The sequence below is a fragment of the Aquabacter sediminis genome (assembly GCF_028863665.1).
Lineage (GTDB): Bacteria > Pseudomonadota > Alphaproteobacteria > Rhizobiales > Xanthobacteraceae > L1I39.
Map to the genome: position 1 here is coordinate 397146 of NZ_JARBFX010000001.1, position 56112 is coordinate 453257.

General features: G+C 65.8%; 52 protein-coding genes and 1 riboswitch (1 of these 53 cut by a window edge). Of the genes, 33 read left to right on the forward strand and 19 right to left on the reverse strand.

Annotated elements, in window-relative coordinates:
* The 5 genes from tssE to thiC all read left to right on the forward strand — a co-directional run.
* Positions 1 to 385, forward strand: partial view of a type VI secretion system baseplate subunit TssE gene (gene tssE / locus PV781_RS01795; RefSeq protein ID WP_274773913.1) — the 3' portion only. 59 nt of this gene lie to the left of the window's left edge; the window shows 385 of its 444 coding nt (coding positions 60-444); the start codon falls outside the window, past its left edge; its stop codon occupies positions 383 to 385.
* Entirely contained in the window at positions 382 to 2205 is a 1824-nt protein-coding gene (tssF, locus tag PV781_RS01800; RefSeq protein WP_274773914.1) for a type VI secretion system baseplate subunit TssF, read from the forward strand. Before tssE ends, tssF begins: the two co-directional genes overlap by 4 nt.
* On the forward strand, positions 2169 to 3206 hold the full coding sequence (tssG, locus tag PV781_RS01805) for a type VI secretion system baseplate subunit TssG (protein WP_274773915.1): 1038 nt from the start codon (positions 2169 to 2171) through the stop codon (positions 3204 to 3206). The genes tssF and tssG overlap by 37 nt, the downstream gene beginning before the upstream one ends.
* A gap of 27 nt (positions 3207 to 3233) precedes the next feature.
* Complete coding sequence (locus tag PV781_RS01810; RefSeq protein WP_274773916.1) at positions 3234 to 4790, forward strand: class I SAM-dependent methyltransferase; 1557 nt, start codon at positions 3234 to 3236, stop codon at positions 4788 to 4790.
* A 65-nt stretch (positions 4791 to 4855) separates the two neighbouring features.
* Positions 4856 to 4991: riboswitch (TPP riboswitch) on the forward strand.
* An 88-nt stretch (positions 4992 to 5079) separates the two neighbouring features.
* Positions 5080 to 6945, forward strand: coding sequence for a phosphomethylpyrimidine synthase ThiC (gene thiC, locus PV781_RS01815; protein ID WP_274773917.1), 1866 nt, complete (start codon positions 5080 to 5082; stop codon positions 6943 to 6945).
* Between the two features lie 112 nt (positions 6946 to 7057).
* Here the strand turns inward: thiC and PV781_RS01820 are convergent, their stop codons facing one another.
* Together PV781_RS01820 and PV781_RS01825 are read right to left on the reverse strand one after the other, a co-directional pair.
* Positions 7058 to 8014 carry a J domain-containing protein gene (locus PV781_RS01820; RefSeq protein ID WP_274773918.1) on the reverse strand — a complete coding sequence of 319 codons (957 nt, stop codon included), beginning with the start codon at positions 8012 to 8014 and terminating at the stop codon, positions 7058 to 7060.
* An 82-nt stretch (positions 8015 to 8096) separates the two neighbouring features.
* On the reverse strand, positions 8097 to 8537 hold the full coding sequence (locus tag PV781_RS01825; RefSeq protein ID WP_274773919.1) for an RT0821/Lpp0805 family surface protein: 441 nt from the start codon (positions 8535 to 8537) through the stop codon (positions 8097 to 8099).
* An 86-nt stretch (positions 8538 to 8623) separates the two neighbouring features.
* Between PV781_RS01825 and pdxH the strand changes: the two genes are divergently transcribed.
* The gene (gene pdxH / locus PV781_RS01830; protein ID WP_274773920.1) at positions 8624 to 9262 is read left to right on the forward strand and encodes a pyridoxamine 5'-phosphate oxidase; all 639 of its coding nucleotides are present in this window, start codon (positions 8624 to 8626) and stop codon (positions 9260 to 9262) included.
* Between the two features lie 45 nt (positions 9263 to 9307).
* Positions 9308 to 10057, forward strand: a complete 750-nt coding sequence (locus tag PV781_RS01835; protein ID WP_274773921.1) for an SDR family NAD(P)-dependent oxidoreductase — start codon at positions 9308 to 9310, stop codon at positions 10055 to 10057.
* Positions 10058 to 10061: 4 nt separating this feature from the next.
* Here the strand turns inward: PV781_RS01835 and PV781_RS01840 are convergent, their stop codons facing one another.
* Together PV781_RS01840 and PV781_RS01845 are read right to left on the reverse strand one after the other, a co-directional pair.
* A complete protein-coding gene (locus PV781_RS01840; protein ID WP_274773922.1) occupies positions 10062 to 11039 on the reverse strand; it encodes a magnesium transporter CorA family protein in 978 nt (325 codons plus the stop codon).
* 91 nt (positions 11040 to 11130) lie between these two features.
* Positions 11131 to 11337 carry a hypothetical protein gene (locus tag PV781_RS01845; RefSeq protein WP_274773923.1) on the reverse strand — a complete coding sequence of 69 codons (207 nt, stop codon included), beginning with the start codon at positions 11335 to 11337 and terminating at the stop codon, positions 11131 to 11133.
* 311 nt (positions 11338 to 11648) lie between these two features.
* Here PV781_RS01845 and PV781_RS01850 point away from each other — a divergent pair, with 311 nt between their 5' ends.
* Entirely contained in the window at positions 11649 to 12251 is a 603-nt protein-coding gene (locus PV781_RS01850) for a L,D-transpeptidase (RefSeq protein WP_274773924.1), read from the forward strand.
* 268 nt (positions 12252 to 12519) lie between these two features.
* Here PV781_RS01850 and PV781_RS01855 read toward each other — a convergent pair whose 3' ends face one another.
* Positions 12520 to 13701: an extensin-like domain-containing protein gene (locus PV781_RS01855; protein WP_274773925.1), complete on the reverse strand. Its 1182-nt coding sequence runs from the start codon at positions 13699 to 13701 to the stop codon at positions 12520 to 12522.
* 279 nt (positions 13702 to 13980) lie between these two features.
* On the opposite strand from PV781_RS01855, the gene PV781_RS01860 reads away from it, so the two are divergent.
* From PV781_RS01860 to PV781_RS01875, 4 genes are all read left to right on the forward strand, one after another.
* Positions 13981 to 14685 carry an HAD family hydrolase gene (locus tag PV781_RS01860; RefSeq protein ID WP_274773926.1) on the forward strand — a complete coding sequence of 235 codons (705 nt, stop codon included), beginning with the start codon at positions 13981 to 13983 and terminating at the stop codon, positions 14683 to 14685.
* Between the two features lie 10 nt (positions 14686 to 14695).
* A complete protein-coding gene (locus PV781_RS01865; protein WP_274773927.1) occupies positions 14696 to 15478 on the forward strand; it encodes a DUF1499 domain-containing protein in 783 nt (260 codons plus the stop codon).
* Positions 15479 to 15621: 143 nt separating this feature from the next.
* On the forward strand, positions 15622 to 16794 hold the full coding sequence (locus tag PV781_RS01870) for a GGDEF domain-containing protein (protein ID WP_274773928.1): 1173 nt from the start codon (positions 15622 to 15624) through the stop codon (positions 16792 to 16794).
* Between the two features lie 88 nt (positions 16795 to 16882).
* Complete coding sequence (locus PV781_RS01875; protein WP_274773929.1) at positions 16883 to 17455, forward strand: HPP family protein; 573 nt, start codon at positions 16883 to 16885, stop codon at positions 17453 to 17455.
* 6 nt (positions 17456 to 17461) lie between these two features.
* On the opposite strand, the gene clcA is transcribed toward PV781_RS01875, so the two are convergent.
* From clcA to PV781_RS01890, 3 genes are all read right to left on the reverse strand, one after another.
* Complete coding sequence (gene clcA, locus PV781_RS01880; RefSeq protein WP_274773930.1) at positions 17462 to 18829, reverse strand: H(+)/Cl(-) exchange transporter ClcA; 1368 nt, start codon at positions 18827 to 18829, stop codon at positions 17462 to 17464.
* A 120-nt stretch (positions 18830 to 18949) separates the two neighbouring features.
* Positions 18950 to 20710 (reverse strand): ABC transporter ATP-binding protein/permease, encoded by a 1761-nt coding sequence (locus tag PV781_RS01885; protein ID WP_274773931.1) that lies wholly within the window; start codon positions 20708 to 20710, stop codon positions 18950 to 18952.
* Positions 20711 to 20880: 170 nt separating this feature from the next.
* A complete protein-coding gene (locus PV781_RS01890) occupies positions 20881 to 22506 on the reverse strand; it encodes an acyl-CoA synthetase (protein WP_274773932.1) in 1626 nt (541 codons plus the stop codon).
* 193 nt (positions 22507 to 22699) lie between these two features.
* Here PV781_RS01890 and PV781_RS01895 point away from each other — a divergent pair, with 193 nt between their 5' ends.
* Positions 22700 to 24619: a propionyl-CoA synthetase gene (locus PV781_RS01895; protein ID WP_274773933.1), complete on the forward strand. Its 1920-nt coding sequence runs from the start codon at positions 22700 to 22702 to the stop codon at positions 24617 to 24619.
* A gap of 95 nt (positions 24620 to 24714) precedes the next feature.
* On the opposite strand, the gene PV781_RS01900 is transcribed toward PV781_RS01895, so the two are convergent.
* Positions 24715 to 25026 carry a hypothetical protein gene (locus tag PV781_RS01900; protein ID WP_274773934.1) on the reverse strand — a complete coding sequence of 104 codons (312 nt, stop codon included), beginning with the start codon at positions 25024 to 25026 and terminating at the stop codon, positions 24715 to 24717.
* A 240-nt stretch (positions 25027 to 25266) separates the two neighbouring features.
* On the opposite strand from PV781_RS01900, the gene PV781_RS01905 reads away from it, so the two are divergent.
* A complete protein-coding gene (locus PV781_RS01905) occupies positions 25267 to 26175 on the forward strand; it encodes an MBL fold metallo-hydrolase (RefSeq protein WP_274773935.1) in 909 nt (302 codons plus the stop codon).
* Here the strand turns inward: PV781_RS01905 and PV781_RS01910 are convergent.
* A complete protein-coding gene (locus tag PV781_RS01910; RefSeq protein ID WP_274773936.1) occupies positions 26172 to 26987 on the reverse strand; it encodes a ChbG/HpnK family deacetylase in 816 nt (271 codons plus the stop codon). The two genes, PV781_RS01905 and PV781_RS01910, sit on opposite strands and share 4 nt — an antisense overlap.
* A 4-nt stretch (positions 26988 to 26991) precedes the next feature.
* The gene (locus PV781_RS01915; RefSeq protein ID WP_274773937.1) at positions 26992 to 28038 is read right to left on the reverse strand and encodes a glycosyltransferase family 2 protein; all 1047 of its coding nucleotides are present in this window, start codon (positions 28036 to 28038) and stop codon (positions 26992 to 26994) included.
* Between the two features lie 304 nt (positions 28039 to 28342).
* Here PV781_RS01915 and PV781_RS01920 point away from each other — a divergent pair, with 304 nt between their 5' ends.
* The gene (locus tag PV781_RS01920; RefSeq protein WP_274773938.1) at positions 28343 to 29173 is read left to right on the forward strand and encodes a universal stress protein; all 831 of its coding nucleotides are present in this window, start codon (positions 28343 to 28345) and stop codon (positions 29171 to 29173) included.
* A 64-nt stretch (positions 29174 to 29237) separates the two neighbouring features.
* Here PV781_RS01920 and PV781_RS01925 read toward each other — a convergent pair whose 3' ends face one another.
* Positions 29238 to 30191, reverse strand: a complete 954-nt coding sequence (locus tag PV781_RS01925; protein WP_274773939.1) for a diacylglycerol/lipid kinase family protein — start codon at positions 30189 to 30191, stop codon at positions 29238 to 29240.
* A 338-nt stretch (positions 30192 to 30529) separates the two neighbouring features.
* Here PV781_RS01925 and PV781_RS01930 point away from each other — a divergent pair, with 338 nt between their 5' ends.
* The 3 genes from PV781_RS01930 (at position 30530) to PV781_RS01940 (ending at position 32566) form a co-directional block, all read left to right on the forward strand.
* Entirely contained in the window at positions 30530 to 30928 is a 399-nt protein-coding gene (locus PV781_RS01930; RefSeq protein WP_274773940.1) for a hypothetical protein, read from the forward strand.
* 158 nt (positions 30929 to 31086) lie between these two features.
* A complete protein-coding gene (locus PV781_RS01935) occupies positions 31087 to 31296 on the forward strand; it encodes a DUF1328 domain-containing protein (protein ID WP_274773941.1) in 210 nt (69 codons plus the stop codon).
* A 163-nt stretch (positions 31297 to 31459) separates the two neighbouring features.
* Entirely contained in the window at positions 31460 to 32566 is a 1107-nt protein-coding gene (locus PV781_RS01940; protein WP_274773942.1) for a polyamine ABC transporter substrate-binding protein, read from the forward strand.
* Positions 32567 to 32681: 115 nt separating this feature from the next.
* On the opposite strand, the gene rnhA is transcribed toward PV781_RS01940, so the two are convergent.
* The 3 genes from rnhA to ispH are packed head-to-tail and all read right to left on the reverse strand — an operon-like array spanning position 32682 to position 35080.
* Positions 32682 to 33131, reverse strand: a complete 450-nt coding sequence (gene rnhA, locus PV781_RS01945) for a ribonuclease HI (RefSeq protein ID WP_274773943.1) — start codon at positions 33129 to 33131, stop codon at positions 32682 to 32684.
* A complete protein-coding gene (thrB, locus tag PV781_RS01950; protein WP_274773944.1) occupies positions 33128 to 34093 on the reverse strand; it encodes a homoserine kinase in 966 nt (321 codons plus the stop codon). The genes rnhA and thrB overlap by 4 nt, the downstream gene beginning before the upstream one ends.
* Before the next feature lie 3 nt (positions 34094 to 34096).
* The gene (gene ispH / locus PV781_RS01955; RefSeq protein WP_274774151.1) at positions 34097 to 35080 is read right to left on the reverse strand and encodes a 4-hydroxy-3-methylbut-2-enyl diphosphate reductase; all 984 of its coding nucleotides are present in this window, start codon (positions 35078 to 35080) and stop codon (positions 34097 to 34099) included.
* 262 nt (positions 35081 to 35342) lie between these two features.
* On the opposite strand from ispH, the gene PV781_RS01960 reads away from it, so the two are divergent.
* A complete protein-coding gene (locus tag PV781_RS01960; protein ID WP_209098454.1) occupies positions 35343 to 36029 on the forward strand; it encodes a DUF1013 domain-containing protein in 687 nt (228 codons plus the stop codon).
* A 160-nt stretch (positions 36030 to 36189) separates the two neighbouring features.
* Here PV781_RS01960 and eno read toward each other — a convergent pair whose 3' ends face one another.
* Positions 36190 to 37473, reverse strand: coding sequence for a phosphopyruvate hydratase (eno, locus tag PV781_RS01965; RefSeq protein ID WP_274773945.1), 1284 nt, complete (start codon positions 37471 to 37473; stop codon positions 36190 to 36192).
* Between the two features lie 185 nt (positions 37474 to 37658).
* Here eno and queF point away from each other — a divergent pair, with 185 nt between their 5' ends.
* Both queF and PV781_RS01975 read left to right on the forward strand, forming a co-directional pair.
* Positions 37659 to 38111, forward strand: a complete 453-nt coding sequence (gene queF / locus PV781_RS01970) for a preQ(1) synthase (RefSeq protein ID WP_274773946.1) — start codon at positions 37659 to 37661, stop codon at positions 38109 to 38111.
* Positions 38112 to 38165: 54 nt separating this feature from the next.
* Positions 38166 to 39182: a hypothetical protein gene (locus PV781_RS01975; protein ID WP_274773947.1), complete on the forward strand. Its 1017-nt coding sequence runs from the start codon at positions 38166 to 38168 to the stop codon at positions 39180 to 39182.
* Between the two features lie 3 nt (positions 39183 to 39185).
* Here the strand turns inward: PV781_RS01975 and PV781_RS01980 are convergent, their stop codons facing one another.
* Complete coding sequence (locus PV781_RS01980) at positions 39186 to 41477, reverse strand: DUF4214 domain-containing protein (RefSeq protein WP_274773948.1); 2292 nt, start codon at positions 41475 to 41477, stop codon at positions 39186 to 39188.
* Between the two features lie 352 nt (positions 41478 to 41829).
* Between PV781_RS01980 and ypfJ the strand changes: the two genes are divergently transcribed.
* Together ypfJ and moaB are read left to right on the forward strand one after the other, a co-directional pair.
* Complete coding sequence (gene ypfJ, locus PV781_RS01985) at positions 41830 to 42711, forward strand: KPN_02809 family neutral zinc metallopeptidase (RefSeq protein WP_274773949.1); 882 nt, start codon at positions 41830 to 41832, stop codon at positions 42709 to 42711.
* Positions 42711 to 43274 (forward strand): molybdenum cofactor biosynthesis protein B, encoded by a 564-nt coding sequence (gene moaB / locus PV781_RS01990; RefSeq protein WP_274773950.1) that lies wholly within the window; start codon positions 42711 to 42713, stop codon positions 43272 to 43274. The genes ypfJ and moaB overlap by 1 nt, the downstream gene beginning before the upstream one ends.
* A 3-nt stretch (positions 43275 to 43277) precedes the next feature.
* Here the strand turns inward: moaB and PV781_RS01995 are convergent, their stop codons facing one another.
* Entirely contained in the window at positions 43278 to 44051 is a 774-nt protein-coding gene (locus tag PV781_RS01995) for an HXXEE domain-containing protein (protein WP_274773951.1), read from the reverse strand.
* Between the two features lie 103 nt (positions 44052 to 44154).
* Here PV781_RS01995 and PV781_RS02000 point away from each other — a divergent pair, with 103 nt between their 5' ends.
* The 10 genes from PV781_RS02000 (at position 44155) to PV781_RS02045 (ending at position 54402) form a co-directional block, all read left to right on the forward strand.
* Positions 44155 to 45807 carry an acyl-CoA dehydrogenase family protein gene (locus tag PV781_RS02000; RefSeq protein WP_274773952.1) on the forward strand — a complete coding sequence of 551 codons (1653 nt, stop codon included), beginning with the start codon at positions 44155 to 44157 and terminating at the stop codon, positions 45805 to 45807.
* Between the two features lie 105 nt (positions 45808 to 45912).
* On the forward strand, positions 45913 to 46971 hold the full coding sequence (gene hisC, locus PV781_RS02005) for a histidinol-phosphate transaminase (RefSeq protein ID WP_274773953.1): 1059 nt from the start codon (positions 45913 to 45915) through the stop codon (positions 46969 to 46971).
* A 179-nt stretch (positions 46972 to 47150) separates the two neighbouring features.
* A complete protein-coding gene (locus tag PV781_RS02010) occupies positions 47151 to 47432 on the forward strand; it encodes an acyl carrier protein (RefSeq protein ID WP_209098436.1) in 282 nt (93 codons plus the stop codon).
* Between the two features lie 15 nt (positions 47433 to 47447).
* Positions 47448 to 47921: a 3-hydroxyacyl-ACP dehydratase FabZ family protein gene (locus PV781_RS02015; protein WP_209098434.1), complete on the forward strand. Its 474-nt coding sequence runs from the start codon at positions 47448 to 47450 to the stop codon at positions 47919 to 47921.
* On the forward strand, positions 47908 to 49107 hold the full coding sequence (locus PV781_RS02020; RefSeq protein ID WP_425532340.1) for a beta-ketoacyl-ACP synthase: 1200 nt from the start codon (positions 47908 to 47910) through the stop codon (positions 49105 to 49107). The genes PV781_RS02015 and PV781_RS02020 overlap by 14 nt, the downstream gene beginning before the upstream one ends.
* 149 nt (positions 49108 to 49256) lie before the next feature.
* The gene (locus PV781_RS02025; protein WP_209098431.1) at positions 49257 to 50540 is read left to right on the forward strand and encodes a beta-ketoacyl-ACP synthase; all 1284 of its coding nucleotides are present in this window, start codon (positions 49257 to 49259) and stop codon (positions 50538 to 50540) included.
* A 25-nt stretch (positions 50541 to 50565) separates the two neighbouring features.
* Positions 50566 to 51330: an SDR family oxidoreductase gene (locus tag PV781_RS02030; protein WP_274773955.1), complete on the forward strand. Its 765-nt coding sequence runs from the start codon at positions 50566 to 50568 to the stop codon at positions 51328 to 51330.
* 14 nt (positions 51331 to 51344) lie between these two features.
* The gene (locus tag PV781_RS02035; protein ID WP_274773956.1) at positions 51345 to 52367 is read left to right on the forward strand and encodes a zinc-binding dehydrogenase; all 1023 of its coding nucleotides are present in this window, start codon (positions 51345 to 51347) and stop codon (positions 52365 to 52367) included.
* 17 nt (positions 52368 to 52384) lie between these two features.
* Complete coding sequence (locus tag PV781_RS02040) at positions 52385 to 53320, forward strand: lipid A biosynthesis lauroyl acyltransferase (protein WP_274773957.1); 936 nt, start codon at positions 52385 to 52387, stop codon at positions 53318 to 53320.
* 203 nt (positions 53321 to 53523) lie between these two features.
* A complete protein-coding gene (locus PV781_RS02045; protein ID WP_274773958.1) occupies positions 53524 to 54402 on the forward strand; it encodes a GGDEF domain-containing response regulator in 879 nt (292 codons plus the stop codon).
* Between the two features lie 24 nt (positions 54403 to 54426).
* Here the strand turns inward: PV781_RS02045 and PV781_RS02050 are convergent, their stop codons facing one another.
* The gene (locus tag PV781_RS02050) at positions 54427 to 55749 is read right to left on the reverse strand and encodes a hypothetical protein (protein ID WP_274773959.1); all 1323 of its coding nucleotides are present in this window, start codon (positions 55747 to 55749) and stop codon (positions 54427 to 54429) included.
* Positions 55750 to 56112 lie beyond the last annotated feature (363 nt).

Below are 56112 nucleotides of genomic sequence, written 5' to 3' on the forward strand. Positions count from 1 at the left end.
CGCGCGTGTGCGCGCGGGTCTGAAGCGCGACCTGGAAGACCTGTTCAACACCAACCGCCGTGTGCTGGGCTGGCCGGCTGGCCTTGGCGAATTGGACGGCTCTCTGCTTGATTACGGCATTACGGACCTTGCCACCGCCAATCTCTCCACCCCCGAGAGGCGGGCGGCCGTGGTGGAGGAACTGGGTCACCTGATCCGCGCGCAAGAACCGCGCCTGCGGAACATGCGCATCTTCGCCCTTGAAAACGCCGATCCCGGGGACCGCACCTTGCGCATCCGCATCGAAGGCCATGTGCAGATCGACGCTGAATTTGTGCCCGTGGAGTTCAACACCCTCATCGACACCATCGGCAACACCATATTGATGACGAGCCCCGCGCCGTGACCGACGCGCTCCTGCCCTACTACAATGACGAATTGGACTATCTGCGCCACATGGCGGGCGAGTTCGCTGCGCGGCATCCCAAGACCGCAAGCCATCTGCGCCTGTCTGCCGACGCTATTGACGACCCCCATGTGGCACGCCTGATGGAAGGCGTCGCTTTCCTGAACGCCCGAGTGGCACGCAAGCTCGACGACGACTTCCCGGAACTCGTCAACACGCTTTTGGACGTCCTCTATCCCTATTACCTTGCCCCCATTCCCTCCATGGGGACGGTGCAATTCCAACCCAAGGCGGAAGTCACCGTTCCCCAGCACGTGGGGGTGGGAACGGAACTGGACGCAGAGCCGGTGAAGGGCGATACCTGCCGGTTCCGCACCTGCTATCCGGTGACCGTGTGGCCCGTGGCCCTGGTGGAGGCGAGCCTGCGCGGCCGGCCGCTGGTGGGACCGGTCAATCCCCACGCCCATGGCGCAGCGGCAACCCTCCATCTGAAGCTGCGGTGCACGGCGCCGGACATGACGTTCGGCGCGCTCCAGCCGGACCATCTGCGCTTCTTCCTGCGCGGCCAGCCCTCCCTGACCTATGGCCTCCAGGAACTGATCCTCAACCACACCGTGTCCGTGGCGTTGGCCGAAGGGCCCTCGGATGCCGATCCGGTTTTCCTGCCCCCGTCTGCGGTTCGGCCCGTGGGGTTCGATGCGCAGGAGGGGCTTCTTCCCCATTCCGATCAGGCCCAGCCCGCCTATCGCTTATTGACTGAATACTTCGCCTTTCCGGAGAAGTACCTCTATTTCGACGTGGATCTGGACGCCAAGGTCCTTCGCAGCGCAGGTCGCGAGCTGAGCATTTACCTTTATCTCGACAAGAGTGCGCAAGCGCTGGAGCGCACTGTATCGCAGGACGCATTCGCGCTCGGCTGCACCCCCATTATCAACCTGTTCCGCCAGCGCGCCGAGCCCATCCTGATTACCAACACCCGCTTCGAGCATCGTGTCATTCCCGACGCGCGCCGGCAGGATGCCCTTGAGGTGCATTCCATCCTGTCAGTCTCGGTTTCCGATGCCACCGGCACGCTGAGGGACATCCTGCCCTTCTACGCCCAGAACCACGGTGCCGAGCGAAGCGGACCAGCGCGATGGGCCGCCGCCAGGCGCGGTGCCCCAGGGCGCGAGGTGGGGACTGAAATGGTCCTTTCCTTTAGCCACCTGGATCCCGATTTCAGTGCCGACGATCTGGTGGCGAGCGTCGACACCTTATGCCTGAATGGCAATTTGCCGGCAAAGCTCCCTTATGGCGGAGGCCACCCTATCTTGACGCCGGTGGACGGTGCGGGGGCCATTGGCGATGTGGTGTGCGTCTCTCCCCTCACCCATGCCCTACGCCTTCCCGAGGACGATCGCCGCCATTGGCGGCTCATGTCGCATCTCATTCTCAACCATCTTTCGCTGGTGGGTCCGGGCGGCCTGGACGCCTTGCAGGAGATCCTGCGGCTCTACGATTTCCGCAATTCGCCGGAGACCCATCGGCTGATCCAGGGGATAACCGCCCTCTCGGCACGGCCGGGCGTTGCCCGCGCCCCCCGTCGCACCGGCGACGCCCCCTGGGCGGAGGCCGTGTGCCGTGGGATTGACCTGACGGTGGAGTTGGACCCCCTCCATTTCAGCGCCAGCGGGCTCTACCTCTTCGCCATGGTCCTGGACCGCTTCTTCGCCCTTCATGCCAGCATCAATTCCTTCACCCGCCTCACCGCGACCGTGAAAGGCCAGACAGGACCGCTGAAGACATGGCCCGCACGCGCCGGCGACCGCACCGTCCTGTGATCGAGACGCTCCTGACCGACCCCGGCCGCTTTGACTTGGTCCAAGCGGTGCGGGTGATCGAGGCGGAGGCCGGAACGCAACCCACTGGCCCCGCCGGCGATCCCATCCGCTTCACCGGAGAAGTCTCTCTGCATTATCCGGAGGCGGCGATTTCCGACGCGCGGCGAATGGAGAATGGCCAGGTGCGGCTGACCGTGGCGCTGATGGGGCTCACGGGACCGCAGGGCGTCCTGCCCTTCAGCTACACCACCCATGCCATCCAGTCCCGTCACCGCAATGACGAGGCCCTCACCGATTTCCTGGACATCTTCCAGCACCGCGCCGTCCGCCTGTTCTGCGCCGCTGCCAGCAAATACCGCATCGCCTTGGCGCAGGGTCCGGGCGACGGCCACGACGATACCTTCACCACCGTCCTTGAAAGTCTCGCCGGCCTGGGTTTTTCAGCGATGCACGGTCGGATGGCGGTGGACCACGGTTCCCTGCTTGGCAATGCTGGCCTGCTGAGCGCGCAGGTGCGGCCCATGGCCGGCCTGCAATCCCTCCTGAGCCGTGCGCTGGGGGAGCCGGTCACCATCCTTCCCTTCGTCGGCACCTGGCTTGCATTGCCACCCGATGAGCGCACACGGCTCGGCGGCGCTCTCAACCCAGAGGGGCAACATGCCCGTCTCGGTGGTGGCGCCATGCTGGGAGACCGAGCCTTCGTGGCCCAGCACCATTTTCGCATCGAGATCGGCCCTGTGGATCGGAACCGCCTTGAGGCCCTGTTGCCGGGGACGCAGGGCGCGTCGCGGGTGCGCGATCTGGTGGAGCTGTATTGCGGCCTGGAATTCTCCTTCGACCTCAATGTGAAGGTCGCCGCGCCCGAAGTGCCCGCGGCCCGCCTCTCGACCGGCCCCGACGACCCAGGCGCCGCCCGCCTCGGTCAGACGGCATGGCTCCTCGACGGCCCGAGCCCCATTCCCCGCCACGATGCCGTGTTCCGTCCGAACACTCTCGGCTGACCCTTCATTGATTTAGAGGTCCCCATAATGAGCAACTGGTCGTCCGGCTATGTGAGCGACGTTGAATACCTGCCCGGCCTCTATGTGGAACAGGCGCCGGGCCATGTGATTTTGACGTGCCTTCTCAATGGCATCGCGCCGCCCCGCCTCGGGCCGGATTTCACCTATTGCGAGCTGGGGTGCGGACAGGGGACTACCGCGCTTGTCATCGCCGCCGCCAACCCCACCATCCAGGTGGTGGCGACCGACTTCAACCCTGCCCATATCGCCCGCGCCCGCGAGGCGGCGGCGAGCGCGGGCATCCAGAACATCACCTTCCTGGAGCTGAGTTTCGCCGACATGGCGAATGGCCAGGGCCTCCCGGACTTCGACATGGTGACGCTGCATGGCGTCTGGTCCTGGATCGGCGCGGCGGATCGCGCCCACATCACCGCCTTCCTGGCACGTTGCCTGAAGCCGGGTGGCGCGGTGTCGCTCTCCTATAACGCCATGCCGGGCTGGACCGCTCTGCTGCCGATGCAACGCCTCCTGGCAAGCCAGGCGGCTCTCCTGCACGGGCGGTCCGACGATCGGGTCCTGCACGCGCTGGACTTTGCCCGCCGGCTCCAGGACGCCGGCTCCGGCGTCGTGGGCGGACCGGCCCTGCTGGACCAGATCCGCACCGGTAGCGGCAAGGTGGCGGCCGCGGATCGGGCGGTCTATCTCGCCCATGAATATCTCAATGCCAATTGGCAGCCCCAATACCACATGGATACGGCGGCCCTCCTATCGGAGGCCAAGCTTGCCTTCGTCGGCTCGGCGGCTCTGGTTGAGAATTTCCCCGACCTGAACCTTAAGCCAGAGCAGCGGACGCTGCTGGACGAGGTGCCACCCGGTCCCTACCGGGAAACGCTGAAAGACTACATGGTTAACCGCCCGTTCCGGCGCGACGTGTTCGTACGCGGGGCGCGGCGGTTGTCGGACCGTGAGCGCGACGCGCAACTGGGCGCGTTCGGCCTTGTCCTCACCACCGTGCGGCGTGCCTGCCGCCTGACCTTGGATGTGCCGGTGGGCACCGCCCAACTGCCGGCCCGCCACTATGAGCCGATCCTCGATGCTCTCGCCACGCGCCCCCACGGCTTGGCTGAGCTTGGTGCGCTGCCGGCTCTGAAGGACGATCCGGCAGCTCCTTCCCTGGTGGAGATGGCCGGCATCCTTGTCGGCTCGGGCCAGGCCCTGCCAGTGCCCAACGGCCTGTCGTCGGCCTCAAGCGAACCCGCGCGCCGGCTCAATCGCTCGGCCGCCCGCGCCGTCGCAGAACAGCGCGCAGCGGTGGCGGAGATGGCCTCTCCGCTCACAGGTTCAGGCACCACGCTCACCACGGTGGAAGCGCTTGTCTTCGACGCCCTGGCGAATGGCGCGCCGCGCGAGGAGGCCGCCCTCCTCGCCCATATCGCCCCGGCCCTCCTTGCGTCCAACACGCCCCTCATGCGGGACGGCAAGGTGATCGCCGCGCCGGAAGAGCGTCTCGACGTGGTGCGGGATGCGGTGGGCTGGAGCCTCGAACACCGCGTGCATCTGTGGGAGGCGATGGGCCTCCTGTAAGCCTTGCACCAGCGTCATTGTTGCAGCGCAAGATTGACAGAAAATTCCTTCATGGCCCATGCTGGCATTATTCCAAGGGGAGCCCTGCGAGGGGGCTGAGAGATCGCCTTCCGGTTTGGTCGTCATGACCACCGGCGCCGCGATGACCCTTCGAACCTGATCCGGGTCATGCCGGCGAAGGGATCGGAACCAGCCCAGGCCAGTGCTCCCGGTGGGAGTCGTTCGGGGTAAACCGCCTCCTGAAGCTCATCCCGGATCTCATTGACAGCGCGAGCTGAAGGAGATCCGCATGCTTGACGAAGCCTCGACCTCGTCCCTGAAGGTCACGACCGGGCCCCTGCCCCATTCGCGCAAGGTCCACATCGCCTCTGCCCGCCCCGACGTGCAGGTGGCGATGCGGGAGATCACCCTTTCCGATCCCACCGAGCGCCCGTTGCGGGTCTATGACACGTCCGGCCCCTATACCGACCCCACCGCCCTTATCGACCTCACCAAGGGGCTGCCGGAACTGCGCCGCGCCTGGATTCGTGAGCGGGGCGACGTGGAAGAGGTGGAAGGCCGCGCCCGCAAGCCCGAGGATGACGGCCTGAAGCCCGGCCAGGTCAGCCACCTGCCCGCCTTCGACCGCGCCGACCGCAAGCCGCTGCGCGCCAAGCCCGGCAAGCGCCCGACCCAGATGGCCTATGCCCGCGCCGGCATCATCACGCCCGAAATGGAATATGTGGCTGCGCGCGAGAATCTCGCCCGCGCCAATGGCGGGGCCCATCCTCACCATCAGGCCATGAGCCTCGGCGCCGCCATTCCCACCGACATCACCGCTGAGTTCGTGCGCCAGGAAGTGGCGCGCGGACGGGCCATCATCCCGGCCAACATCAACCATCCCGAAATCGAGCCGATGGCCATCGGCCGGAACTTCCTGGTGAAGATCAACGCCAATATCGGCAACTCCGCGGTGACCTCCGGCGTCGCCGAGGAAGTGGACAAGCTGGTGTGGGCGATCCGCTGGGGCGGCGACACGGTCATGGACCTGTCCACCGGCAAGAACATCCACACCATCCGCGAATGGATCGTCCGCAACTCGCCGGTTCCGATCGGCACCGTGCCGATCTACCAGGCGCTCGAAAAGGTCGGCGGCGTCGCCGAGGACCTGACCTGGGACATCTTCCGGGACACGGTGATCGAGCAGGCCGAGCAGGGCGTGGACTATATGACGGTCCATGCCGGCGTCCGGCTGCCCTATATCCCGCTCACCGCCAACCGGGTGACCGGCATCGTCTCGCGCGGCGGGTCCATCATGGCCAAGTGGTGCCTCGCCCACCACAAGGAGAGCTTCCTCTACGAGCATTTCGAGGAGCTGTGCGAGATCCTGTCCTGGTATGACGTGTCCTTCTCGCTGGGCGATGGCCTGCGGCCCGGCTCCATCGCGGACGCCAACGACGCCGCCCAGTTCGCCGAGCTGGAGACGCTGGGCGAGCTGACCGAGATCGCCTGGAAGTACGATTGTCAGGTGATGATCGAAGGTCCCGGCCATGTGCCGCTCCACCTCATCCGCGAGAATGTGGAGAAGCAGCTCAAGGTCTGCCACGAGGCGCCGTTCTATACGCTTGGCCCGCTGGTGACGGACATTTCCCCCGGCTACGACCACATCTCCTCGGCCATTGGCGCGGCCATGATCGGCTGGTTCGGCACGGCCATGCTCTGCTACGTGACCCCGAAGGAGCACCTGGGCCTGCCCAACCGGGATGACGTGAAAGCCGGCGTCATCTCCTACAAGATCGCCGCTCACGCGGCGGACCTCGCCAAGGGCCACCCGGCTGCCCGCATCCGCGATGATGCGCTCTCCCGCGCCCGCTTCACCTTCCGCTGGCGGGACCAGTTCGCCCTCTCCCTCGATCCGGAGACGGCGGAATCCTTCCACGACGAGACCTTGCCGGCCGAAGGCGCCAAGGTGGCGCATTTCTGCTCCATGTGCGGGCCGAAATTCTGCTCCATGAAGATTTCCCAGGAGCTGAAGATCGAGGCCGGCGATATTGCCCGCGCCGAGGCCGACAATCAGGCGGCCGCCGGCATGGCGGAGATGTCCAAGAAGTTCCGCGACGGCGGCAGCGAGATCTATCGCCCCGCTCCCGACGTGGCGCCCCCGCCCTCTGCTTGAAACAGGCCGGGCTCATTCCGGTGGGGATGAGCCCCCAAATGAGCAAAGCCCGCGCCGGTCTGACCTGCGCGGGCTTTTTCTTGGGCTGGCTTGGGGCTGGCTTGGGTTCAGCTCAGGCGCCGGCGGCAGCGCGGCGCTTGCGCATCAGTTCCGCCAACGCATCGTCATGGTCGGACGGGAGCGCCACATTGACGGTCACGAGCAAATCGCCATGGCCACCGGCCGCCTTGGGCAGCCCCTTGCCGCGCAAGCGGAAAGTGCGGCCGCCAGACGTCCAGGCCGGAATGTTCAAATCCACCGCGCCGGACAGGGTCGGCACCCGCACCTTGGCACCGAGCACCGCATCCTCCAGCGGGACCGGCGCCTCGTAGCGGATGTCCTCGCCCTCGCGCTTATAGGTGGCGTGGGGCGCATAGGAGATGGTCACATAGGCATCGCCCGGCGCGCCGCCCATGGGGCTCGGCTCGCCCTGACCTTTCATCCGCATGCGGTGGCCTTCCAGCGTGCCGGCGGCGATCTTCACCTCCACCTGCTTCCCGTTGGGCAGCACCACGCGCTTGGTGGCGCCGTGCACCGCCTCCTCGTAGGTGACCGAAAGCGTCAGCTCGGTGTCTGCGCCCGCCTGGGGGGTGAAACCACCGCCAGCCGACCGGCGCTGCCGGCCGAAGCCGCCGAAGATATCGCCCAGATCCTCAAAGGCAGCGCCCGCGCCACGCGGACGGCCCTGTCGGCGGACGCCTTCCGGACCAAAGGAAAAGCTCTCGAAAATGGTGTCGCCGTCGAAACCGGAAAAGCCGCCGGGTCCCCGCCCGCCGCCGCCGAAGCCGGCGAAGTCGTGCATCTTGGGCTTGCCCTCGGCATCGATCTCGCCGCGGTCATACTGGCCGCGCTTGTCCTTGTCGGACAAGATCTCATAGGCGGAGTTCAACTCCGCGAACTTGTCCTGCGCCTTCGGATCGTCCTTGTTGGCGTCAGGATGCAGCTTCTTCGCCAGACGCCGATAGGCGCGCTTGATCTCGGCTTCGTCGGCGCCCTTGGCAACGCCGAGGATGTCGTATGGATCGCGCATGAATTCTCACCTCTGGGTCCCCGCTCGCGGGGGACCGCACCCGTCATTTGGGGGTGATGTTGCCCGATTGCAACGCCCCTGCTCAAGCGCGTCCGAGAACCCTGACCTGCGACAGACTGGTCTCGCCCTTGCCGTCCTTGCACGCCTCGCCCTGGATCCAATGTTCGCCCGTGGTGTCGACGAGGCCGATGCGGAAGTCGCGGCAGCCATTGTCCTTCACGGCCCCGAGCGGGGTCGCGGTTCCGCGCGCACCCGTCGCCGGGTTGTCCCACGGCATGCTTGCGCCGGCCTCGCGCACCTGGAGCGCCTGCGCGAGCGCCATCTTGGCATGGGACCAGTCGCTGGCGCCAATCCCCTGGGGCACGGGCCCCTCAGGCACAGGAGCCGAAACCGTCTGTGGCTTGAGCGAGCCCGTCACCACAGGGTCCGCATCCAGCATGGACAGAGTGCCGCACCCGCTGATGCCCGCCACCGCCAGCAGGCCCACTGCGCCCTTCAGGCACGAGCGCGCCGCTGGGCGCAAGCGCCCAATACCCTTATATAGGCCCGATCTCGCACGGCCGTACGCCGCACAGACTTGATGACGCGACACGGGAAGGGCCCCCAGACATGACCGACGCCACCAAAGAAGCCCCAAATCCCTTAACGTCCGGTGATTTCACCCTTGCCGACGAACCATTTCGTCTTTTTTCTGAATGGCTTTCGGATGCACAGCGCTCGGAGCCCAACGATCCAAACGCCATGACCTTGGCGACCGTGGACGAGACCGGCCTTCCCGACGCCCGCATGGTGCTGCTGAAGGGCCTCGACGAACGGGGATTCGTCTTCTTCACCAACACCGAGAGCGCCAAGGGCCGGGAACTGGCGGGCAACCCTAAGGCGGCCTTGGTGTTCCATTGGAAGTCGCTGCGCCGCCAGGTGCGGGTGCGTGGGCCGGTGGAACAGGTCACCGAGCAGGAGGCGGACGACTATTTCGCCACCCGCCCTCGCCTCTCCCAGATCGGCGCCTGGGCAAGCCGGCAGTCACGCCCCCTGGAGGGTCGATTCGCGCTGGAAGCGGCGGTTGCCACCACGACGGCCAGATATGCCATCGGCACCGTGCCCCGCCCGCCCCATTGGACCGGGTTTCGGATCGTGCCCGTGGCGGTGGAATTCTGGCACGATCGCCCGTTCCGTCTGCACGACCGCGTGGTCTTCCGGCGGACCTCGGCGGACACCCCCTGGGAACGTACGCGCCTCTTCCCCTGATTCCGGCGCCAGCGCTCTTTTCTCATTCACAGGATGCACCCGACCATGCCCCCCGCCTCCAACCAGCCTCCGCGCATCATGCTGTTGACCGGCGCCTCCCGGGGGATCGGGCATGCGACGGTGAAGCGGTTCTCCAGCGCGGGATGGCGGGTCATCACCTGCTCGCGCCATCCCTTTCCCGAGCAATGCCCCTGGGCCGCAGGGCCGGAGGACCATATCCAGGTGGACCTGTCGAACGCCGACAACACCCTGGAGGCGGTCGCAGAAATCAAGAGCCGGCTGCCGGACGGGGAACTTCATGCCCTGGTCAACAATGCCGGCATCTCGCCCAAAGGGGCCGATGGGGCACGGCTGGGCACGCTGGAGACGGAATGGGCAACCTGGACCCAGGTGTTCCAGGTGAATTTCTTCGCGCCCATCCTCCTCGCCCGGGGATTGAAGGATGAGTTGTGCAAGGCCAAAGGGTCGATCGTGAATGTCACGTCGATCGCCGGGTCCCGGGTGCACCCCTTTGCCGGGGCCGCCTATGGGACGTCGAAGGCGGCTTTGGCCGGGCTCACGCGGGAAATGGCGCGAGACTTCGGCCCCATCGGCGTCCGCGTGAATGCCATCGCCCCGGGCGAGATCGACACCGCCATCCTGTCCCCCGGCACGGAAAAGATCGTGGCCGAGATTCCCATGCGTCGTCTCGGAACGCCCGACGAGGTGGCGAAGATCATCTATGTGCTGTGCACGGAGACCTCCTCCTACCTCAATGGGGCGGAGATCCACATCGATGGCGGGCAGGCGGTCTGAACGGCTAAAGCCAGCCGCGCCACTTGAAGAAGAGGTAGGGCGTGATCGCGGATACGGCCATGGCCGTCAGCGCCAGGGGATATCCGATGGCGGCGTGAAGCTCCGGCATGTGCTGGAAATTCATGCCGTAAATGGAAGCGATCAGGGTCGGCGGCATAAGGACCACCGAGAGCACGGCAAAAATCTTGATGATGTTGTTCTGCTCGAGGCTGACCATGCCGATGGTCCCATCCAGCAGGAATTGCAGCTTGTTCGCCAGGAAACTGGCATAGTCGGCCAGCCCGCCCACATCGCGATGCATGGACTTCAGGGCCGAGCGCTGCTCCTTGGGGATGGGCGGCACCTCCTCAAGCTCAGCCCCGAGGAAGGCCAGCATGCGGGTGAGAGACGACAGGCTCTCCCGCGCATAGGAGGTCAGGCCTTCCTTGCGACCCACCTGGGTGAGGATGTCGCGATACTGCCGATTGTCCTTCGGCCCCTCCGCTCGCTCGAAGACGCGCTTCGACAGAAGCTCGATTTCGGCCGCGCAATGCTCCAGCACGTCTGCTGTGCGATCGATGATTGTGTCGAGCAATTCGAAAAGCAGGACCTCGCCGGTGACACGAACGGGGCACGCCTTCTGCATGCGCTGCACCAGCACCGCGAAGGGCCGCGGCTCCGCGTAGCGGACGGTGACCAGTGTGCCATTGACCAGAATGAATGTGACCGGCGTGACCGATGGCGCATCGGTCATCGCCCCGGACAGGACGGACAACGTCATGTAGCGCGCCCCGCCCTGCACATAGAGCCGGCTCGACGGCTCGATTTCCTGCATTTCCTCGCGCGTCGGGATCTCCACCCCGACGGCGGCCTCAACCCGGTCATCCTCGTCATCCACCGGCGACACGAGGTCAAGCCAGACGGCATCCGAGGGGGCCGCATCCTGCGGACCCACGACCTGGGACTTTAGAACCCCATCCTGGGCGATATAGGCAACGAGCATCTACCGAATTCCACTCCGGTTCCGGCGCGCACGCGGCTATCGCTGGGAGGTTCGGGCATCGCCCCTGGCATCGATGCGCCAGGGCGTGCGATCAGCCCGCGAAATAATCGAGGTCGCGAAGGGTTACGACCTTGTTCTGCTTGGCGGCGGCAGCAGCCTTGGTGTCGCCGGCATAACGGGCGGCGGCAGCCACGGCGGTGATGCCGATATCGCGCCACTGGCTGACCTGGGCGGCGTGACGCTCCTGGTGGGACTCGGGTCGGGCCTGCTGCTGCTGGCTCGGTTGAGACTGGTCCATCTTACCTTTCTCCGTAATGGGCGCACTGCCTAAGTCAGATGCGCCTTGCTGTGAAGACCCCTCACAGATGGTGAGCAACTGCGTCGAAACTGTGCAAACGCAGGGGCGTCACCAAGGTCTTACTGCGTGAGCATCGCCCAAAGCTTGCAATGCCGTCTTAACGGAATGCGAAGGGGAAACCGTGAGACATTTTTGCCACGCTCTTACCGCACTGCATCGTGGCGCGTTTGCGGCCTCTTCAAGGCTGCGACGCATTCCGGTAATCCATTCGCCACGAGTTGATTCCGTTCACCATAATTCACGAGGCGGTCATGACGATGCGGACGGTCCCGGCTGTTCTGCTCGCGGTTTTGTTGGCAGGCTGTGTCACGGAGACCCCATCTCCGGCCCCTGAAGCCGCGCTAAAGCCTCGGGACAAGCAGCTTCTCGCCAATGCGCCATACGCCCGGGTGAAGCCCGAAGGCCAGTATGCGCGCCATATCGTCGAGTATAAGGGCTCCGAGAAGCCGGGAACGGTCATTGTCGATACCGACAAGAAGTTCCTGTACCTCGTGCAGGCCGATGGTACCGCCATTCGCTACGGCGTGACGGTGGGCGAGGAAGGCCTCGCCTTCCACGGCACTGCCAAGGTGGGCCGCAAGGCGGAATGGCCGAGCTGGACTCCCACCCCGGAGATCCACCAGCGCATCTCCGGTCTGCCGTCCTATGTGGGGCCTGGTCCGCACAACCCAATGGGCGCGCGGGCGCTGTACCTCTACCAGGGGTCGAAAGATACGCTGTTCCGCATCCACGGCACGAACCAACCCGAATATCTGGGCCAGGCCATCTCCTCCGGCTGCATCCGCATGCTGAACGAGGACGTGATCGATCTTTACAACCGCGTGCCCAACGGCGCGACGGTGGTTGTTCTCTGAGGGTTCACCCTTCAGGGGCTGGGGAAGTGGCCGATGCTCCTTGCGGGCATCGGCCACTTTGTTTTTGCGCGTGCCGCTGAGCGTCGAGATGGCGTGAGTGCCCGGGTCGACGCCTGGGTGCGATCCGCCGTCCGCTTTTTAAATCAAAGTCTTCCAAGAAATTTCTGATGCGCCGCGAGAGGTCGCCCGACGTCCGCGCTCGGCGCATGCCGTCGACCAGGTGCGGCCATACGGGGGAATCACCCCCCTTGGCACCTTACGGGGGGGATCACCCCCCCTTGGGACGGCTGGTCCGGTCCCCGGGAACCTGCGGGCGCGGGGTCGGGAAGGGGATAGGCGAGGCATCCGCAAGACGGCGGCTGGCCGCTTCAGTCTGCCCGCTCGCCTCTTCATCGCCCCCAGGGGTGGCACGGGCCACGGCGGGATCTGCGGGAGGGGTCGGCCCCTTGATGGTCCAACGGCACAATCGGATGTCGAGCCGACGCTGTGCGATGTCCACGTGGATGTGATCCTCGTGGTAGCCATCGGACCCCGGCCCGAGCACGGTGGTGAAATGCTCGCAGGCCGAGGCTTTCATCGCCGTCTGGAGGGAGAGCGGAAGCCCGTTCTTCTTCACCTCCAGCACGCGCTGGTCGGAAAGAACGAACCCGCCCACATCGATGGCATTGCCGCGGCCGTGCTCACTCATCTGGGCGCCGCGGATACGGTTGCGCGACCGGCAGTCATAGGAGGCGGCGACCTTTATAGTCTCAAGCCGTGCGCCCAGGGTCTCGATAGCCGGTCCAATGTCTTGCCGCATCCAGTTCGTGACCGCCACCGCCGTGTCGCAGGCGAGAACGGCGGCCGGCTGGAGGGTCGCCAGATTGCCGTCCTGGAGGCGGATGGCGGAAACCTTCACCGCCACCGGCAAGCCGCAGGCGCCGGGCGATTCGATGGCCGCGACGCGCACGGCGAGCATGGCCTGCTGCGCCACCAGACTGGCACAGGGACCGGGGAGATCCTCGCCCGCCACGGCCTCCACCGGCGCTGTCCGCTGCGGCCGGCCCACCTGGCTGCCGCTTGGGGGGGGCGGTGGCACCAACAGAGGGGCAACCTGCGGCTCCGTGCTTGTGGACGCCTGGGCGGCGGGAGCATCGCCTGCCGGTGCGTCTTCCTCGGCCTCGTCCAATTCGAGCGGCCGGGGCTCAGGGAGCGGCACATAGGCCACGCGCTTGCCGCCAATGGTGAGCGGCTGGGATGCACGGGCCGAGGCCGCGGGCGCGTCCGCAGCCTTGGGCTCCGGCTCCTGCGCCACGGTGGGGGCCGGAGGTGGCGGCGGGGGGCTCTGGAAAAGCTGGAAGAAATTGGGGGCAGGCGGGGCCGGAGCGGCTTCTGCCTGCGTCTCCACCTCCGTTTCCTCGCCCAATTCAGCCTCGATGTCCGGCCGCGGCACGGGCAAGGGTACGGCCAAGGCGGGCGCCAAAGGGAACAGCAGGAAAGCCAGGGTCAGGGCCGTAGACGCCCCCCCGCCGTTCCGAATGGGGAATGGGAGCAAAGCGGGCGTCCACCGTCGCAGCGGCGGATGGGGAGCGGTGGAGCGCAGTCTCATTCCTGCAATGATAGTTAAAAAAGCCTGAAAAATGAATTCCCCCCGTCGGATGGCAGCGCGCCGTTGTCCCGGCGCCCGGATCATGGTTCTTGAATGGGTGAGAGCGGGGCGCCAAATCTCGGCGCCGGAGCGGGATGAGAGATGCACGGCCTGAAAGCGCTCCTTTTGGACAAGGACGGCACGTTGGTGCATTTCGATCGCACCTGGGGGCCATCGGCAGGCCATGTGATGCAGGTGCTGGCCAATGGCGATGCCGCCGCCCTCGCCCGCCTGGAAGCCGTGAGCCACTATCTGCCGGACGAGGAACGGTTCCTGCCCTCCTCCCCCCTGGTGTCCGGATCATCGGCACATTACGGCCCCTTGTGGGCCGAAGCGCTCGGGGAGCCGGCAAGCCAGAGCCTGTTTGACCGGATCGACCATCTCTTTCGCGAGGCTGGACTGCGCCACCTCACGCCCATCGGCAATCCCGCCTCCGTGCTCGGCGCGCTCCACGCTGCAGGGCTGCGCCTCGCCATCGTCACCAATGATGCGGAAGCCAATGCCCGCACCCAGGCGGATGCCCTTGGTGTTTTGCCCTTTCTGGACTGCGTGCACGGTTATGATTCCGGCTTTGGGTCGAAGCCTGACCCAGGCATGGTGACTGCGGCCGCCCAATTCTTCGGCCTTCACCCTGGGGAGGTGGCGGTTGTCGGCGATAGCGCCCATGATCTGTCTGCCGCGCGGGGCGCGGGAGCGCGATTCATCCTGGTGCGCTCCGGCCCCGCGCCGGTGGAGGATCTCATGCCGCAGTCCGACATGGTGGTCGATTCCATCGACGACCTGCCCTCCACGCTCGTGAACTCTTAAGGTGCGCCGCGTGCTGAAGCGCAGTCTCTATGTGGAAGAACGCCAATCGGGCCTCGCCGCCTGGAGCCTGCGGCTTGCCGTCTTCGCCATCCCCGTCATCGCCCTCGCCGCCGGCCTCTACCGGGCGGGCATCCTGACCTTCGAGCCGGCGCTTGCGGCGCTCGGCACCGGGCTGGTCCTTGCCCTGTGCGGAGGGCTTCTGGGCCTTATCGCCTTCATCTCCATCTGGGAAAGCGGCTGGAAAGGCATGGGCCGGGCGATCGGCGCCATGGCCATTGCCCTCATCCTGCTGGCGGGACCGGCTGCGGTACTGGCGCGCGGCGTAATGCTGCCACCGCTCACCGACATCACCACCGATCCGGCAGATCCCCCCCGCTTCCGGGCCATGGGCTTTGCCCGCCCGCGCGAGGCCAATCCCGTGGATTATGCCGGCGCAGCCGCTGCTGCCTTGCAGCGCGCCTCCTATCCCAGCATCAAGCCCATCGACTTGGATGCGACCCCCGAAGAAGCCTTCAACACCGTTCTCGCCCTGGTGCAGAAGCGCCACTGGCGCATCGTGGACCTCGTGCCCCCGCGCGGCGGCGTGCGTGATGGCCAGATCGAGGCCATTGCGGTCAATCCCGTCATGGGGTTTCGCACCGACGTGGTGATCCGCGTGCGCCCGACCGCCAAGGGCGCCCGGGTGGATGTGCGGTCCGCCTCGCGCTATGGAATCCATGACCTTGGGGAAAATGCTTGGCGCGTCACCAGCCTCATGACGGACCTCAGCGCCGAGCGCCGCAAGAAGCGTTGACGCCGCGTGACCCAACGAGGGCTTGGTCCGCTTGACGGCTCCGGCGCCCGCGGGCACATGACAACCTGCGTGACGCGGGGGCTTCACGCGAGATGTCGCGTGTCGCCACACCGCACGCGTCCGGCGCGGACAAGGTCCCCCGCATGAACAGCGCGCTGTTTCTTCTCGTCATCAACATGGCCATCGGCCTTTGCTTTGCCGCCGGTTTCCTTGCATTGGGCTATCGGGCCTCGACCCGGCTGGGACAATGGTGCGCCGCGGGCTTCCTCGCCGCCACCGCGACCGCTGCGACCGAAGCCTTGAGCTTCACCCTTCCTGCGCCCCGCCTCGTCTCCGCCCTGTCGTTCGGCTTCCTCATGCTGGCGGCGGTGCTGATCGTTGCGGGTGTGCGCACCTGCTATCGCTCGAATGCCTCGAACCGGGGTCTGTTTGTCTTCGGCATCATCCTGGTCGTGATCAATCCCCTGGTGATCTACGACCTGCCGCGCGGCACCTGGCAGCATGCCCTCGCCTACCAACTGCCGTTCGCGACGGTCTTCGCATGGGGCAGTGTCAGCGTGCTGGCCCGGGGGCGCCGGGGCGTCGACGTCGCCGTGGGAATTGTGCTGCTGGCGGTGGCGGTCCACTTCCTGGCCAAGGGAGTGTTGGGTCCCATGGTGGGCGGCAAGCAGGCGCCCGGTGTTCAGGATTATGTGTTCAGCCTCTATGCCTATTATTCCCAGACGCTTGGCAGCGTGCTCTCCCTGGCAATGGGGATGAGCCTGATGGCGCTGCTCACCGTGGAGGTCATGACCGAGCATGCGCGGCGCCTTCAGAAGGACGCCTTGTCTGGACTACGCAACCGCAGCGCCTTCTTCGCTGACGCCGCTGAGGCGCTGGCGCGCCTGCCCTTCGGGCAAACCGCAGCGATCATCATCTGTGATCTCGACCACTTCAAATCCATCAATGATCGCTTCGGCCACGCGGCAGGGGATGAGGTGATCACGGGTTTTGGCCGTCTCCTGAGCGCCATGGCCGCGCGCGACGGCATTGCCGGCCGCATTGGTGGAGAAGAATTCTGCCTCTTCCTGCCAGGCGCAGGCGTGGAGGACAGCAAGGCCGTGGTGGAACGCCTGCGCAGCGGGCTTGCGACCGCCCGGTTTGACCTCTTGCCCGAGGGCAGCAGCGTGACGGCGAGCTTCGGCATTGCCTTCAGCCAAGCTTCGGAATCCTGCGCCGATGCCGTCCGCCGCGCAGATCTGGCGCTTTATCGCGCCAAGGCCGAGGGCCGAAACGGCTATAGCATTGCGCCGTCCACGCCCAGATCACCCCCTTGAGAGGCAAAGGGGCAACAGCTGGCCGGCAACCGCAGGAACGGTGAAAATCGTCATTGCTGCGGCAGGTTGGCTCTTATTTGATGCGGCTATGACATCGGACCCTCACCAAAGCCCGGATGCCGCGCACCCGGCTCTCGCCGTCCTTGACCGGCCGCAGGACGGAGCGGCAGGACAAGGCGATGGCACTGCCCCGCCCCTGCGCCGGCAGGTCCTGCTGTGGGGATGGCGGGCGCTTGGGGCGGCGCTGGCCGTGGGGGCCATGGAACTGGCCGCGGACCTTGGCGAGACTCCCATCTCGCTGATCCCCTTTGCCACCTCCATCGCGGTGGTGATGGGCATGCCCGATGCCGACCCCGCCCAGCCACGGGCACTGATCGGCGGCCACGTCATTTCGAGCCTCATCGGTCTGGCGGTGCTCTGGCTGGCGGGGCCTTCCTATCCCGCGGCGGCAGCCGCCGTGGGCATCGCCTTCTTCGCCATGCAGGCCACCCGCACCCTCCACCCGCCAGCCGGAATTGATCCGATCATCATCGTGCTGGAGCAGTTGTCGCCCACCTTCCTGCTGGTGCCGGTGGCAACGGGCTGCGCGCTGCTGGTGGCCTATACCTATGTGTGGCACACCCTTGCGGGCGGGCCGGCTTGGCCGCGCCGCTGGCTTTAAGGCTGCTCAGGAGCGGTGCTGGGTCTCGTCCCAGCCACCGATCTGATCCTCCGCCAAGGGCGGGGGTGGCGTCTTGCCGGCGAGCCGCAGTGTGCGATTGAGGAGCAATTCGTAGATCGGTTCCCCGCCCAACGCATCGGCCACCATGTTGGCGAAGACGCAGGTGAGAATGACCGGAACGAGCAAGGTGTAGGCGCCGGTCAGTTCGGCCACCAGCACCATTCCCACCAGCGGCGCCCGCACGGCGGACGAGAACAGCCCACCCATGGCCGCGACGCCGAGGGCGGCGAGCGCACCGGGCGGCAGGCCGATGACGAAGTCCAGGGCCGTCCCGAAAAGAACGCCGATAGACGTGGCGAGGGCCAGGATCGGCGCGAAGATCCCGCCCGGAACCCCTGTGGAATAGCTGGCCATGGTCATGACGAAGCGGATCACCACGATGCTGGCCAGGACGAGCAATGGCAGGCGCTCCTGCGCCAACGCGACAGCCAATTGTTCGCCGCCGAGGGTGGCCTCTGGCCGCACGATCAGCAGGATACCAATGACCGCCCCGACCACGGCAGGTACAAGGTAGAATGACCATTTCAGCCCAACCGCGCGGGCGGCGTCGAGCGACCACAGAACCGACTTGTTGAACACCACGCCCACGGCGCCGAGAATGGCACCCAGCACGACAAAGGCCGGCAGCATGGCGAGCGGCATGTCGGGCACGTCGATTCGCATGTCCGGTCCGACGCCGGCGATGCTCTCCGTGACAATGGCGCTTGTCACCGAGGCAAGGATCACCGCCGTATAGGTGCGCAAACCATAGGGAAATTGCCGGCGCGTTTCCTCGATGACGAACAGGATGGCCGCCAGCGGTGCATTGAAGGCGGCGGCAAGTCCCGCCGCGCCGCCGGCAGCGAGCAGCCCGCGCATGTCCCGGGTGGACAGGCCGAACCGGTCGGCGCAGGCCTGGGCCACGGAGGCCCCCATATGGATGGTCGGCCCTTCCCGGCCGACCACCAGCCCGGACCCCAGCGCCAGCACGCCGCCGACGAACTTCACCGGCAGGATGCGCCACCAGCGCACCTCGCGCAGGCCCTCCATGGCGCCTTCGATCTCCTGGACGCCGGAGCCGGCCGCCTCCGGGCAATAGGTGCGCACCAGCCACACCGAGGCCAGCACCATCACTGCGGCGATGAGCGCCATTCCGGGCAGAAGGAGCGGACCGGCCAGTGTGTCGTGCACGAGAGCCGGCCAATGGGCGGCGCCTTCCGTTGAAATGTGGAAGACGGTGCCGATGGCGCCCACCACGGAGCCCACCAGGATGGCGATTGCGAAATAGGCGAAGTCGTGAAGGCGGCCAGTCGTATCCGTCTTGCTGTCCTGCACGAAGCCAGCCTCCCCCTCGCCGCCCAGATGCAGCCCGTCCCCTCAACGAGATAACGGAGGCCGCTTGTCCACCGCAAGGTCAATCGGCACCCAGTAGCGCCGATTGACCGAACACGCCGCTCAGGCTTCCGCTGCAAGCACGGGCGCGCCGGCCTCCACCAGCCGGCGTGGCGCCCCCTCCCCCTGCAGAATCAGGATCCGGTCATGCAGTCCCTTCAGGGTTGCGCGATGGCCGATGGACAGAAGCGTCGTTCCCGCCATGCGATGGCGCAGCAGGTGGTAGACGGCCGCCTCGGACGGCTCGTCCAGCGCAGCGGTGGCTTCGTCCAGCAGCAGGATGGCGGGCTTGGCCAGAAGCGCACGTGCGAGCGAGAGACGCTGCTGCTCGCCAAGGGACAGGACATGAGGCCAGAGGCCGGATTCGTCCAGTCGCCCGCAGAGGCCCGGCAGGCCTACCGCCTCAAGGACCGCGCACATTTCCTCGCGCGTGTGGAGCTGCGGATCCTGCGGATAGGCCAAGGCCGCATCGAGCCGCCCGACCGGCACATAGGGCTTCTGGGGCAGAATCATCAGGCGGCCCGGCGCCTCGATGCCAAGGCGGCCCGATCCGAAGGGCCAGATGCCGGCCATGGCGCGGAAGAGGGTGGTCTTGCCCGACCCCGACGGCCCCATGACCAGCACATGCTCGCCCCGCGCGATGGAAACCCCCTCAACCTTGATGATGGGGGCGTCCGTGGGGAGGCGAATGTCCATTTCCTCCATGGCCACCGCTTGCGGCACGTCCGAGGCGGGAACAGGGGTCCGCACGAAGGCAGGGGTGTGCGCCTGCGCCTTCGCCGCCACCATGGAGGCCTCGAAGCCGGTGAGCCGGTTCACCACCGCCGCCCACTCCGCAAGGGTCGAATAGGAGGTGATGAAGAAGGAGAAGGAGCCCTGCACGGAGGAAAAGGCACTGGCCGTCTGCATCAGCGGCCCGAGCAGGATGGCGCCGGAGAAGTAAGCGGGCGAGACCACCACGAAGGGGAAGATGGTGGAGATCTGGTTGTAGCCGGCGGTGAACCAGGTCAGGCGCTTCTGCGCCCGCATGAGGTCGAAGAAATTGCCCCAGATCCGCTCGAACCGGCCGGACAGGTGGCGCTCCTCCGCCTGCTCTCCCTTGAGGAGTGCGATCTGCTCGCTGTTCTCGCGCACCCGCACCAGATCCACGCGGAAATCCGCCTCATAGCGCTGCTGATTGTAGTTGAGCCGCACCAGGGGCCGGCCGATCAAATGGGCGAGCCAGGTGCCCACCGCCGCATAGATGAGCGCGGCCCAGAACAGATAGCCCGGCACCACCATTTCCGTGCCGAAAAGCTGGAGGTCATACGAGCCCGATAGGCCCCACAGGATGACGCTGAAGGAGATGAGCGAGACCACCGTGCCCAGGAGCCCGATGCCAACCCCGATGGTCTGGGACACGAACAGGTTCACGTCCTGCGCGATGCGCTGATCGGGATTATCGGCGGGATCGCCGGAGAGGCGCAGGCGATAATGGGTGTCGTCGGTGAGCCAGTGCCCCATATAGCGTGTAGTCAGCCAGCGCCGCCAGCGTATCTCAAGCCACTGCTTCAAGTAGATCTGATAAACCGCGACAGCGATGGCGCAGACAGCGATGGCACAGAAGATCAGAAGCTGGTGTTTGAACTCGGGGTAATTCTTTTCCTGGATGGCATTATAGAAGGCGGAATTCCACTCATTGAGCAGAACGGTCGCATAGACCCACGCCAGCTCAAGCGCGATCACCGCGCCGAGCAGACCAAGCGCGATCCAGCGCTCCTCGCTCTTGAAGTAGGGAATCGCAAGCCGGCGGATGTCGCCGAGGAGAGTGAAGAAGGCTTTCATGCGGGCAAGGTTCCGATTCAGGCCCGCACCTTACTCCACTTTCATCTGGCAGAAGGATGACCGGCACATTACCGGTTCTTCATTCCCGCATCCGTGATCGGAGAGCGGCGCCGGCCTGCCGCTCCGTCATGGAGACTTCCAGCCGGCGCCCTGTGGTCAGATGTGCGCTATCAGATTTCCTTGGCCATCTCACGCAGCCGGAACTTCTGGATCTTGCCGGTGGAGGTCTTGGGGATCTCCTCGAACACCAGATGACGCGGGCATTTGTAATGGGCAAGGTGCATGCGGCAGTGGGCGAGCAGCTCCTCCACCGTGGCGGTGGCGCCTTCGCGCAGTTCCACGAAGGCCACCGGCGTCTCGCCCCACTTGTCGTCGGGACGAGCCACCACAGCGGCGGCGGCCACCGCCGGATGCTTGTAGAGCGCATCCTCCACCTCGATGGAGGAGATGTTCTCGCCACCGGAAATGATGATGTCCTTGGAGCGGTCCTTCAACTGGACATAGCCGTCGGGATGCTTGACGCCGAGGTCGCCGGAGTGGAACCAGCCGCCCTCAAAAGCCTTCTGCGTAGCGGACGGATTCTTCAGATAACCCTTCATCACCACGTTGCCGCGGAACATGACTTCTCCAAGGGTGGTGCCATCCGCCGGCACAGGCACCATGGTCTCCGGATCCATCACGTCGAGGGCCTCGAGCGCCGAATACCGCACGCCCTGGCGGGCCTTCTTCACGGCGCGCTCGTCGGCCGGCAGGCTGTCCCATTCGTCGTGCCAGTCATTGACCACGGCGGGGCCATAGACCTCGGTCAGGCCATAGACATGGGTGACGTTGAAGCCGGCGTCCTGCATCGCAGCCAGCACCGCTTCCGGCGGCGGGGCGGCGGCGGTGATGAAGTCCACAACGTGCGGCAGTGGCCGCTTGTCGGCGGCGGGCGCATTCAGCAGCGTCGACATGACGATGGGCGCGCCGCACATATGGGTGACGCCATAATCGGCCAGCGCGTCAAAGATGGGCTTGGCCCGCACCTGGCGCAGGCACACATGGGTTCCGGCCACGACGGAGACGGACCATGGGAAGCACCAGCCGTTGCAGTGGAACATGGGCAGCGTCCACAGATAGACCGGATGCTTGCCCATGGTGCAGGTCACCACATTGCCCACCGCCAGCAGATGCGCGCCGCGATGATGGTAGACGACGCCCTTGGGATCTCCGGTGGTCCCCGACGTATAGTTGAGGGCAATGGCGTTCCATTCGTCGGACGGCATGGCCCAGGCATAGTCGGGGTCGCCTGCGGCGATGAAGTCCTCATATTCCAGTTCGCCGATGCGATCCCCGGCGCCGGTGAATTCGGGATCGTCATAATCGATCACCAGCGGCTTGACCTTGGCGATGGCCAGCGCCGCCTTGATAACGGGGGAGAATTCCCGATCGGTGATGAGCACCTTCGCCTCACCATGGTCGAGGGTGAAGGCCAGGATCGCGGCATCAAGGCGGGTGTTGAGGGAATTGAGCACCGCCCCGCACATGGGCACGCCATAATGGGCTTCCAGCATGGCCGGCACGTTGGGCAGCATGACGGCCACGGTGTCGCCGACACCCACGCCGCGCTGCTCCAGCGCCGAAGCGAGCCGGCGGGCGCGGGCGTAGAAATCCTTGTAGGTGCGGCGCAAGGAGCCATGGATGATGGCGGTACGATCCGGAAACACCCGAGCCGCGCGCTCCAGGAAGCCGAGCGGGGTCAGCGGCTGATGGTTTGCGGGGTTGCGGTCGAGGTCCTTGTCATAGATGCCCGGCATTGGTTTCCCCCTCGACATGTCCGTTTATGATGTCAGCCGCAAGCGCGGCAGGCGCTGAACCTAGCTGAGCGCTTCGCATGGGCGCAATCGCCGGACCGGTCGACGAAGGTCTTACGCATATGAGCGGACTTGTGCGCGCGTAACTTCCGCGCATCATCCGCCACAATCACAAGACGCGCGAGGGGAGGTCGCCATGGTCGAGCCCACATCCAGCCGGTATTCCGAGGTCTATGGGCGGTGGAAAGCTGATCCGCAGGCCTTCTGGGCGGAGGCGGCGACCAACATTGACTGGATCGCCCAGCCGCGCGCCATCTTCGATCCCGATCTCGGTGTCTATGGCCGCTGGTTCGTCGGCGGCATTTGCAACACCTGCTACAATGCCGTGGACCGGCACGTGACGGCCGGCCGCGGCGATCAGGTGGCGCTGATCCACGACAGCCCGGTCACCGGCAGCAAATCTAGCCTCACCTATTCTGAACTGCTTGCCGAGGTGCGCACGCTTGGCGCCATCCTGCGGGACATGGGCGTGGAAAAGGGCGACCGCGTCGTCATCTACATGCCCATGGTTCTGGAAGCCGTCATCGGCATGCTCGCCTGCGCCCGTATCGGCGCGGTGCATTCCGTGGTGTTCGGCGGGTTCGCCGCGAAGGAATTGGCGGCTCGCATCGATGATGCCGCGCCCAAGGTCATCCTCGCCGCCTCCTGCGGCATCGAGCCCAACCGCGTTGTCCCCTACAAGCCGCTCCTCGACGCCGCCATCCAGATGGCGGAGGCCAAGCCTACTGGCTGCCTGATTTTGCAGCGACCTCAATTGCATGGCGAGATGGTGGAAGGCCGGGACTTCGACTGGGCCGAGCGCCGCGCCGCGGCCGCCGCAGAAGGGCGGGGCGTCGACTGCGCGCCCATGGGCGCCACCGACCCGCTCTATGTGCTCTACACCTCCGGCACCACGGGCAAGCCCAAGGGCGTGGTGCGCGATACCGGCGGCCACATGGTGGCGCTGCGCTGGACCATGGAGAACCTCTACGGCCTGAAGACCGGCGACGTGTTCTGGACGGCCTCCGACGTGGGATGGGTGGTGGGCCACTCCTACATCGTCTACGGCCCGCTTCTGATGGGCTGCACCTCCATCGTCTATGAGGGCAAGCCGGTGGGCACGCCCGATCCCGGCGCCTTCTGGCGGATGATCGCGGAATACAAGGTGGCCGCCCTTTTCACGGCGCCCACCGCGCTGCGCGCCATCAAGAAGGAAGACCCTGAGGGCACTTATCTGAAGGGCCACGACCTGTCGTCCCTGCGGACGCTGTTCCTGGCCGGCGAGCGGGCGGACCCCGATACGGTCAAGTGGGCAGAGACCACCCTGAACGTGCCAGTGGTCGACCACTGGTGGCAGACGGAAACGGGTTGGGCCATCGCCGGCAACCCTGTCGGCCTCGGACTCCTGCCCGTAAAGCTAGGCTCGCCCACCGTGCCCATGCCTGGCTACGACCTCCAGATCGTGGACGAGGCCGCCAAGCCCTTGCCGGCGGGGACCATGGGCTCCATCGTTATCAAGCTGCCCTTGCCCCCCGGCTGCCTGCCGACGCTCTGGCAGCAGGACGAGCGCTTCGTCGAGAGCTACCTCGCGGAGTTCCCCGGCTACTACAAGACCTCGGACGCGGGCTTCGTGGACGCGGACGGCTATGTCTTCGTCATGGGCCGCACGGACGACATCATCAATGTGGCCGGTCACCGCCTATCCACTGGGGGCATGGAAGAGGTGCTGGCTTCCCATCCGGACGTGGCTGAATGCGCCGTGATCGGCGTCAAGGATAGCCTGAAGGGCGAGGTGCCGTGCGGCTTCGTGGTGCTCAAGGCCGGCGAGCGGCGGGCGCCGGAAGTGATCGAGAAAGAACTGGTGGAGTTGGTGCGCGAGCGCATCGGGCCGGTCGCCGCCTTCAAGCTGGCCTTGACCGTGCCGCGCCTGCCCAAGACGCGCTCAGGCAAGATCCTGCGCGGGACCATGAAGAAGATCGCAGACGCCGATCCCTGGACCGCTCCCGCCACCATCGATGACCCCGGCGCCCTGGAAGACATCACGGTGATCCTGAAGCGGCGCGGCTTCGGCGCCTGATTCCCAAGGCGAAAAGAGGGGAGCGAAGGCGGCCCATTGGCCCTCCGCTCCCCTTTTCATGCGGCGCCCATATGGGCGCGTCGCGGACCGAAAGGTCAGCGGCCGCCGCTGTCCGTGGAAGGATCCCAGCAAGTATAGCCGATGGGACACTGCTGAACGTCCTTGGTCTGAACCCAGGCCGGCTTCGTCACCATGGCCTCGGGGCAGAAGGCCAAGTCTTTGACATAGCGGTTGAACACGTTGGGCCCGGTGGCTAGCACCGCAGCATTGTCACGGTTGATGATCGCCTGCGCCTCGGTGCAGGTCATATCCAGCGTCTGCGGCATGCCTTGCGCCAAAGCTGCGCCGGCCAGGGCCACGGGGCTGATCGCCAGACCGATCGCGGCGAGCGTACGTACGAGAAACATGGGTGGCTCCTCCAGGGCGGGCGGCCTGTCCTCCAAGCATTGGGAGCGGGCGCCACGCTTTTTGTCTTTTACCCCAAGGTCACGCCGTCGGCATTGACCTTGCGGGGGGATCGCGCACCAATCCCGCAAAGGTGATATGGCGCTTCCCGTCCTCGGCGGGGTGGCACTGCCTTGCTATAAGGGACGAGAGGCAGTGAGGCCGTGGGCGGCAGCGGCCCCGGCGGGCAGGGCATGGACGAAATGAGCGACGACATCCCCTTCAACCGCACCTTCGACACCCAGCCCGGCCAGGTGGAGGAGGTGGCGCCCCATGTGCGGCGGGTGCTCGCGCCCAATCCCTCGCCCTTCACCTTCACAGGGACCTGCACCTACATTGTCGGGCGGGGCAAGGTGGCGATCATTGATCCCGGCCCGGACAATCCGGCTCATATCGCGGCGGTCCTGGATGCGGTGCGGGGAGAGAGCGTGACCCATGTGGTGGTGACCCACACCCACCGCGACCATTCCCCCGCCGCCCCAGCCATTGTCGCAGCCACGGGGGCCAAGACCGTCGGCGAAGGACCGCACCGGCCGTCCCGGCCGCTTTTCATCGGCGAGGCCAATCCCATGGACGCCAGCGCCGACACCGACTTTCGCCCCGATATCGTGCTGGGCGACGGGGATGTCTTGCAAGGCGCCGGCTGGTCGCTGGAGGCGGTGACGACGCCGGGCCATGCCGCCAATCATCTGGCCTTCGCCTTCAAGGAGGCGGACCTGCTCTTTTCCGGCGACCATGTGATGGGCTGGGCGACCTCCATCGTGGCGCCGCCGGATGGCGCGATGGGCGATTATATCCAGTCTCTGGAGAAGCTTACCGCCCGTTCTGAGACCGTTTTCCTGCCCGGGCACGGGCCCGTGATTCGCGGCGCCGACGGCTTCGTGAAGGACTATCTCGCCCACCGGCATGCGCGGGAAGCGGCGATCATGCGGGGGCTGGAGCGGTCAAGCACCATCCCTGACCTGGTGCGGGGCATCTATATCGGGCTCGATCCCCGCCTGTTCGGGGCGGCCTCTCTGACCGTGCTGGCCCATCTGGAGCACTTGGTGGGCCAGGGCCTGGTGCGCACCGAGGGGCAGCCGGCCATGGACGGCGCTTTCCGCATTGCCTAGCGAAGCGAAATAGCCTTGGATTCCAGGAGTTTGCCGAACTCTTTCCCGGCGAGAACCTGGAATTCCGCTTCCCGCTGGGCGGTCACCGGGTCTCGCGCGGCGAGCACGGCATCCACATGGCCGGGATGGACCATGACGGCCCCGCCGTCCGGCAGATGGGTGAGCGCGCGGGCGAGCACCGCCTGGAAGGCATTGGCATTGTTGAAGGAATAGGCACCGGCAAAGCCGGCATTCGCCTTGAGCCCCGCAGCCGCCGCATCCCGCCGCAGGCCGGCCGAGAAGGCGCCGATCAGCTTTCCTTTCAGGTCCAGGCCTTCTCCCACGCCGCCCGAAGGCGAGCTGTCGCGCACCCAGGCGGCAGGGGCGTGGCGACGGGTGGCGGCAAGCACAATCGGACGGATGCCGGGCAGCACATGGGCGTGCTGATGGCCGTCGACATGGCTTGGAGGACGCCCGAACAAGGCGGAGAAAGCGCGGAACTGGGCTTCGATCTCATCTTCTACCGCGGCCAGATCAAGGCGGCGGAGATAGGCCTGCACAATCAGATCCCGGAGCCCCGGCAGCGGCCCCTCCCCCGTCGGCGCGGCGATGAGGGGGGCAAAGCCGCCGGTGAGGGTCAGGTGCAGGCCGATGCCGAGACCGGTTGCCTCCCCCACCTGGAGCAGCGCCTCCGCCTCTCTCTCCAAATCGGGGAAGAGGGTCATGACCGATGTGGCATTGAGCCGCCCCGCCAGGGCCAGCTCGCGGATGGCGCGGCTGACGCCGGGGGCGAGGCCGTAATCGTCGGCGCAGATGACGATGCGGCGCGCCATGGTGTCAGGAGGCCGCCTTGGGCCGCTCGGCAAAGGTGGGCGGCTCCAGGGCCGCGCCATGGACAGCGCCATGCCCGCCATCATGGCCGCCCTCCCCCGCCTCCCGATGGCGCAAGGCATGGTCGGCGACGAAGTAGACCGGGCGCGCTTTGATCTCGGAGAGGATGCGGGCGATGTACTCGCCCATCACACCGACAACCAGAAGCTGCATTCCGCCGATGACCATGATGCCCACCACCAGGGAGGGATAGCCCGGCAGCGGGATGCCCCAGATCAGGCGCTCCACCACGATCCAGATGCCATAGAGGAAGGCCGCGCCCGCCAGCAGCGCGCCGGAGATGCCGGCGATGCGCAGCGGCGCGGGGGAGAAGGAGGTCAGCCCCTCCATGGAGAGGCTCAGCAGGCGGAAGAAGGACCAGCTGGAACTGCCATGGGTGCGGGCCTCCGGCCGGTAGGGCACCGCCACCTGGCGAAAGCCGATCCAGCTGGACAGGCCCTTGAAGAAGCGGTTGCGCTCGGGCATGCGCCGCAAGGCGGCGGTGGCGCGCGGCGAGAGCAGGCGGAAGTCGGCGCCATCCTCGGGGATGCGCGTGGGGGCGCCGTAATTCAGCAGGCGATAGAACATGCGCACGAACAGGCGGCGCGACAGGGCTTCGTCGGAGCGGTCAGCCTTCACCGCATAGGGCACGTCATAGCCCTGGTCCTTCCAGAGCGCGACGAAGGTCTCGATCATTTCCGGCGGATGCTGGCCGTCGCCGTCCATGAACATGAGGGCGTCGCCCCGGGCATGGTCGAGGCCCGCCAGCAGCGCGGCTTCCTTGCCGAAATTGCGGGAGAGGGCGACCACCTGCACGTCCACGCCCAAGGGAGGCAAGGCGGCGGCGACGGCGGCGCTGTTGTCACGGCTGCCATCGTCCACATACACGATCTCGATCCGCATCCCACGGGCGGCGGCCACTGCGCGGGCGCAGCCGCACAGGCGCTCATGAAACGAGGGCAAACCGCTTGCCTCGTTGTAGACCGGTACGACGATGCTCAAATCCGGCGTCATAGGAGGGGCACCTGTTGCGCTCCTTGGGCGCTCCGACCACCCTTTAGCGGGGTTCGGCGCGCCGGGCGAGATGGTCAAAATTTTTTTCATATTCTGCGGAACCTGAGTTTCGGCTCGGCGTTTCATCTACGGACCGGTCAGTACCCCCGCCTGACCGAGCCGTTTCGGACGCGGTCGCCTTCCCCCAGGCGGCCGCGTTTCCGTTTGTGCGGTGTGCATAAGTTGCTCTCCGTCAAAGTGCTTTTTCGCGAACGCATTAGGGTATTGTGGTGTCGCCGTTGCGGCTGAAGAGAGACACCTCAAAATGATCCGGGACATCCTCGTCAACTTGACCCAGGGCGCCGACACCGATCCGGCCGCCAGCTTCGCGGTGAGCCTTGCCAAGGCGCACGGGGCACACCTGACGGGCCTTGCCGTCACCTATGAGATTGACGTTCCCCCCTTCTATATGGGCGCCGTGCCCACGGACTTCATCGATGCCCAGATGAAGGAGAACGCAGAAGCCGCCGCCAAGGCGGCAGAGGCGTTCCGCGCCGCCACAGCTGGCGAGGGCGTGAGCTGTGAGATCCGTACGCTGAGCGCCTCGCTGGGCTTGGCGGCCAATTCCTTCGCCGAAATGTCGCGCCTGTTCGACCTCACCGTCGTCGCCCAGCCCGATCCCGATCGGCCGGGGCCGGAAGAGGTGATTGCCGAGACGGTGCTGCTCGATTCGGGTCGCGCCGTTCTCCTCGTGCCCTATGTGCAGACCGCGCCCTACTCCGCCGGCCGCGCCGTGGTGGCCTGGGACGGTAGCCGCGCCGCTGCCCGCGCCCTCAACGAGGCGCTTCCGCTGCTGCACCAGGCGAAGCAAGTGGAGATCTTCTCGGTCTACCGCGCCAGCGCGCAGGCGGAAGACAAGGGTGCGGATGTCGCCCGTCATCTCACCCGCCACGGCATCAATGCGCAGGTCCGCTGTCTGCCGCTGGGCTCAGGCGTGGGCGTCGCTGAGGCCATTCTCAATGAAGTCGCGGACCAGGGCGCCGATCTCGTGGTGATGGGCGGCTATGGCCACTCGCCGCTGCGCGAATTGGTGCTGGGCGGTGTGACCCGCGAGATCCTTGCCACCATGACCGTTCCGGTCCTGATGGCGCATTGAGCACCGCGCCATTTTGAAAACGAGGCCGGCGGGGCTCCCCGCCGGCCTTTTTTTTCGTGGTGGCTCAGGGCGCCACGCTTCCCGCCCCCGCATCCAGAACCTGGGGCTGGGCCTCGTCTTTCCACTGGGCCGCATCCGGCGGCAGAAGGAGGGAGAGCGCGCCGGGCGCCACCTCATAGCGCAGGGGCAAGGTTTCTCGGGTGATTTCGCCATCGGTGGCCACCCAGGCGCGGCGGCGGCGCAGGCCGTGAATGGTCACCGCCTTGGCCTGGAAGGAGTGGATGCCCGGATTGTCGCGCCAGGCCTCCACCAGCAGGTCGGCACCGGCCTTGATGCGGGCCAGCGCGCCGCGATCCTCGGCCACATGGATTTCCAGCACGCCCGCATCCAGGCGCGAGCGGTGCCAGCCGGACATGTCGAACACATTGTTTGTGACCAGCGCCGCATAAGCGTCGATGGGGGCGCGCTGTCCCTCGATCTCCAGTTCCAGCGAGAGGCGGCCCGAGCGCACCACCGCCCGGCCCAGTGCCATGAACCAGCCCAGCACGCGCCCCCGGCTGGTGCGCATCTGCTCGCGCGCCATGGCCATCTGGGTGAAGAAGCCAAGGCCCGAAACCCCATGGAAGGCCCGGCCATTCAAGGTGGCCAGGTCAATCCGCTTCGCCTTGGCCGCGCGCAGCGCCTCAAGGGCCGCGGCCAGGTCGCGGGGAAGGCCGATGTCGTAGGCCAGCAGGTTCATGGTTCCCAGCGGCAACACGCCCAGCGTCACATCCGAGCCGCACAGGACCGAGGCGGCAAAACTCACCGTGCCATCGCCCGCCCCCACCACCAGCGTGTCATAGCCTGAACGGCGCACGTCCCGGATAGTGGCGACCATTTCAGCCCCCTCTAGAACGCGCACATCGACGTCCTGGCCCGGCAAAGTCAGGGCCTCGTCCACCTGGGCGCGGACCTTTTCCGCACCCACGTCCCGCACGGTCCCCGCCTGCGCGTTCAGCACCACTAGGGTCCGCCCCATTCCTCATCTCCTCGTCGCCCCTCGGGGCGTGTTCGACCAGAACCCGCATGGGCGGCCGCCGCGATCAAGCTTCAACCGCATCAGGCGGTTCCATGCCACCCGCGAATGGCAGGAGCACGCACGCCCTTGGAGCTTAGCCCTGCTTCGAAAATCCACCATGGGCCGGACGGGGCGCGGGAGCCACGCAAACAGTCGAAAAGGTGAATGGCCGGCTAACACCCGGCGCCGGTGCGCGCCGGTGCCCACGTCCGACCTGTGGCAATGGCGCACCCGTCCCTTCCCGATCGCGTCCGTGGAGGCTAGGCTCGCGCTATCGTTTCGCCGGGGGGAGAAAAGCCATGTCCATGTCCCACAAGGTCGGTCCGCCTTCCATTCTGCGCCTGCGGGCGGGCTTTTTGCTGCTCGCCACGGTCTCCCTTTTTTCCATCTCGGCCGGCCGCTTCGCCGCCGTAACCTTCGGGCTCGGCTGGGTGTGGGGCCTCGTGCTGGTGCTGGCGGTGCTGGTGCTGCTCGCCTTTGCCATCTGGCGGCTCACCCGCAAGGTCTATCTCATCATCGCCGCCGCCGTGACGGCGCTCACCACTTATTTCGCCTATGACTTCCTGCAAGGCGCGCTGGGGCTTTCCTCGACCACCGCGCTGGTCCTCTCGCTCGTGCCCCTGGTGGTGGTCGGCGCAGCCTTCTGGGATTTCCTGCGCCTGAAGGAAGAGATCCGGCGCTGGCTCAACAGCCGCTGAAGGCTCCGGGCGCGCCGTCGTTATGGGTCTGGAACCCGGAGGCCCCATAGGCGGTTCCAGTTGCGATCCGTCCCTGCCTGGGATCTGCCGCAACGAGGCCATGCGCCGCGTCCGGCGGCGCCCCGGCGGCGTCCGGCGGATGAGCCCGGAGAGCGCCCATGCTGAAATACGCCGTCATTTTCCTGATCATCTCGGTCATTGCCGGCGCACTCGGCTTCATGAACATCTCCGCCTTGGCGCGGCGCATCTCCCTGATCCTGTTCGGGCTTTTCCTCGGCCTCGCCCTGCTCGTCCTGATGTTCTTCCTGCTTCTCGACAAGGTCACCGACCAGCAGGCCCTCCTGATCTTCCTGCCGCACGTCGTGTGAGGACTCCACGGCCAGCCTGCTCCTTACGCTGCGGCGGTTCGTGACCGGATGCCGCAACGCAGCGGCCCGGTGGATAATCAGTTGAGCGGCGCCCGTCCTCGCAATAGCCTGACCGTGGCGAAGCCGGTTAACGGCTATCGTGGACCTTCTAGAGGAGCCTCACATGCGTCGCCTCGCCCTCCTGGCCGCGCTCGGCACGATCGCCTTCGGCGCCGTGCCCGCGCTTGCCCAGCAAAAGGTGGTGAACGTCTATAACTGGTCCGACTATATCGACGAGTCGGTGATCGAGGAGTTCACCAAGGAAACCGGGATCAAGGTTCGCTACGACGTTTTCGACAGCAACGAGGTGCTGGAGACCAAGCTGCTCGCCGGCAAGACCGGCTATGACGTGGTGGTCCCCACCGGCTCGTTCCTGCAGCGCCAGATCAAGGCGGGCGTGTTCCAGAAGCTGGACAAGTCCAAGCTCCCGAACCTGCAATATGCGTGGCCGGAAATCACCAAGCGCCTGGCCGTCTACGATCCCGGCAACGAATATGCCGTGAACTATATGTGGGGCACCACGGGCATCGGCTATAATGTCGACGCGGTGAAGGCGCGCCTCGGCGACCTTCCCATGAACACCTGGGACATCGTCTTCAAGCCGGAGAACCTCTCCAAGCTGAAGGATTGCGGCGTCTATATGCTGGATGGCCCGGAGGAGGTGATCCCCTCTGCGCTGCGCTATCTCGGGCTCAACCCCGATTCCAAGGATCCCGCGGACATCGCCAAGGCCGGCGAGCTGCTCATGAAGATCCGGCCGTTCATCCGCAAGTTCGATTCCTCGGGCTATATCAACGCGCTGGCGCGCGGCGACATCTGTCTGGCGGTGGGCTGGTCGGGCGACGTGTTCCAGGCCAAGACCCGCGCCGAGGAAGCCGCCAAGAAGACCAAGAAGAAGCCGGTCAACATCGCCTACGCCATCCCGAAGGAAGGCGCGCTGATGTGGTTCGACAACTTCGCCATCCCCAAGGATGCGAAGAATGTGGACGAGGCCCTGGCCTTCATCAACTACATGAACAAGCCGGAAGTGGCGGCCAAGAACTCCAACTATATCTCTTATGCGAACGGCAATCTGGCCTCGCAGAAGTTCATCGACAAGGACATCCTGGACAACCCGTCCATCTATCCCAATGCGGAGACGATGGGCCTCCTGTTCACGGTGACCACCTATCCCCAGGACGTGCAGCGCGTGGTCACCAAGACCTGGACCTCGTTCAAGCGCGGCAAGTGATGTGAGGCAAGCCGGCGCCGGGCATCCGGCGCCGGACCAGAAAAAGGGCCCCGCCGGCGTTCCGCGCGGGGCCTTTTCTATTTTCAGGACACGAAGATCCCGCCGGTCGATCCGTTCAAGCCCGCCGCACCTTGAACGGCGCCATGCCGGCGCGGGCCAGTTCGTCGGCCCGCTCATTCAGCTCGTTGCCCGCATGGCCCTTCACCCAGTGCCAGGCCACCTCATGGCGAGCGATGGCGGCGTCGAGCCGCTCCCACAGGTCCTGGTTTTTCACCGGCTTCTTGTCCGCCGTGCGCCAGCCATTGCGCTTCCAGCCGAACATCCACTTGGTGACGCCGTTGCGCAGGTACTCGCTGTCGGTGTGGAGGTCCACCGCGCACGGCTTCTTCAGCGCCTCCAGCGCGCTGATGGCGGCGAGCAGCTCCATGCGGTTGTTGGTGGTGAGCCCCTCCCCGCCGGACAATTCCTTTTCATGGGCGCCCGCCCGCAGGATGGCACCCCAGCCGCCCGGCCCCGGATTGCCCGAGCAGGCGCCATCGGTCCAGATTTCCACGCGCGCGCTCATGCGCCGAGCCCATAGTCGCGGGCACTGTCGATGGTGCGGTGGAAGCGCAGCTTGCGCAGATATTCCTTGGGATCCTTCGGCCGCACGAGCGCACCGGGGGGCACGTTCAGCCAGTCCACCAGCCGGGTGAGCAGGAAGCGCAGCGCCGACCCGCGGGCAAGGCGCGGCAGGGCTTCCCCTTCCTCCAGGCTCAGCGGGCGGATCTTTTCATAGCCCTGCAGCAGCGCCCGGCCCTTGGTGGCATTGTAGGACCCATCCTCCTCGAAGCACCAGGCATTCAGGCAGATGGCCACGTCATAGGCCAGGAGGTCGGTGCAGGCGAAGTAGAAGTCGATGATGCCGGAGAGGCTGTCCTCGAGGAAGAAGGCATTGTCCGGGAACAGGTCCGCATGGATGACGCCGGAGGGCAGGTCGCACGGCCATTGCACCTCCAGGTCCGCAAGCTCCGCCGCGATGGTCTCGTCGAGCCCGGGCGCCACCGTGTCGGCGCGTCCGTCAGCGGCCACGTAAAGCGGCCGCCAGCCGGGCACGGACAGGGCATTCACCCGCCGCATGGGAAAATCCGCGCCTGCCAGGTGCAGCCGCGCCAGCCCCTCGCCCAGTTGCGCGCAATGCACCACGGCCGGCCGGCGCACGGAGACGCCGGGCAGGAAGGTGACGATGGCGGCGGGCCGCCCCGCCAGTTCGCCCAGCATCGCCCCATCCCGCGCCGCCACCGGTTGCGGGCAGGACAGGCCGTGCGCGGCCAGATGCTGCATGAGACCTAAGAAGAAGGGCAGGTCCTCAGGCGCCACACGCTTTTCATAGAGCGTGAGGATGAAGGTGCCGGAAGAGGTCTGGATCAGGAAGTTGGAATTCTCCACCCCCTCGGCGATGCCGTGAAAGGACACGAGTGTCCCGATGTCATAGCGCGCCAGAAACTGCTCCAGATGGGGAGCGGACACATCGGTATAGACGGCCACCTTTTACTCCGCGGCGTCGGGACGAAGGGCCCGGGGCAAGGGGAAGAACACATCCTCCTCGGCCGCGGTCACGGTTTCCACCTCCAGCGCGTAACGCGCGGCGAAGGCGTCGAGGATCTCCTCCACCAGCACTTCCGGCGCCGAGGCGCCGGCGGTGACGCCCAGCGAGGTGATGCGGTCGAACAGCGACCAGTCGATGTCGCCGGCCCGCTGCACCAGGACTGCCACGGGGCATCCGGCCCGCTCCGCCGCCTCGCGCAGGCGCTGGGAATTGGAGGAATTGGGCGCGCCCACCACCACCATGGCATCGACCCGCGGCGCCACCTTCTTCACCGCTTCCTGGCGGTTGGTGGTGGCATAGCAGATGTCTTCCTTGTGGGGCGCCGCCATGGCGGGGAAGCGCTCCCGCAGGATGGCAACGATTTCCGCCGTGTCGTCCAGCGAGAGGGTGGTCTGCGTCACATAGGCCAGGTTCGCCGGGTCCTTCGGCGTCACCCGCCGGGCGTCCTCGGCGGTCTCGATGAGCGTAACGGCGCCCTCGGGCAGCTGGCCCATGGTGCCGATCACCTCGGGATGGCGGGCATGACCGATGAGCAGGATGTCCCGGCCCTTGCGATGGTGCACCTGGGCTTCCCGGTGCACCTTGGTCACCAGCGGGCAGGTGGCGTCGATGGCGAACATGTTGCGCGCTGCCGCATCCTCCGGCACCGATCGGGGCACGCCATGGGCGGAGAAGATGACGGGCGCATCGCCGGCCGGCACCTCGTCCAGCTCTTCCACGAACACCGCACCCTTGCGCTTCAGGCTCTCCACCACATAGCGGTTATGGACGATCTCATGGCGCACATAGACGGGCGGCCCATAAAGGGTGAGCGCCTGTTCCACCGCATCGATGGCGCGCACCACGCCCGCGCAGAATCCGCGCGGGGCGCACAAGAGCACGCGCAAGGGGGGCAGGCCGCCCGCGGGGGCGCCGCCGGGGGGCATGGACGAAAGATCGGAGCCGCTCATGGGCCCATGAATGGGCGCGGCCGGCAAGGGGTGTCAAGAGCCGCCATGGCTTCTCCCGTCCTCCGCCGCGCCTGGCTTGCGCGCGCAAACGCCAATGCCCATTTGCATAAAGGTCCGGTCCCAAGTATGGTTCAAGCATCCCGGACATTTTGAGATCCGCGGTTCGCCCCCACGGCGGGAGCGAGCGCAAGACCCTTATGTCCGCCGCCCAGAACAAGAGAACGCCGAGAGGCTCCCCATGTCGAACACCCCTTTGATGCCGAAGGCGACCGCCGTGTGGCTGGTCGAGAACACCGCGCTCACGTTCGAGCAGATCGGTGACTTCTGCAAACTGCACCCGCTCGAGGTGAAGGGCATCGCCGACGGGGAAGTGGCGCAGGGAATCAAGGGGCTCGACCCCATCTCCACCGGCCAGCTCTCCCGCGATGAGATTTCGCTGGCCGAGAAGGACCAGAACCGCCGCCTGCGGCTGCTGGAATCCAAGGTCCGCCTGCCGGAGAAGAAGACCCGCAAGGGCCCGCGCTATACCCCGGTCTCCCGCCGCCATGACCGGCCGAACGCGATCCTGTGGCTCACCCGCAACCATCCCGAGCTGAAGGACGCGCAGATCATCCGCCTGGTGGGCACCACCAAGTCGACGATCCAGTCCATCCGCGAGCGCACCCACTGGAACTCGGCGCAGCTGGCCCCCATGGACCCGGTGACGCTGGGCCTGTGCAGCCAGATCGACCTGGACATGGAAGTGCAGCGCTCCGCCAAGGACCGCCCCGCCAACATGGCCCACGAGGACAAGGGCGAGACCCTGCTGCCGGCGGATGTCACCACCCGCTATGACGAGCCCGCGCCCAGCCGCAAGGAAAACCTCGACCTCGAGACCGTCTTCGCCAAGCTCGGCGGCTCCAAGAAGGGCGAAGACGAAGGGTGAAGATGAAGGGCGAGGCGTGAGGGTCACCTCCCCCGGCCTTTTTCGTCGTTAAGGTGCAACGCCCCGCCCCCCGGCGGGGCGTTTTGCATTTCAGCGGCCTCAAACGAAAGAAGCCGGACCTTTCGGCCCGGCTTCCTCCCACGTCCGAAAAACCAAACGCTCAGGCGAGCGCCTTGAGCGCGGCCTTGCCGGCATATTTCGCCTGGCTGCCCAGTTCCTGCTCGATGCGCAGGAGCTGGTTGTACTTGGCGGTGCGGTCCGAGCGCGCCAGCGAGCCGGTCTTGATCTGCCCGCAATTGGTGGCCACCGCCAGATCCGCGATGGTGGAATCCTCGGTCTCGCCCGAACGATGGGACATGACGGCGCGATAGCCGGCCTTGTGTGCCATCTCGACCGCTTCCAGCGTCTCGGTGAGCGAGCCGATCTGGTTCACCTTCACCAGGATGGCGTTGCCGGTGGCCTCCTTGATGCCGCGCGACAGGCGCTCCACATTGGTCACGAACAGGTCGTCGCCCACCAGCTGGCACTTGGAGCCGATGGTGTCCGTGAGCAGCTTCCAGCCTGCCCAGTCGTCCTCGGCCATGCCGTCCTCGATGGTGACGATGGGATAGGCGCCGACCAGCTCCGCCAGGTACTTCACCTGGGCCTCGATGTCGCGCACCTTGCCCTCGCCCTCATAGTGATAGGCGCCGTTCTTGAAGAACTCGGTGGAGGCGCAGTCGAGGCCGATGAAGACGTCGGCGCCGGGCTTGAAGCCCGCCTTCTCGACGGCCTTCATGACGAAGTCGAGCGCAGCCTCGGCCGAGGCCAGATTGGGAGCAAAACCGCCCTCGTCGCCCACATTGGTGTTGTGGCCGGCGTCCTTGAGGCCCTTCTTCAGGGTGTGGAAGATCTCCGCGCCCCAGCGCAGGCCTTCCGCGAACGAGTCCGCGCCGGCGGGCAGGATCATGAATTCCTGGAAGTCGATGGGGTTGTCCGCATGGGCGCCGCCATTGATGATGTTCATCATGGGCACCGGCAGCACGCGGGCATTGGCGCCGCCCACATAGCGGTAGAGCGGCAGGGCGCTCGCCTGGGCCGCGGCCTTGGCCACCGCCAGCGACACGCCGAGAATGGCGTTGGCGCCGAGGCGGGCCTTGTTGGGCGTGCCGTCCAGGTCGATGAGGATGCTGTCGACCTTCACCTGATCCTCGGCATCGAGGCCGCCGATGGCGTCGAAGATCTCGCCATTGACCGCCTCGACCGCCTTCTGGACGCCCTTGCCCAGATAGCGGCCCTTGTCGCCGTCGCGCAGCTCCACCGCCTCATGGGCGCCCGTGGAGGCGCCGGAGGGAACGGCGGCGCGGCCGAGGGAGCCGTCTTCCAGCACCACGTCCACCTCGACGGTGGGGTTGCCACGGCTGTCGAGGATCTCTCGGCCGATAATGTCGACGATGGCGGTCATGGAACGAACCTTCCCTTCACGAGCGAGAATTTCTGCGGGGGCATGCACGCGCCCCCGTCTTCGGCGCCGCTTCTAGCGCGTGCGGCGCGGAATGCGAAGAGGGCGCGGCAGCGGCACGGTGCCATTTGGGCTATGGTCCGCGCCGAACCGCCCGCAATGCCGGGCCAGACCCTGAAGGACGCCTCATGACGCAAGACGAGCTGCAGCTCGGCCGGCAGACCGCCCTGCCCGATAATCCAGACACCGCCACCCTCGACCGCGTGCCCAATCCGCATGTGGACACCGATTATGTGGCCCGCTTCACCTGCCCGGAATTCACCTCGCTGTGCCCCGTCACCGGCCAGCCGGACTTCGCGCACCTGGTCATCGACTACGTGCCGGACCTTTATCTGGTGGAATCCAAGTCGCTGAAGCTCTACCTCGCCGCCTTCCGCAACCACGGCGCCTTCCATGAGGACTGCACGGTGGCCATCGGCAAGCGCCTGGTGCAGCTTTTGCAGCCCCGCTATCTGCGTATCGCCGGCTATTGGTATCCGCGGGGGGGCATCCCCATCGACGTTTTCTGGCAGACTGGCACACTGCCGGCCGGCGCGTGGCTGCCGGACACCGGCGTCGCCCCCTATCGCGGGCGGGGCTGAGGCAGGCGAGCCACCAAAAGGCCCACAAGCAGAGGCTCCAACAGGGAGAGGCAGATGGCCAGGCTGATCGTCACCAACGGGGATTCCGCCGCCGCCAACATTCGCAGTGGCGGCGTCTCCGGCCGGGTGCTGGAATGGCGCGACGTGCTCCATGACGGCCCGGTGCCGGGACTGGAAAGCCTCGAACTGGTGTCGGACGTGCGGGCGGATTATCTCGCCGCTGTCTTCGGCCTCGACTTTGCCGATGTGCGCGGCGACTTCGCCGCGCGCGACGGGCTCATCACCGCCCACATCGCCTATAGCGATGTGGAATTGTGGTTCGAGCACGACCTGTTCGACCAGCTTCAGCTGGTGCAGCTGCTCGCCTTCTTCGCCCGCGAGCCCGAGCGGGTGGGCCTCAAGCTGATGCAGGCGGACACGTATCTGGGCGCCCTTTCGCACGAGGCGGCCGCCGCCCTTGCCCCAGGCGCTGTCCCCGTCACCACGGTGCAACTGGAGGCCGGACGCGCCACCTGGGCGGTGGTGACGGCGGACACGCCGGAGGGCATCGCGGCTCTCGCGGAGGCGCCGGTTCCGGACCTGCCCTTCCTCGCCCCTTCGCTGCGGCGCTGGCTGGAGGAACTGCCCGCCCCGGCCTCCGGGCTCTCGCTGACACAGGAGCGGGCACTTCAGGCCCTTGCCGAGGGGCCGATGATCGTCGGCCGCCTGTTCGGCGCGGTGACCGAGCAGGACGAGGCCAAGTTTCTGGGCGACATGAGCTTCTTCCTGCGCCTCGACGAGATGGCCTTCGGCCCGGAGCCGCTCCTCACCGGCCTGCCCTGCCCGGTCCATGAGGTGCCGCGCTTCTCTCCCGCCGTCGCCGGAGAGGTGCCCACCGCCGAGGAGCTCTCCTACCGCTCCTATGCGGCGAGCACGGTGACCCTTACCCCGGCCGGCCGTGCGGCATTGGCTGGCACGCTGGACCATGCCACCGCCAACGCCATCGATCGCTGGCAAGGCGGCACGCACCTCAAGGCGGGCAACATCTGGCGGTTCGATCGGCGAGAGGGCCGTCTGGTGGCGCCGGCCTGAGGGCTAGAGGCTGAGGAAGTCCGTGTCGAGGACGATCCCATTGGCAATGGAGGGCGCCACGAGATCCACATTCTCCGGGCTCTCCGAGAAGGCCGCGAGGATCTGCGCGCGGGCGCCGGGGTCCCGGTTGAGCCAGTCCTGGTAAAAGGACAGGCCCGAGGCATCCGCCGCCCGCCCCAGCACGTTGTGATAGAGCGCGTTGATGAACACGCCATCGGACGTGTTGGCGCCGTAGAGCTGCTGGAACTCGGGCGCGTTGATGAAGAAGCTCGCCATCTCCACAAGCGAGAAGCCGTGCTCCTCGTAATTGTTGAGATTGAAGGTCAAGCCTTGCACGTCCGGCTTGCGACCGAATGCGGCCTGATAGAGGCGATAAAGCTCTCCCGGCGCGCCGTCCACATCCAGGGCGAGCGTCAGATCCGAGAATTCGATCCGCTCGACGGTGCGCAGGTCATAGATGCCCTGGGGAGTGACGAGGCTCGTCTGCCCCTCCTCGCCAGAGCCCACCTGAACCGAATACGAACCATAGCTCGTCACGGCGGTATCGACGCCCGCCCCTCCGCTCACGGCGATACGCTCGATCGGAACGCTGTAGCCGAGCGCGGGGGTCATCCACCCCGTGAAGTCCGGGAGATCGATGCGCCGATCATCGCGGTCGGCCTCCAGCGCAATGGCACCGCCAATGGCAAGGGCAACCCGGTCAATGTTCTCCGGGCTCTGGGAGAATGCGGTGAGAACCTCGGCCCGCTGATCCGGGCTTCGCGCCAGCCAGTCGGTGTAGTAGGCCCGGCCTCCCGCGTCCGGGTCACGGCCCAGGACATTCTTGTAAAGCGCGGCCACGAATGTGTCGTCACTGGCTCCCGAACCATACAGCTGGGCAAATTCCGGGGCATTCACGAAGAAATTGGCCATGTCCCGGAGGGAAAACGTCCCGCTCTCATAAGTCTCGAGATTTGAGGACAGTCCGGCAATGTCTGGCTGGCGCCCGAAGGCTGCCTGGTAGAGTCGATACAGCTCTCCCGGCTTTCCATCGATATCGCGCGCGAGGGTGATATCCGCGAACGCCAGACGTTCGACGTCCTTCAGCAACACGAAACGCGATCCGAAACTGACCTGGGTTACGTTTCCATCCCAGATGATCTGGGCCGCGTCGCGCACCATGCCGAAGGACACAGTGTCCGTCCCGGCGCCGCCATAGATCCAGTCACCCTCGAAACGGGCACCGATCTCGATCCGGTCATTTCCGCCATTTGCCATGACCACATCCTGCCCACGGCCAGGCAAAATATGGTCATCCCGTGATGACCCGAACAGCGTATCCTTCTTGCCGCTACCGGATATCACCTTGTCCTTGAAGACGACCGCCTCAAACGAGTTGACCTCCCTGGTACCGAAGCCGAAATTTGACAGCGAATCCACGATCGATTCAGACGCAAACCCGAACTTATCGCTCAAAAAATCCGATGCATCTTTCTTGAATGAGTAAATATTTCCATTTGCTGTATCTTCGTAATCTCTAAATCCAATATCATTTTTACCGGAAACATAATCCATACCCTGCTCTGCAAGGTCCATCATATTCCCGATGAAATTGCCCAGTATCTTACGGACACTGAGAGCCTCGACAACGGCATTCCCAATATCCCCCAACCCACGGACCCTGTCTTTTATTTCGTCTTCTATAGCGTCCTTCACGCCCTCGTACGCTGTCGCGCCGATCTGGTCGAACAACTCCTCGCGTGAGAGCCCATGGCTCCCCAAGGCGGTGTTGGCGAGGTCTGTGGCTTCCGAAATCCAGCTGCCGTCGGGAAGAATGTCGTAAAGTGGCGAAACCACCTCTCCGATCTTCCTAAGGCTGGTTTCGGCCTCGAACTGCAGCGCAGGGTCGAGGTTGAAATTGAAGTTGGGAAGCTCGAACTGGGCCGGCAAGGGCTCCGGCTGAGCCGTCCCCGTGTCCATTTGGATGGCATCGTAGATGGAAACGTTCGGGCCGTACGTATTCAGCAGGTGGCGAAAATAGGACTGGGCCGCAATGACTTCAGAGAAATCGCCACTCAAGATCGTTTCAGCCGCAGCGAGAAGTTCATTCGTTCGATATTCTGGTGGAACGGACTGAACGAGTTGGTCATACGTGATTGACGACAAATCGATGGACGAAAAGTCGAAAGACACAACTGCGGACAACGTGCCGAGCAATGTGGTCCGGGGGTCCCCGGACACCAGTGAACTATCGATCACATCCCAGCCATAGGTCGGCTGGTTTCCGTTGTCGATCCCACTTGATCCCGACGTCATCCCCGCCCCCGGCACGGTTCTCAACGAAGGATTGTACCTTACGCAAGGCTGAGCGCATCCTCCAATTGGGAGGGATGAGCAGCCGCGCGCCCATGAAGGATTTGCGCCCAATCGGCTTATGTCTTGGTCCCACAGAGGCAGGATGCCGGTGCCTCTGCATGGATTTTCTCGCGTGGCTTGTCTTGGGCGGCCTTTCCACGCCACGCCCCATGGGCTTTGCCAAAATGAGGGATGCGATCTGAGTTCGCCATCGCACCTCCCAAGAATCGCCTTGGCAGGGGTTGAACCTTAAGCTCTCCCGTACGTTGTTTCGCCGCATGCGTGCGGACGGGCGATCAAGAGGAAGACAGGCATGAAATGGGAGGATTTCCGCTCCAGCGGCAATGTGGAGGACCGGCGCGGCTTCTCCATGCCCGGCGGGCGGGGTGGTGGCATTGGGATTGGGACGCTGATCGTGGTCGGCCTCGTGGGCTGGGCGCTGGGCATTAATCCGCTGGTGCTGCTCTCCGGCCTCGATGCCATCCAAGGCGGCGGGAGCGGCTATTCCCAGCAGAGCGCCCCCACCCAGCAGGGCACGCGCGGCGCGCCCTCCGACGAGCTCGGCCGCTTCGCCTCCAAGGTGCTGGCGCAGACCGAGGACGTATGGACCGAGATCTTCCGCCAGCAAGGCAAGACCTATAAGGACCCCACCCTGGTCCTGTTCTCCGACGCCACCCATTCGGCCTGCGGCGGCGCCTCCACCGCCATGGGGCCCTTCTATTGCCCCAACGACCAGAAGATCTATCTGGACCAGACCTTCTTCCAGGAGATGAAGACCCGCTTCCGCGCGCCGGGAGACTTCGCCGCCGCCTATGTGATCGCGCACGAGGTGGGCCATCATGTGCAGAACCTCATCGGCATTTTGCCGAAGGTTCAGGAGGCCCGGCGCAACGCGCGCACGGAGCGGGAATCCAACGCCTTGTCCGTGCGCACGGAATTGATGGCCGATTGTCTCGCCGGCGTGTGGGCGCATCATGCGGATGCCCGCTTCCAGGTGCTGGAGCCCGGCGACGTGCAGCAGGCGCTCAACGCCGCAACTGCCATCGGCGACGACACGCTGCAGAAGCGCGCCCAGGGCAGGGTGGTGCCGGACAGCTTCACCCACGGCTCCTCCCAGCAGCGGGTGACGTGGTTCTCGCGCGGGCTTAAGACGGGCTCCATGCAGCAGTGCAACACCTTGCAGGGACCCATCTGATGGCCGGCCTCGACACCACCCGCCCCTTCGTCCCCGTCCGTATCGCGGTGCTAACTGTCTCAGATACCCGCGAACTGGCAGATGACCGCTCCGGCACCGTGCTGGCCGAGCGGATCGCAGCCGCCGGCCATCTGCTCGCGGGCCGGGCCATCGTGAAGGACGACGTGGACGAGATCCGCGCGGCGGTGGGCGCCTGGATCGCCGATCCCGCCGTGGATGTGGTCATCACCACCGGCGGCACGGGCTTTACCGGCCGCGACGTGACGCCGGAGGCCCTGGAGCCCCTGTTCGAGAAGCGGATGGAGGGCTTCTCCACCGTCTTCCACATGATCTCGTTTGCCAAGATCGGCACCTCGACCTTGCAGAGCCGGGCCACCGCCGGGGTGGCCAATGCCACCTACATCTTCTGCCTGCCGGGCTCCCCGGGCGCCTGCAAGGATGGCTGGGACGAGATCCTGGTCCACCAACTGGACGTGCGGCACCGGCCCTGCAATTTCATCGAGATCCTGCCCCGCCTCGACGAGCACCTGAAGCGCGCCAAGGCCAAGGGAGCCACCGTCTGAGGCTCATTCGACGGGCGGTGGCGCCGGCTTCGGCGCGCGCCGCCGGGGCGCGCGGGGCGCGGGACGGGCAGGCGCCACCGACACCGGCCGGTCCGGCATGGCGAAATACATGAGGGCGAGCGGCACGAGCCCGTTCAACGCCTGCGTCACCGACAGCACTTCCGGGCCGATATAGCCGCGCAGGAACAGCATGAGCGAGCCGAGCAGCACGCCATGCACCGCAAGGCCGCCGGCCACCAGCAGCAAGAGTGCCTTGAGCCCCGCGCCATAGCGCTTGACCGCCACGAACAGCACCCACAGACATAAGGGCGCAAACAGGCTGGTGGCGGTGAGAAGGCCGGGATTGTAGCGGGAATTCATCACGGCCGGCCCCGCATGGGCGAAGATGTTGACCAGCGGCACCGCGAAGAAGCTGAGGCCCAGCAGCGGCCGGCGCGGCGCCAGCAAGGCCGCCAGAATGCCCGCGAGCCACACCCCGCCCACATTCACCGAGGTGATGAAGGACAAGGGCACCGGGCAGGCAATGGGATCGCGATAGCTCAATTCCGCACACAGCGCGCCCCGGAAGGCATAGGGACGGCCGAGCATGTCCACCCCGTGCTCCTCGAACTGGTGGATCAGGTAGACGGCAATGCCCAGCCAGGTGAGCCAGCCCATGTCCAGCCAGCGCCGCTGGGTGCGATCCGCCGCCAGGCCGTCGCCCGCCGCGAGCAGGATGAGAAGGATGCCGGCGGCGCCGAGGCCGATCCAAGGCCAGATGGTTGCGAACAGGGGCATGGGCGCGCAGCTTAAGGAGGGGAGGGTTTCGCAATGGTTCAGATGCGAATCCCAGCCCGCAAAAGATAGCACGGCCATCAACGGCCGGCTCCGGGAGGACGCCATGGCAGGATCGGTTTCTCAGGCCACTGAGGCGCGCGCGGAATGGGCGGAGCCCGCCGGCGAAACGGTGCTGAACCAGCCCCCGCCCTTTGCCGACTTCAACCTCGCGGCCCTCGACGCGCCCCTGCGCGAACAGGCCGCCGGCGGAGAGCCAGCCCCTGCCTTGCTGCGGTTCGGGTCCACCTGGGGCGGGGCGGACCGTTTGGCGCTCGGGCGCCTCGCCAATGAAAACCCGCCGCGCCTGCGCACCCACGACCCCCAGGGCCGCCGGCTGGATTTGGTGGAATTTCATCCCTCCTATCATGCTCTTATGGCGGAAAGCTCGGTCGGCGGATTAAGCGCGTCCACCTGGCAAGGCGGCAGCCATCTGGCCCGCGCCGCCCGGCTCTACATCGTCTCCGGCGTGGAGGCCGGCCATGTGTGCCCGCTCACCATGACCCATGCCGCCCCGGCCGCGCTCGCTGCCGCGCCGGCCCTTTTGGCCGAATGGCTGCCGCGCGTTCGCGCCGGCCATTATGACGGACGCTTCCTGCCCTTCTGGGAGAAGAGCGGCGTCACGCTGGGCATGGGCATGACGGAGAAGCAGGGGGGCACCGATGTACGCGCCAATCTCTCCAGCGCCCGGCCGGTGGGCGGCGGGGAATATGAGGTGGCGGGCCACAAATGGTTCTTCTCCGCGCCCATGAGCGATGCCTTCCTGGTGCTGGCGCAGGCGCCTGGCGGGCTCTCCTGCTTCCTCATGCCGCGCTTTCGGCCGGACGGCAGCCTCAACGGCCTGCATTTCCAGCGATTGAAAGACAAACTGGGCAACCGGTCCAATGCCTCGGCCGAGGTGGAGTTTGACCGCGCCTTCGCCTGGGGCGTCGGCGAAGAGGGCCGGGGCGTCGCCACCATCCTCAACATGGTTCAGATGACCCGGCTCGATTGCGCCGCCTCATCCGCCGGCCTCATGCGCATGGCGCTCGCCCAGGCGCTGCACCATGCCCGCCACCGCACCGTCTTCGGCAAGACGCTCATCTCCCAGCCGGCCATGACCGCGCTTCTGGCGGACATGGCGCTGGAGGTGGAAGGCGCCGTCGCGCTGGTGATGCGCCTTGCCCGTGCCTTCGATGGTGCGGCGATGAACCCGCAGGAGGCCGCCCGCGCCCGCCTGCTCACCCCCGCGGTGAAGTTTTTGGTCTGCAAGCTGGCGCCCGGCTTCATCTACGAGGCCATGGAGGCGTTGGGCGGCAATGGCTATGTGGAAGAGAGCCCCCTGCCCCGGCTCTATCGGGAGGCGCCGGTGAATTCCATCTGGGAAGGCTCGGGCAATGTGGTCGCTCTCGACCTGCTGCGCGCGGCAAGCCGGGAGCCGGAGGCGGCGCGGGCGCTGCTTGACGCCCTCGTCAAGGAGGCCGGTGGGCTTGCGGGCGCCCATGAGACCGCCCTGTCCCTCGCGGCACGCCTGGCCGCGCCGGATCGGGAAAGGCAGGCGCGCAGCCTGGCCGAGGGCCTTGCCACCCTCGCGGCGGCCGCCGCGCTCGCGGAGCGGGCCCCTGCCCCCATCGCCGAGGCCTATGCAGCCAGCCGCCTTCGAACGGGACGGGGGATGCTTGGGACGGCGGACCTCGGCGATACCGCCGACCTGCTTCTGGCTCGGGCTTTCGCCGCCTGATCGCGTCATCCGGGGTGGATGCAACCCGCCATCCGTGGCACAGACACCGCCGAGCCGGCGCGCGTCCGCCGGCATGTCCGTCTGCGCGTTCAAAGGCCCGGTTCCATGAGCAGCTATTGGAGTTCCATCGTTCACGGCCTGACCCCCTATGTCCCCGGCGAGCAGCCGAAGATGGAGGGGATCATCAAGCTGAACACGAACGAGAATCCCTATCCGCCCTCGCCCCGCGTGGCGCAGGCGGTGGCTGGCGAGGTGGACACGCTGCGCCTCTATCCCGACCCCACAGGCCTGAAGTTGCGCACCGCGCTCGCTGCCCGCTATGGGGTGACGGCGGACCAGGTGTTCGTGGGCAATGGCTCGGACGAGGTGCTCGCCCACGCCTTCCAGGCGCTCCTGAAGCATGAGGCGCCGCTGCTGTTCCCGGACATCACCTATTCCTTCTATCCGGTCTATTGCGGGCTTTACGGAATCGCTTTCGAGGCCATCCCGCTGGACGACCACCTGCGGGTGAACATCGCCGACTATGACCGCCCCTGCGGCGCCATCATCCTGCCCAACCCCAACGCCCCAACAGGCATCGCCCTGCCACGGGCTGAGATCGAGGCGCTGGTGAAGGCGCATCCGGATGCGGTGGTGGTGATCGACGAGGCCTATGTGGATTTCGGGGCTGAGAGCGCCGTGCCGCTGGTGGCTGACTATCCCAACCTGCTGGTGGTGCACACCTTCTCGAAGTCGCGCTCGCTCGCCGGCCTGCGGGTGGGATTCGCCATCGGCCAGCGCCCCCTCATCGAGGCGCTGGAACGGGTGAAGGACAGCTTCAACTCCTATCCGCTGGACCGCCTGGCCCTCGCCGGCGCCACGGCGGCGGTGGAGGACGAGACTTGGTTCCAGGACACCTGCGGGCGCATCGTGTCGAGCCGAACGCAGCTGGCCACCGATCTTTCCAGCCTCGGATTCGAGGTGCTGCCCTCCTCCGCCAACTTCCTGTTCGCGCGCCATCCCGCCCATGAGGGGGCACGGCTGGCGCAGGCGCTGCGCGAGCGGGCCATCGTGGTGCGGCATTTCTCCAAGCCCCGCATCTCCGATTTCCTGCGCATCACCGTGGGCACGGACGAAGAGTGCGCGCGCCTTGTGGCGGCGCTAAAGGAGATCCTCGCCGCCTGAGGCCCCTGCGCACCGGATAGCGGCAGGGCTCGCCATTGAAACCTCCCGCCACGTTCGCTATAGGGGCGCTCGACTTATTCGCAGGGCCGGTCGGCCGACCCTCGGCCATGCCCGCATTTGTGCTCCCGCGAGCTGGATGGGGACGGGCCAGCAAGCCGGACATTGAAAGAGGCGCATCCATGTCTTCGACGTTCGATACCGTCGCCAACATCATCGCCGAGACGTGCGACATCCAGCGTGACACCATCACGCCGGAAAGCCACGCCATCGACGATCTCGGCATCGATAGCCTCGACTTCCTCGACATCGCCTTCGCCATCGACAAGGCTTTCGGCATCAAGCTGCCGCTGGAGCAGTGGACGCAGGAAGTGAACGACGGCAAGGCCACCACCGAGCAGTATTTCGTGCTCAAGAACCTCTGCGCGCGCATCGACGAGCTGGTCGCTGCGAAGTCGGCCTGAGGTCGGACGGAGCTGATGCGTCCTGAAGTCTTCAAGATGGTGGACCGGATCGTGAGCATCGATCCGGGCCTCAAGACCATCCACTGCCAGGGCCTGGTGCCCGAGGAAAGCTCGATCTTCGAGGGCCATTTCCCCGGCTATCCCATCATGCCCGGCGTGCTGCTCATCGAGGCCATGGCCCAGACCACGGGCTGGCTGGTGCTGGCGCGCAACCGATTCGACAAAATGCCGTTCCTGGCCACCGTCAAGGAAGCCAAGCTGCGCACCTTCGTCGTGCCGGGGCAGAATCTGGACCTGCACTCCGAAATTCTGCACGAAGGCTCCGGCTTCGTGGTGGCGAAGACCCATGCCACCTTCGAAGGCAAGCCCATCTGCAATGCCGAGCTGACCTTCCGCGTGCTCTCCTGGCCCGAGGGCCGCATGAAGAGCACCGTGCTGCGGGTGGCCGAGCATGTCCATTTCCCGGTGACGGAATATGTCGATGACTGAGCGCGGCGCCGGCAAGCGCGAGGTCTGGATCACCGGGATCGGGCTCGTCTCCTCGCTGGGAGAGGGGCTCGATGCCCATTGGGACGCCCTGAATGCGGGCACCGCGCCCATCACCGATGCGGAGCGATTCGCGCCCTATGTGGTGCACCCGCTGGTGAAGCTCAATTATGACAGCCAGATCCCCAAGAAGGGCGATCAGCGTCAGATGGAGCCCTGGCAGCGCATCGGCACCTATGCGGCGGGCCTCGCCCTCGACAGCGCCGGCATCGCCAAGAATGCCGACATTCTCGGCCGCACCGACATGATCGTGGGCGCCGGCGGCGGCGAGCGCGACCATGCGGTGGACGCGGCCATCCTGAACGACCTCGTGGGCGCCAATGAGCCCGGCCGGCTGCTGAACGAGCGCCTGCTGGCGGACCTGCGGCCGACGCTCTCGCTGGCCCAGCTCTCCAATCTGCTCGCCGGCAATATTTCCATCGTGCACGGCGTCACCGGTTCCTCCCGCACCTTCATGGGCGAGGAAAGCGCCGGCGTGGACGCGACCCGCGTCGCCCATGCCCGCATCGCCGCCGGCCAGAGCGAGATCGCCCTCGTGGGCGGCGCCTATAATGCCGAGCGCGAGGACATGCTGCTTCTCTACGCGCTGAACGATTTCTGCATGACCGGCAGCTTCCGCCCGGTTTTCTCGCAGGGTGACGCCCCCGGCATTCCCTCCGGCTCCATGGGCGCCTTCCTGGTGCTGGAATCGCCCGAGCATGCCACCGCACGTGGCGCCAAGCCCATCGCCAAGCTGACCGGCGTCTGGTCCGAGCGGGCCCGGCGCAATGACGAGGGCGACCTCGCCGCCGTCATTTCCGGGCTCGTGGCCAAGGCGGGTTCAGACAAGTCCACCCTGGTGCTGTCCGGTGCCACCGGCGCGCGCGGCGCAACCGAGGCTGAGCGCGGCGCGCTGACCTCGGCTGGCCTGCCGGTGCGGGCGCTGGCCAATCGCATCGGCCACGGCTTCGAGGCCCAGTTCCCCGCCGCGCTCGCTGTGGCCGCGCTCACCGTCTCGCGCGGGACCCTCTTCCCCGTCGTTGCGGGAGACGAGGTGGAATCGGGCGAAGGCTCGGTGGACCGCGTCCTGGTGACCGCAGTAGGCCACTGGCGCGGCGAAGGCGCCGCCTTGGTCGAGAAGGTGGCCTGAGGGCCGCCTCCCCTCGCCGACCGGCCGCGTCATGCGCGCCATGCACGGGCGGCAGCCAGGGTCGATGGGATGACGCAGGCGCCGCCGGGTGCCATAAGACGGCAAATGGTGCGCCGGGCGGGGCGCCGTATAGATTCCAGGAGGCGCCCATGGCGCAGGCGTACACGGACAAGTTCGGCCGGCCCGTCGTGGTTGTCACCGGCATTGGCATCGTCACCTCCCTGGGGCAGGGCAAGGAAGACAATTGGCGCCGCCTCACTGCCGGTGAATCGGGCATCCACCGCATCACCCGCTTTCCCGTCGAGGGCATGCGCACCACCATTGCCGGCACCGTGGACTTCCTGTTCGACGGCCGCGTCCCCGCGCCCGATCTGTCGCAGAAGCTCGCGACGCTCGCCGCCGAGGAAGCCGTCGCCCAGTCCGGCATCGGCGGCAAGGGCCGCTTTCCCGGCCCGCTGTTCGCCGCCGTGCCGCCGGTGGAACTGGAATGGCCGGAAAAGCGCCAGCTTGCCGACGTGGTGGACCATAAGCCGCTCGTCTATCATGACCTGCTGACCGCCGCCTCCACCGGCAAGTTCCGCCCCTGGCACGAGCGCTTCCTGTTCGGCTCGGTGGCGGACCGCCTCGCCGACCATTTCGGCACGCAGGGCCAGCCCATTTCGCTCTCCACCGCCTGCGCTTCCGGCGCCACCGCCATCCAGCTGGGCGTGGAAGCCATCCGGCGCGGGGAATGCGACGTGGCGCTTTCGCTGGGCACCGACGGCTCGGTGCATCCCGAAGCGCTCATCCGCTTCTCTCTGCTTTCGGCGCTGACCACCGCCAATGACAAGCCGGAAGAGGCCGCCCGCCCCTTCGCCAAGAATCGCGACGGCTTCGTCATGGCCGAAGGCGCGGCCGCCCTGGTGCTTGAGAGCCTGGAGCATGCGGTGGCGCGCGGCGCGACCATTCTGGGCGTGGTGGAAGGGTGCGGCGAGATGGCCGACAATTTCCATCGCACCCGCTCCAGCCCCGACGGCAAGCCCATCGTGGGCTGCATCAAGAAGGGCCTGGAGGATGCCGGCGTGACGCCGGCAGAGGTGGACTATATCAACGCCCACGGCACCTCGACGCCCGAGAATGACCGCATGGAATATGTGGGCATGAAGGCGGTGTTCGGCGACGAACTCCTCGCCGGCATCCCCATCTCGTCCAACAAGTCCATGATCGGCCACACGCTCACCGCAGCGGGGGCCATCGAGGCGGCGGTGTCGCTCTTGACCATCGCCAATGGCCGTATTCCGCCCACCATCAACTATCACCTGCCCGACCCGGCCATTCCGCTGGACGTGGTGCCGAACGTTGCGCGGGACGCCGAGGTCAAGCGCGTCATCTCCAATTCGTTCGGCTTCGGCGGGCAGAATGTGAGCCTCGTGCTGGCGGGGGAGCCGGCGTGATGACTTCGTCGCTGGCGGCCCGGGCATGAGCCTCGCTCACAAACGCATTCTTGTGACCGGCGGGGGCCGGGGCCTCGGGGCGGCGATCGTGCGCCACCTCAGCGCGGCCGGCTATGCGGTAACCTTCACCTATCGCAGCGCGGTCGCCGAGGCCGAGACGCTCATGGAAGAGATCCGCGGCGCGACGCCAGACGCGCGCCTGATCGCCCGGCCGGTGGATTTGGCCGACCGTGCGGCGGTCGAAGCCCTCGCGCAGGAGCTGGAGGCGGACCCGGAGGCCTATTACGGCTTCTGCCACAATGCAGGGGCCTCCTATGACACGCTGGCCGCCATGATCGACCAGGACAAGGCCGAGGCGGTCATGCAGGTGAATCACTTCACCTTCGTGCGCCTCGCCCGCGCTTTGGTGCGTCCGATGACGCGCGCCCGGGAGGGGCGGATGGTGGCCATCGGCTCGGTGGCCGCGCTCCAGGCCAACCAGGGCAACGCGGCCTATGCCGCCTCCAAGGCGGCGCTGCTCGCCCATGCGCGCGGCCTCGCGGTGGAGACCGCCCGGCGCGGCGTGACCGTGAACTACGTGGCCCCTGGCTTCATCGACACGGGCATGCTGGCCAAGTTCGCGGATTATCGCGACCGCATGGCCGCCCAGATCCCCGCCGGCCGCTTTGCCAACCCCGACGACGTGGCACAGGTGGTGGCCTTTCTCTTCTCACCCGGGGCAGGCTATATCACCGGCGCCGTGATCCCGGTGGACGGGGGCCTCTCGGCCCAGCTCGCCGCCCATCGCTGACCTTCAGGAAGACCATGCGCGCCCTCCAGCTCGTTTCCGACCGCAATCTCCAGATCGTCGACCTGCCCGAGCCCCCGCCCCCTGGTGCGGGAGAGGTGCAGATCGCCGTTACGGCCGTCGCCCTCAACCACATCGATGTGTGGGGCTGGCGTGGCATGGCCTTCGCCAAGCGCAAGATGCCGCTGGTGGTGGGCGCCGAGGCCGCCGGCGAGATCATCGCCGTGGGCGCGGACGTGCGCGGCCTCAAGGTGGGCCAGACGGTGGCCATGTATGGCGCCATGACCTGCGGCCACTGCAAGCAGTGCATCAATGGCCGCGACAATCTGTGCGAGAATGTGGGGGGCGTGCTCGGCTTCCACATTGATGGCTTCGCCTGCGAACGCATCAACATGCCCGAGCGGCTGGTGATCCCGGCCCCCGAAGGCGTGACCGGGGAAGAGGCCGCCTGCGCCGGCATCACCTTCTCCACCGTCGAGCACATGCTGTTCGACAATGCCAAGCTGGAACAGGGCGAGACGGTGCTTATCCATGCCGGCGGCTCCGGCATCGGCAGCGCGGCCATTCGCCTCGCCAAGGACGTGGGCGCCAACGTCATCACCACCGTGGGCGATGACGAGAAGGCCATGAAGGCCGAACTGCTGGGCGCCGACCATGTGATCAATTACCGCGAGGAGCGGTTCGAGCACATGGTGCGCAAGATCACCAAGAAGGTAGGCGTGGACGTGGTGTTCGAGCATGTGGGCGTCGACACCTGGAACGGCTCACTGCTCTCCATGAAGCCCGGCGGGCGCCTGGTGACCTGCGGCTCCACCTCGGGCGTCTCGGTGCAGATGAACCTGATGCAGCTGTTCCAGCGCCAGTACAAGATTTTCGGCTCCTTCGGCGCCACCATCCGCAACGTGGCCAATGGCCTGGAAAAGATGGGCCGGGGCGTGAAGCCGGTCATCGACACCGTGGTGCCGCTGGAATCCTTCAACGAGGGCCTGGAGCGGCTGGAGAGCCGCCGGGTGTTCGGCAAGATCCTCGTGCGCTTCTGAGCGCGGGAGGCCGGGCAGTGACATCCCTGAAGGCCATTGCCGTGCGCGCGGCGCGGCGCACCCGCTCCGCGCTCGCCCCCCTGTGGGAAAGCGCCGTGGTGGGCCTGCTCCAGGGGTTGGTCTGGTGGTCGCGCCTGTTCCCGGTCTCCTGGTCGCGGTCCATCATCCGCAGCTTCGCTTGGCTGCTCGGCCCCTTTTTTGTGGTCTCCCGCACGGCGCGACGCAACCTGCGCCTCGCCTTTCCCGAGAAGTCCTCCTGGCAGATCTGGTGGATGGTGGCCGGGGTCTGGGACAATCTGGGCTGCATGGCGGCGGAGTTCGCCCATCTCGACCGCATCTGGGACTATGACCCCGACCATCCCGGCAACGGCACCATCGAGATCGTCGGCGCCGACATCATGGCGCGCCTGCGCGACGATGGCCGTCCCGGTCTCTTTTTCACCGCCCATACCGGCAATTGGGAGCTGAACGCCATCACCGGCGCCAAGCTCGGCGTGCCCGGCGGCGTGCTCTACCGGGCGCCCAACATCAAAAAGGCCGCCGACCTCATCACCGAAATGCGCGCCCAGACCATGCCGGGCCTCGTCAAGGCCAGCCGCAATGCCGGCCGGCAGATGGCCCGCATGCTGGAGGACGGCGAGCATATCGGCATGCTGGTGGACCAGTATTGGGGCCAGGGCGTGGTGGTGGACTTCTTCGGCCGCCCCGCCCACACCAACCCGACACTCGCCCGTCTCGCCCGCCAGTTCGATTGCCCGGTGCACGGCATGCGCGTCATCCGCCTGCCCCATGGCCGATTCCGCATCGAGATCACCGAGGAAATCGCCCTACCCCGCGACGCCGAGGGCCGCATCGACGTGGAAGGCGCCATGCAGGCGGTCTCCAACGTAATCGAGGGCTGGGTGCGCGAATATCCCACCCAATGGCTGTGGCTGCACCGCCGGTGGCGGTGAGGCGTCGGACGCGCCCGGACTATCATTCCCGCGCTCTTCTCGGATTGAAACGACTTTCATTCAAATTCAAAGTCAATTCGGTTTGAATTCCTGTTTTTCTCTGCCACTCCCTCTCATAATGGATCAAAAATTACAGTAACCGGTCACCACTATTTCTTTGCATCGGGTATATTTCCTTCACAGATATGCCCGAAGGTTTTCCCATGCGCGTTATGTTGGTGGAACCCAGTAAAGTCAGCCTGAAGCTCATGGGCCGGATGATCGAAGACATGGGGCACACCGTGTGCCCATTCTTTGATGGCCAGGACGCCTTGCACCATCTGCACGAGGACACCACCCTTGATGTGGTGATGACCAGCTTCGAGGTGCCGAGCGTGTCCGGCATTCAATTGTGCTGGGAGGCCCGGGTCATCGCCAACAAGGGCCGGCCCATCTATGTCATCGCCATGTCCTCCAGCAATGACACGACGCATCTGGTGGAAGCCCTGGACAGCGGGGCGGACGACTTCATCCGCAAGCCCCCGGACAAGATCGAGCTGGAAGCCCGCCTGCGCGGGGCGGAGCGGATGAACCAGGCGCGCCGTGAACTGGTGCGCTGGGCCACCCATGACGCGCTCACCTCTCTGCTGAACCGCCGCGCCTATTTCAATCTCGCCGAGGAAATGATCCTGGGCGGCGGCGATCTCTCCTTGCTGCTTTTCGACATCGACCACTTCAAGAGCGTCAACGAAACCTACGGCCACGCCAGCGGCGACCTCGTCCTGGTGGCCGTCTCTCGGGTGCTGTGGGCCCATGCCGGCCGCGCCGCCCGTGTGGGCGTGAAGGAATTCGCGATCCTTCTACCAGGCACGACGGAAACCATTGCCAGCGACATTGCCGAGGCGCTGCGCTGTGAGATCGCGGGCATGGCCGTGTTCCTGCCGTCGGGAGAAAGGCCCTCCGTCACCATCTCCATCGGCGTCGCCGAGCACTTGCCCAGCGAAGACGTGGACGATTGGATGAAGCGCGCGGACGACGCCCTCAACACCGCCAAGGACCAGGGCCACAACCGCGTGGTGCTCGCATCGCAGCTGGAGGCTTGAGCGCGGGCGGCCGGGAAGCGACCTTCACCGGCTCGAGGTGCCACCGGCTCCAAGGGAGGTCAGGGCGGACTGCGCCCGGCTCACGGACGCGTCGAGGAACTGGAACAACAGATCGGTGCTGAAGCCCACGAGGAATGCCAGGCCGAAGTGGGTGAAAGGAACGAGGATCTTTGCGCTGTCATTCTGGCTGGTCGAGTCGAGCAACCAGACGACGATGACGCCGCCAAATCCGCCCATGATCACCCGCATGATTGTTGTGATGCCGCGCGGATTTGGATTGGCGGGATCCAGAAAGCGGCGCAGATGGAAAATCAACGACCCCAAAATTCCATACATGGCAGGCAGCAACCAAGCGCCGAGCAAGACGATACTTGCCTGAAGGCGGAAAATCTCGTTAAACATATTTGATGGGCCGCGCGGATCGAGATTTATGCCGAGTATCGCCATCAAGTCAGAAACTTCAGTGAGTTCGCGACTTAGGACGCAATGAGGCCTTGATGAACCACTCGCATTTGTCAGTCCAGGCGAAGCAGCGCTCACCTGCCCTTCTCGCGATCCTGTCTCTGGTGGACAGATTTGGCCCATAACATTTAAATCTATAGGCGTATTTTTACCCCTCTCCCCGCGGAGGTACGCATCAAGATCGGCGTTTCCGCCTCCATAGTCCTTTTTTACTTTTTCAAGAACCTCGGTGTATGGCCCTGAATAACCTGAATCCGCATTTCCACTTAAGGTTGACGACATTTGCGGCGCAAAGAAATATATTGGATTAGACAGCTCCTTCTTCAAATAATTCCACGTCGATGAAAAAGATAATTGCTTTTTATTTATTTGATAAAGTTCGATTAACTGCTTTAGAAATACATCCTTCGTAATCCCGTCCGCACTGGATGAAGAAGCACCCAACGGCTTGTTATTTACTTTGAGAATTGCGTTGAGATTGAAAGCGATTTCCTGAGCACGGGCGCCATGCAGCTCCTGGGCGAGCGAAAGCTGGAAACCATTCCGCTCGTAAAGCATGGTGCACCAGGATGTGACAAACAACATTAATATGCAAGAAATGACAAAAATTACGGTTGATACTATACCTTGTGATTTACTGAAGGGCTTCCATCCAGATTTTAGATGGTAAAGTGTTATCGGGAAGATCCGGATAACAGCACTGTTGAGCTCGTTCTGGAGGGTGATGATCGAAGATGGCGCAGCCTCACCAGCGGCTTGCTCAGAGCGGATCGTCTGAATAGCGTTCAGAAGGGGCAGCGGGTCCGGAATCCGTCCCAGCCTAACCCCCGCATTGGCCACAAGCTCGGCGTCCTCAACGAGCTCGGCCAGATCTTCCACCTTCATGGCCCACCCCTCCCTCGTTCCGCATCAGCCCCGAATGCCCGGTGCCCATCCCTGAGGGGTCGGACATCCGCAGGTCGACCCGGGCGGTCCCGGCGGCTGGGCCCAGCACCAGAAATACTGGGTGAAGCAGATGGTCCCCGGCGTATGGGGGGGCACCTGCGCCCAAGCGGGCGGGATCGAGGAGAACCCGAGGCCCAGTCCGAGAACCAGGACGATCCTGCGCCTTGCACGCCCCATCTGCCCCCCTCCCCGCATTGGCTGGCGCCCCACCTCGCCATAGCGCCGCCTCACAAAGACTATCATGAGGTTGCATGTTTGCAATTAACTCCTCTTTTGGTTGTACCTCCTTCATAGCTTTCGGTT

Bases quoted from the DNA above. Each gene is read 5' to 3' on its own strand.
- tssG (WP_274773915.1), top strand. From the start codon at position 2,169: ATGGCCCGCACGCGCCGGCGACCGCACCGTCCTGTGATCGAGACGCTC.
- PV781_RS01810 (WP_274773916.1), top strand. From the start codon at position 3,234: ATGAGCAACTGGTCGTCCGGCTATGTGAGCGACGTTGAATACCTGCCC.
- thiC (WP_274773917.1), top strand. From the start codon at position 5,080: ATGCTTGACGAAGCCTCGACCTCGTCCCTGAAGGTCACGACCGGGCCC.
- PV781_RS01820 (WP_274773918.1), bottom strand. From the start codon at position 8,014: ATGCGCGATCCATACGACATCCTCGGCGTTGCCAAGGGCGCCGACGAA.
- pdxH (WP_274773920.1), top strand. From the start codon at position 8,624: ATGACCGACGCCACCAAAGAAGCCCCAAATCCCTTAACGTCCGGTGAT.
- PV781_RS01835 (WP_274773921.1), top strand. From the start codon at position 9,308: ATGCCCCCCGCCTCCAACCAGCCTCCGCGCATCATGCTGTTGACCGGC.
- PV781_RS01840 (WP_274773922.1), bottom strand. From the start codon at position 11,039: ATGCTCGTTGCCTATATCGCCCAGGATGGGGTTCTAAAGTCCCAGGTC.
- PV781_RS01845 (WP_274773923.1), bottom strand. From the start codon at position 11,337: ATGGACCAGTCTCAACCGAGCCAGCAGCAGCAGGCCCGACCCGAGTCC.
- PV781_RS01850 (WP_274773924.1), top strand. From the start codon at position 11,649: ATGACGATGCGGACGGTCCCGGCTGTTCTGCTCGCGGTTTTGTTGGCA.
- PV781_RS01860 (WP_274773926.1), top strand. From the start codon at position 13,981: ATGCACGGCCTGAAAGCGCTCCTTTTGGACAAGGACGGCACGTTGGTG.
- PV781_RS01870 (WP_274773928.1), top strand. From the start codon at position 15,622: ATGAACAGCGCGCTGTTTCTTCTCGTCATCAACATGGCCATCGGCCTT.
- PV781_RS01875 (WP_274773929.1), top strand. From the start codon at position 16,883: ATGACATCGGACCCTCACCAAAGCCCGGATGCCGCGCACCCGGCTCTC.
- PV781_RS01885 (WP_274773931.1), bottom strand. From the start codon at position 20,710: ATGAAAGCCTTCTTCACTCTCCTCGGCGACATCCGCCGGCTTGCGATT.
- PV781_RS01890 (WP_274773932.1), bottom strand. From the start codon at position 22,506: ATGCCGGGCATCTATGACAAGGACCTCGACCGCAACCCCGCAAACCAT.
- PV781_RS01895 (WP_274773933.1), top strand. From the start codon at position 22,700: ATGGTCGAGCCCACATCCAGCCGGTATTCCGAGGTCTATGGGCGGTGG.
- PV781_RS01900 (WP_274773934.1), bottom strand. From the start codon at position 25,026: ATGTTTCTCGTACGTACGCTCGCCGCGATCGGTCTGGCGATCAGCCCC.
- PV781_RS01905 (WP_274773935.1), top strand. From the start codon at position 25,267: ATGAGCGACGACATCCCCTTCAACCGCACCTTCGACACCCAGCCCGGC.
- PV781_RS01910 (WP_274773936.1), bottom strand. From the start codon at position 26,987: ATGGCGCGCCGCATCGTCATCTGCGCCGACGATTACGGCCTCGCCCCC.
- PV781_RS01915 (WP_274773937.1), bottom strand. From the start codon at position 28,038: ATGACGCCGGATTTGAGCATCGTCGTACCGGTCTACAACGAGGCAAGC.
- PV781_RS01920 (WP_274773938.1), top strand. From the start codon at position 28,343: ATGATCCGGGACATCCTCGTCAACTTGACCCAGGGCGCCGACACCGAT.
- PV781_RS01925 (WP_274773939.1), bottom strand. From the start codon at position 30,191: ATGGGGCGGACCCTAGTGGTGCTGAACGCGCAGGCGGGGACCGTGCGG.
- PV781_RS01930 (WP_274773940.1), top strand. From the start codon at position 30,530: ATGTCCATGTCCCACAAGGTCGGTCCGCCTTCCATTCTGCGCCTGCGG.
- PV781_RS01935 (WP_274773941.1), top strand. From the start codon at position 31,087: ATGCTGAAATACGCCGTCATTTTCCTGATCATCTCGGTCATTGCCGGC.
- PV781_RS01940 (WP_274773942.1), top strand. From the start codon at position 31,460: ATGCGTCGCCTCGCCCTCCTGGCCGCGCTCGGCACGATCGCCTTCGGC.
- rnhA (WP_274773943.1), bottom strand. From the start codon at position 33,131: ATGAGCGCGCGCGTGGAAATCTGGACCGATGGCGCCTGCTCGGGCAAT.
- ispH (WP_274774151.1), bottom strand. From the start codon at position 35,080: ATGCCCCCCGGCGGCGCCCCCGCGGGCGGCCTGCCCCCCTTGCGCGTG.
- PV781_RS01960 (WP_209098454.1), top strand. From the start codon at position 35,343: ATGTCGAACACCCCTTTGATGCCGAAGGCGACCGCCGTGTGGCTGGTC.
- eno (WP_274773945.1), bottom strand. From the start codon at position 37,473: ATGACCGCCATCGTCGACATTATCGGCCGAGAGATCCTCGACAGCCGT.
- queF (WP_274773946.1), top strand. From the start codon at position 37,659: ATGACGCAAGACGAGCTGCAGCTCGGCCGGCAGACCGCCCTGCCCGAT.
- PV781_RS01975 (WP_274773947.1), top strand. From the start codon at position 38,166: ATGGCCAGGCTGATCGTCACCAACGGGGATTCCGCCGCCGCCAACATT.
- PV781_RS01980 (WP_274773948.1), bottom strand. From the start codon at position 41,477: ATGACGTCGGGATCAAGTGGGATCGACAACGGAAACCAGCCGACCTAT.
- ypfJ (WP_274773949.1), top strand. From the start codon at position 41,830: ATGAAATGGGAGGATTTCCGCTCCAGCGGCAATGTGGAGGACCGGCGC.
- moaB (WP_274773950.1), top strand. From the start codon at position 42,711: ATGGCCGGCCTCGACACCACCCGCCCCTTCGTCCCCGTCCGTATCGCG.
- PV781_RS01995 (WP_274773951.1), bottom strand. From the start codon at position 44,051: ATGCCCCTGTTCGCAACCATCTGGCCTTGGATCGGCCTCGGCGCCGCC.
- PV781_RS02000 (WP_274773952.1), top strand. From the start codon at position 44,155: ATGGCAGGATCGGTTTCTCAGGCCACTGAGGCGCGCGCGGAATGGGCG.
- hisC (WP_274773953.1), top strand. From the start codon at position 45,913: ATGAGCAGCTATTGGAGTTCCATCGTTCACGGCCTGACCCCCTATGTC.
- PV781_RS02010 (WP_209098436.1), top strand. From the start codon at position 47,151: ATGTCTTCGACGTTCGATACCGTCGCCAACATCATCGCCGAGACGTGC.
- PV781_RS02015 (WP_209098434.1), top strand. From the start codon at position 47,448: ATGCGTCCTGAAGTCTTCAAGATGGTGGACCGGATCGTGAGCATCGAT.
- PV781_RS02020 (WP_425532340.1), top strand. From the start codon at position 47,908: ATGTCGATGACTGAGCGCGGCGCCGGCAAGCGCGAGGTCTGGATCACC.
- PV781_RS02025 (WP_209098431.1), top strand. From the start codon at position 49,257: ATGGCGCAGGCGTACACGGACAAGTTCGGCCGGCCCGTCGTGGTTGTC.
- PV781_RS02030 (WP_274773955.1), top strand. From the start codon at position 50,566: ATGAGCCTCGCTCACAAACGCATTCTTGTGACCGGCGGGGGCCGGGGC.
- PV781_RS02035 (WP_274773956.1), top strand. From the start codon at position 51,345: ATGCGCGCCCTCCAGCTCGTTTCCGACCGCAATCTCCAGATCGTCGAC.
- PV781_RS02045 (WP_274773958.1), top strand. From the start codon at position 53,524: ATGCGCGTTATGTTGGTGGAACCCAGTAAAGTCAGCCTGAAGCTCATG.
- PV781_RS02050 (WP_274773959.1), bottom strand. From the start codon at position 55,749: ATGAAGGTGGAAGATCTGGCCGAGCTCGTTGAGGACGCCGAGCTTGTG.